General features: G+C 65.2%; 48 protein-coding genes and 1 pseudogene. 18 read left to right on the forward strand and 31 right to left on the reverse strand.

Going from position 1 to position 57,671, the window contains the following annotated elements; all coding sequences use genetic code 11:
- The first annotated feature begins 179 nt into the window (after positions 1-179).
- Positions 180-1,325 carry a serine hydrolase domain-containing protein gene (locus IEY58_RS08780; protein ID WP_189044732.1) on the forward strand — a complete coding sequence of 382 codons (1,146 nt, stop codon included), beginning with the start codon at positions 180-182 and terminating at the stop codon, positions 1,323-1,325.
- 139 nt (positions 1,326-1,464) lie between these two features.
- Positions 1,465-1,962: a response regulator transcription factor gene (locus IEY58_RS08785; protein WP_189044733.1), complete on the forward strand. Its 498-nt coding sequence runs from the start codon at positions 1,465-1,467 to the stop codon at positions 1,960-1,962.
- A gap of 81 nt (positions 1,963-2,043) precedes the next feature.
- Here IEY58_RS08785 and IEY58_RS08790 read toward each other — a convergent pair whose 3' ends face one another.
- The 7 genes from IEY58_RS08790 to leuC all read right to left on the reverse strand — a co-directional run bounded on the left by IEY58_RS08790 (position 2,044) and on the right by leuC (position 8,471).
- Positions 2,044-2,793 carry an ABC transporter permease gene (locus tag IEY58_RS08790; RefSeq protein WP_189044735.1) on the reverse strand — a complete coding sequence of 250 codons (750 nt, stop codon included), beginning with the start codon at positions 2,791-2,793 and terminating at the stop codon, positions 2,044-2,046.
- A complete protein-coding gene (locus IEY58_RS08795) occupies positions 2,790-3,578 on the reverse strand; it encodes an ABC transporter permease (protein ID WP_229743590.1) in 789 nt (262 codons plus the stop codon). Before IEY58_RS08795 ends, IEY58_RS08790 begins: the two co-directional genes overlap by 4 nt.
- Positions 3,575-4,402 carry an ABC transporter ATP-binding protein gene (locus IEY58_RS08800; RefSeq protein WP_189044737.1) on the reverse strand — a complete coding sequence of 276 codons (828 nt, stop codon included), beginning with the start codon at positions 4,400-4,402 and terminating at the stop codon, positions 3,575-3,577. The genes IEY58_RS08795 and IEY58_RS08800 overlap by 4 nt, the downstream gene beginning before the upstream one ends.
- On the reverse strand, positions 4,399-5,397 hold the full coding sequence (locus tag IEY58_RS08805; RefSeq protein WP_189044739.1) for an ABC transporter substrate-binding protein: 999 nt from the start codon (positions 5,395-5,397) through the stop codon (positions 4,399-4,401). Before IEY58_RS08805 ends, IEY58_RS08800 begins: the two co-directional genes overlap by 4 nt.
- Before the next feature lie 109 nt (positions 5,398-5,506).
- Positions 5,507-6,400, reverse strand: a complete 894-nt coding sequence (locus IEY58_RS08810) for an isocitrate lyase/PEP mutase family protein (protein WP_189044741.1) — start codon at positions 6,398-6,400, stop codon at positions 5,507-5,509.
- A complete protein-coding gene (gene leuD, locus IEY58_RS08815) occupies positions 6,397-7,035 on the reverse strand; it encodes a 3-isopropylmalate dehydratase small subunit (RefSeq protein WP_189044743.1) in 639 nt (212 codons plus the stop codon). Before leuD ends, IEY58_RS08810 begins: the two co-directional genes overlap by 4 nt.
- Complete coding sequence (gene leuC, locus IEY58_RS08820; RefSeq protein ID WP_189044745.1) at positions 7,032-8,471, reverse strand: 3-isopropylmalate dehydratase large subunit; 1,440 nt, start codon at positions 8,469-8,471, stop codon at positions 7,032-7,034. Before leuC ends, leuD begins: the two co-directional genes overlap by 4 nt.
- A 206-nt stretch (positions 8,472-8,677) precedes the next feature.
- Between leuC and gcvA the strand changes: the two genes are divergently transcribed.
- On the forward strand, positions 8,678-9,577 hold the full coding sequence (gene gcvA, locus IEY58_RS08825; RefSeq protein WP_189044747.1) for a transcriptional regulator GcvA: 900 nt from the start codon (positions 8,678-8,680) through the stop codon (positions 9,575-9,577).
- A 14-nt stretch (positions 9,578-9,591) separates the two neighbouring features.
- Here the strand turns inward: gcvA and IEY58_RS08830 are convergent, their stop codons facing one another.
- From IEY58_RS08830 to IEY58_RS08875, 11 genes and pseudogenes are all read right to left on the reverse strand, one after another.
- Entirely contained in the window at positions 9,592-10,350 is a 759-nt protein-coding gene (locus IEY58_RS08830; RefSeq protein WP_189044749.1) for a DeoR/GlpR family DNA-binding transcription regulator, read from the reverse strand.
- 8 nt (positions 10,351-10,358) lie between these two features.
- A complete protein-coding gene (pdxA, locus tag IEY58_RS34715) occupies positions 10,359-12,602 on the reverse strand; it encodes a 4-hydroxythreonine-4-phosphate dehydrogenase PdxA (RefSeq protein WP_189044751.1) in 2,244 nt (747 codons plus the stop codon).
- A 259-nt stretch (positions 12,603-12,861) separates the two neighbouring features.
- The gene (locus IEY58_RS08840) at positions 12,862-15,318 is read right to left on the reverse strand and encodes a bifunctional YncE family protein/alkaline phosphatase family protein (protein ID WP_189044753.1); all 2,457 of its coding nucleotides are present in this window, start codon (positions 15,316-15,318) and stop codon (positions 12,862-12,864) included.
- Positions 15,319-15,361: 43 nt separating this feature from the next.
- The gene (locus IEY58_RS08845; protein WP_189044755.1) at positions 15,362-18,343 is read right to left on the reverse strand and encodes a Tn3 family transposase; all 2,982 of its coding nucleotides are present in this window, start codon (positions 18,341-18,343) and stop codon (positions 15,362-15,364) included.
- Positions 18,344-18,514: 171 nt separating this feature from the next.
- Positions 18,515-19,063: a recombinase family protein gene (locus IEY58_RS08850; RefSeq protein WP_189044757.1), complete on the reverse strand. Its 549-nt coding sequence runs from the start codon at positions 19,061-19,063 to the stop codon at positions 18,515-18,517.
- Positions 19,064-19,274: 211 nt separating this feature from the next.
- A complete protein-coding gene (locus IEY58_RS08855; protein ID WP_229743592.1) occupies positions 19,275-20,054 on the reverse strand; it encodes a TetR/AcrR family transcriptional regulator in 780 nt (259 codons plus the stop codon).
- 27 nt (positions 20,055-20,081) lie between these two features.
- Positions 20,082-20,819, reverse strand: coding sequence for an acetoacetate decarboxylase (locus IEY58_RS08860; protein WP_189044759.1), 738 nt, complete (start codon positions 20,817-20,819; stop codon positions 20,082-20,084).
- 103 nt (positions 20,820-20,922) lie between these two features.
- Entirely contained in the window at positions 20,923-22,119 is a 1,197-nt protein-coding gene (locus tag IEY58_RS08865) for a patatin-like phospholipase family protein (RefSeq protein WP_229743593.1), read from the reverse strand.
- A gap of 79 nt (positions 22,120-22,198) precedes the next feature.
- Positions 22,199-22,445, reverse strand: a pseudogene (locus IEY58_RS34330) (ATP-binding protein); the annotation flags it as partial.
- Positions 22,446-22,478: 33 nt separating this feature from the next.
- Entirely contained in the window at positions 22,479-23,141 is a 663-nt protein-coding gene (locus tag IEY58_RS08870; RefSeq protein WP_189044761.1) for a TetR/AcrR family transcriptional regulator, read from the reverse strand.
- 201 nt (positions 23,142-23,342) lie between these two features.
- Positions 23,343-24,056 carry a TetR/AcrR family transcriptional regulator gene (locus tag IEY58_RS08875; RefSeq protein ID WP_189044763.1) on the reverse strand — a complete coding sequence of 238 codons (714 nt, stop codon included), beginning with the start codon at positions 24,054-24,056 and terminating at the stop codon, positions 23,343-23,345.
- A gap of 91 nt (positions 24,057-24,147) precedes the next feature.
- Between IEY58_RS08875 and IEY58_RS08880 the strand changes: the two genes are divergently transcribed.
- The 7 genes from IEY58_RS08880 (at position 24,148) to IEY58_RS08910 (ending at position 33,787) form a co-directional block, all read left to right on the forward strand.
- A complete protein-coding gene (locus tag IEY58_RS08880; RefSeq protein ID WP_229743594.1) occupies positions 24,148-25,284 on the forward strand; it encodes an efflux RND transporter periplasmic adaptor subunit in 1,137 nt (378 codons plus the stop codon).
- The gene (locus IEY58_RS08885) at positions 25,281-28,370 is read left to right on the forward strand and encodes an efflux RND transporter permease subunit (protein ID WP_189044765.1); all 3,090 of its coding nucleotides are present in this window, start codon (positions 25,281-25,283) and stop codon (positions 28,368-28,370) included. Before IEY58_RS08880 ends, IEY58_RS08885 begins: the two co-directional genes overlap by 4 nt.
- 22 nt (positions 28,371-28,392) lie before the next feature.
- The gene (locus IEY58_RS08890) at positions 28,393-29,706 is read left to right on the forward strand and encodes a paraquat-inducible protein A (protein ID WP_229743595.1); all 1,314 of its coding nucleotides are present in this window, start codon (positions 28,393-28,395) and stop codon (positions 29,704-29,706) included.
- Positions 29,707-29,800: 94 nt separating this feature from the next.
- Positions 29,801-31,393 carry a PqiB family protein gene (locus IEY58_RS08895; protein WP_189044766.1) on the forward strand — a complete coding sequence of 531 codons (1,593 nt, stop codon included), beginning with the start codon at positions 29,801-29,803 and terminating at the stop codon, positions 31,391-31,393.
- A gap of 4 nt (positions 31,394-31,397) precedes the next feature.
- Entirely contained in the window at positions 31,398-31,970 is a 573-nt protein-coding gene (locus IEY58_RS08900; RefSeq protein WP_189044768.1) for a PqiC family protein, read from the forward strand.
- A gap of 540 nt (positions 31,971-32,510) precedes the next feature.
- Entirely contained in the window at positions 32,511-33,179 is a 669-nt protein-coding gene (locus IEY58_RS08905; protein ID WP_189044769.1) for a hypothetical protein, read from the forward strand.
- Positions 33,170-33,787 carry a hypothetical protein gene (locus tag IEY58_RS08910; protein WP_189044771.1) on the forward strand — a complete coding sequence of 206 codons (618 nt, stop codon included), beginning with the start codon at positions 33,170-33,172 and terminating at the stop codon, positions 33,785-33,787. The genes IEY58_RS08905 and IEY58_RS08910 overlap by 10 nt, the downstream gene beginning before the upstream one ends.
- A gap of 14 nt (positions 33,788-33,801) precedes the next feature.
- Here IEY58_RS08910 and IEY58_RS08915 read toward each other — a convergent pair whose 3' ends face one another.
- Positions 33,802-33,984, reverse strand: a complete 183-nt coding sequence (locus IEY58_RS08915) for a hypothetical protein (protein WP_189044773.1) — start codon at positions 33,982-33,984, stop codon at positions 33,802-33,804.
- Positions 33,985-34,149: 165 nt separating this feature from the next.
- Between IEY58_RS08915 and IEY58_RS08920 the strand changes: the two genes are divergently transcribed.
- From IEY58_RS08920 to IEY58_RS08930, 3 genes are all read left to right on the forward strand, one after another.
- A complete protein-coding gene (locus tag IEY58_RS08920; RefSeq protein WP_229743596.1) occupies positions 34,150-35,097 on the forward strand; it encodes a DUF2092 domain-containing protein in 948 nt (315 codons plus the stop codon).
- Positions 35,097-36,044, forward strand: coding sequence for a DUF4097 family beta strand repeat-containing protein (locus IEY58_RS08925; protein ID WP_189044775.1), 948 nt, complete (start codon positions 35,097-35,099; stop codon positions 36,042-36,044). Before IEY58_RS08920 ends, IEY58_RS08925 begins: the two co-directional genes overlap by 1 nt.
- A gap of 670 nt (positions 36,045-36,714) precedes the next feature.
- The gene (locus tag IEY58_RS08930; RefSeq protein ID WP_189044777.1) at positions 36,715-38,163 is read left to right on the forward strand and encodes an OmpP1/FadL family transporter; all 1,449 of its coding nucleotides are present in this window, start codon (positions 36,715-36,717) and stop codon (positions 38,161-38,163) included.
- A 46-nt stretch (positions 38,164-38,209) separates the two neighbouring features.
- Here the strand turns inward: IEY58_RS08930 and IEY58_RS08935 are convergent, their stop codons facing one another.
- Genes IEY58_RS08935 through IEY58_RS08950 form a run of 4 tightly spaced genes read right to left on the reverse strand, consistent with a single transcriptional unit; the run spans position 38,210 to position 43,899 of the window.
- On the reverse strand, positions 38,210-40,180 hold the full coding sequence (locus IEY58_RS08935; RefSeq protein ID WP_189044779.1) for an acyl-CoA synthetase: 1,971 nt from the start codon (positions 40,178-40,180) through the stop codon (positions 38,210-38,212).
- Positions 40,177-41,130: a fumarylacetoacetate hydrolase family protein gene (locus IEY58_RS08940; protein ID WP_189044780.1), complete on the reverse strand. Its 954-nt coding sequence runs from the start codon at positions 41,128-41,130 to the stop codon at positions 40,177-40,179. The genes IEY58_RS08935 and IEY58_RS08940 overlap by 4 nt, the downstream gene beginning before the upstream one ends.
- Positions 41,131-41,167: 37 nt before the next feature.
- Complete coding sequence (locus tag IEY58_RS08945) at positions 41,168-42,238, reverse strand: VOC family protein (protein WP_189044782.1); 1,071 nt, start codon at positions 42,236-42,238, stop codon at positions 41,168-41,170.
- Complete coding sequence (locus IEY58_RS08950; RefSeq protein ID WP_189044784.1) at positions 42,235-43,899, reverse strand: bifunctional 3-(3-hydroxy-phenyl)propionate/3-hydroxycinnamic acid hydroxylase; 1,665 nt, start codon at positions 43,897-43,899, stop codon at positions 42,235-42,237. The genes IEY58_RS08945 and IEY58_RS08950 overlap by 4 nt, the downstream gene beginning before the upstream one ends.
- Before the next feature lie 163 nt (positions 43,900-44,062).
- On the opposite strand from IEY58_RS08950, the gene IEY58_RS08955 reads away from it, so the two are divergent.
- On the forward strand, positions 44,063-44,812 hold the full coding sequence (locus tag IEY58_RS08955) for a TetR/AcrR family transcriptional regulator (protein WP_189044786.1): 750 nt from the start codon (positions 44,063-44,065) through the stop codon (positions 44,810-44,812).
- 813 nt (positions 44,813-45,625) lie between these two features.
- Here the strand turns inward: IEY58_RS08955 and IEY58_RS08960 are convergent.
- From IEY58_RS08960 to IEY58_RS08975, 4 genes are all read right to left on the reverse strand, one after another.
- The gene (locus IEY58_RS08960; RefSeq protein WP_189044788.1) at positions 45,626-46,081 is read right to left on the reverse strand and encodes an Hsp20 family protein; all 456 of its coding nucleotides are present in this window, start codon (positions 46,079-46,081) and stop codon (positions 45,626-45,628) included.
- Positions 46,082-46,225: 144 nt separating this feature from the next.
- Positions 46,226-46,717 carry an Hsp20/alpha crystallin family protein gene (locus tag IEY58_RS08965; protein ID WP_189044790.1) on the reverse strand — a complete coding sequence of 164 codons (492 nt, stop codon included), beginning with the start codon at positions 46,715-46,717 and terminating at the stop codon, positions 46,226-46,228.
- 17 nt (positions 46,718-46,734) lie between these two features.
- Positions 46,735-47,142 carry an Hsp20/alpha crystallin family protein gene (locus IEY58_RS08970; RefSeq protein ID WP_229743597.1) on the reverse strand — a complete coding sequence of 136 codons (408 nt, stop codon included), beginning with the start codon at positions 47,140-47,142 and terminating at the stop codon, positions 46,735-46,737.
- A gap of 12 nt (positions 47,143-47,154) precedes the next feature.
- Positions 47,155-47,595 carry an Hsp20/alpha crystallin family protein gene (locus IEY58_RS08975; RefSeq protein ID WP_189044792.1) on the reverse strand — a complete coding sequence of 147 codons (441 nt, stop codon included), beginning with the start codon at positions 47,593-47,595 and terminating at the stop codon, positions 47,155-47,157.
- 981 nt (positions 47,596-48,576) lie between these two features.
- Here IEY58_RS08975 and IEY58_RS08980 point away from each other — a divergent pair.
- Complete coding sequence (locus IEY58_RS08980; protein ID WP_189044794.1) at positions 48,577-48,792, forward strand: hypothetical protein; 216 nt, start codon at positions 48,577-48,579, stop codon at positions 48,790-48,792.
- A 342-nt stretch (positions 48,793-49,134) separates the two neighbouring features.
- On the forward strand, positions 49,135-50,079 hold the full coding sequence (locus IEY58_RS08985; protein WP_189044796.1) for a diguanylate cyclase: 945 nt from the start codon (positions 49,135-49,137) through the stop codon (positions 50,077-50,079).
- 561 nt (positions 50,080-50,640) lie between these two features.
- Here the strand turns inward: IEY58_RS08985 and IEY58_RS08990 are convergent.
- Positions 50,641-51,255: a tyrosine-type recombinase/integrase gene (locus IEY58_RS08990; RefSeq protein WP_189044798.1), complete on the reverse strand. Its 615-nt coding sequence runs from the start codon at positions 51,253-51,255 to the stop codon at positions 50,641-50,643.
- A gap of 223 nt (positions 51,256-51,478) precedes the next feature.
- Between IEY58_RS08990 and IEY58_RS08995 the strand changes: the two genes are divergently transcribed.
- Complete coding sequence (locus tag IEY58_RS08995; protein ID WP_189044800.1) at positions 51,479-52,621, forward strand: DNA-binding protein; 1,143 nt, start codon at positions 51,479-51,481, stop codon at positions 52,619-52,621.
- Between the two features lie 79 nt (positions 52,622-52,700).
- Here IEY58_RS08995 and IEY58_RS09000 read toward each other — a convergent pair whose 3' ends face one another.
- The 3 genes from IEY58_RS09000 to IEY58_RS09010 form a co-directional block, all read right to left on the reverse strand.
- Positions 52,701-53,102 carry a hypothetical protein gene (locus IEY58_RS09000; protein WP_189044802.1) on the reverse strand — a complete coding sequence of 134 codons (402 nt, stop codon included), beginning with the start codon at positions 53,100-53,102 and terminating at the stop codon, positions 52,701-52,703.
- 366 nt (positions 53,103-53,468) lie between these two features.
- Positions 53,469-54,107: a response regulator gene (locus tag IEY58_RS09005; protein ID WP_189044803.1), complete on the reverse strand. Its 639-nt coding sequence runs from the start codon at positions 54,105-54,107 to the stop codon at positions 53,469-53,471.
- A complete protein-coding gene (locus IEY58_RS09010; protein ID WP_189044805.1) occupies positions 54,104-55,606 on the reverse strand; it encodes a HAMP domain-containing sensor histidine kinase in 1,503 nt (500 codons plus the stop codon). The genes IEY58_RS09005 and IEY58_RS09010 overlap by 4 nt, the downstream gene beginning before the upstream one ends.
- A gap of 305 nt (positions 55,607-55,911) precedes the next feature.
- Here IEY58_RS09010 and IEY58_RS09015 point away from each other — a divergent pair, with 305 nt between their 5' ends.
- A complete protein-coding gene (locus IEY58_RS09015) occupies positions 55,912-57,612 on the forward strand; it encodes a response regulator (protein WP_189044807.1) in 1,701 nt (566 codons plus the stop codon).
- Positions 57,613-57,671 lie beyond the last annotated feature (59 nt).

The following is a 57,671-nucleotide window of genomic DNA, read 5'->3' on the forward strand; positions in this document are numbered from 1 at the left end:
GGGTAGATTAGACGCACGGCTTCGGCCGGACGTCTTCACTTGAGGCGTTTCCTCCCTGACTCAGGGCCGCCATCCGCGGCCCTTTTTCTTTGGCACGCCCGACGGCTTTTTGCCGCCTTGCGCTTCGCTTGTCCAGGCGACAGGTTGGGTGCTCCTGCGCAACCTTTCGGGACGACAAGATGCCGCCGACCGACGCCTGCTACACGCCCGCCGCCGAACCTCCCTGGGAGACCGTCGAGGCCGGTGCCGCGGGCTTCGATGCCGGGCGGCTGGAAGAGGCGATCCGATTCCATTGCGCCCACGAGACGTCCTGGCCCCGGTCCATGTACCTGCCCGACGGCCGGTACATCGGCACGGCCGACATCGGCGACCGGGAGGAGCATGCCGAGGTCATCGGCCCGGTCAGGCCGCGCAACGCCCCGAACGGCCTCATCCTCAGCGGCGGTCGCATTGTCGCGGAATGGGGCGACACGCGTGCGCCGGACATGACCTTCTCGATCGCGAAGAGCTATCTGGGCCTGCTCGCCGGCCTCGCCGTGGCCGACGGGCTCGTCGCGGATCTGGACGAGCCCGTGGCGGAGACGGTGAAGACCGATTGGTTTCGGGCGCCACAGAATGCGCCCATCACCTGGCGCCATCTGCTGCAGCAGACGAGCGAATGGTCGGGCACGCTCTGGGGCAAGCCCGATGCGGCGGACCACAACCGGGTGGTCGGCGGCGCCGAGCCAGCGCCGGGAGCGAAGGGGGAAGTCCGCGCCATGAAGGCACCGGGCGACCATTTCGAATACAACGACGTGCGCGTCAACCTGCTGGCCGCGTGCCTCACCCACCGGTTCGGCCGGCCCTTGCCCGACGTGCTCAAGGACAGGGTCATGGAGCCGATCGGCGCCACGACCGACTGGGAATGGCACGGCTACCGCAACGCCTTCGTCGAGCGCGGCGGCACACGCGTCGGCTCGGTCTCCGGCGGCGGCCATTGGGGCGGCGGCATGTTCATCGCCAGCCGCGACCATGCCCGCATGGGGCTGCTGGTGGCGCGCGATGGCTGCTGGGGCGATTGCCGCGTCCTGCCGGAAGGCTGGGTCCGGGCGATGCTGACGCCGTCGCCGCGCAACAACCAGTATGGCCTGATGTGGTGGCTGAACGCCGGCCCCGAGGTGCGGTACCCGACGGCCACGCCCGCGAGCGTCTTCGCACTCGGCGCCGGGGTCAACCTCATCTGGATCGCGCCGGAGCTCGATCTGGTGGCTGTCTTCCGCTGGATCGCGCGCGACCAGGTCGGCGCTTTCATCGGCAAGGTCCGCGCCGCCGTCATTGGTCCGTGAGCAGTCCGGGAGCGAAGCGCCGAACTCGCCACATCTCCCGCGGTGGTTGCAATGGATTGGGTACAAGGCCTATCATGGCGGGAAGGACAATACCGTTGCGATCGGTAGAGCGCCGAGTGTTGGCCGCGAGGAGGCGTCCATGCGGGCCCTTATTATCGAGGACAATCCGAATACTTCCGGCAGCCTGGCGTTCATGCTGAAGACAGAAGGATTTGCCTGTCAAATCGTCGCCTTGGGTCAGGATGGGCTTGGAAGCAATGCCCGTGAGTGCGACATCATCCTGCTCGACCTGGACCTGCCGGATATGGACGGTTTCGAGGTCGCCCGACGATTTCGTGCGGCTGGAGTGCTGACGCCGATCTTGATGGTTTCGGGCCTCGATGGTCTCGATCACAAGATAAAGGCGTTGGAATTCGGAGCCGATGATTTTCTGGCAAAGCCGTTCGCCAAAAGCGAGCTGCTGACACGCACTCACGCCCTCATCCGCCGGGCCAACGGAGAGCCAGACACGGTCATCCAGTCGGGGCGCATCGTCATAAACGTCGATGCACGGACAGCGCAGGTCGACGGAAAGCCGATACGCTTGACGGAGGGGGAGTTCGCGGTCCTGCTGGAGCGTGTCGCTCGGGAACATTGAACGGCTCAAACCGAACGCTCACTGCCGGAATCATCATCAAATCGGTGGGTGCTGTCTTTGGTTGATAACTGCCGCGTATGCTTACGCACGCTCCGGCAGGCGTCCGCCGAGATACAGCATGAGGCCGCTCGCAGCGCCGGCGAACAGCGTGAGCAACAGGGTGAGCGCCATGATGAGATCGATGTTGTGCAGGCCGATCGCGTTCATGAGCAGGTAGCCCAAGCCCCGCTGCGAGGCGAACATCTCACCCAGCAACGTGCCGATAAGCGTCAAGGAAAAGCCGATCCTGAGGCCGGCGAAGATCTCCGGCAGGGCCGCCGGCAGCAGGATCCGGCCGATCATCGCCAGCGGGTCGAGGCCCATGACGCGTCCACTCTTGAGGAAGACCGGCCGGACATTGCGCACTGCGGCGATCGTAAAGAGCGCGATCGGGACGATGCCATGGAGCGTGCCGAATGCGATCTTGGCCGAGATGCCGAGCCCGAACATCAGAAGCAGGATCGGGTAGAGCGTGATCTTCGGAATGGAGTAGAGCGCCACCAGCACCGGCTCCAGCACCTCGCTCGCGAACCGGCTGAGCCCGAGCAGGAAGCCGATCGCGAGGCCGATCAGGATGGCGAGCAGCAGCGCCACACCGAAAGCCTGCGCAGTCTCCGCCAGATGGGTCTGGAACGCGCTCGTCGAGATGAGCTTCGCCGTGAAGACCAATGTCTCGGCCGGCGAGCGGAACGCGATCTCGCCGACGATCCAGTAGAGCAGTTGCCAGGCGACGAGCACCAGGGCGGCGAGCCCGAGCGCATTCAGCATCGCCTCTCTGGCCGATCGGTTCATCGCAATCCTCGTCGGGCCATCAGCGCCTTCTCCCAGCGCGCGAGCGCCATGTTGATGGCGATCGAGACCGCCAGGATGAGCAGGATCAGCGGGTACATCGTCGCATTGTCGAAATTCGTGTAGGCGAAGCTGATCTCGTAGCCCATGCCGCCGTTGGACAGGATGAACTCGGCGCCGATGATGCCGATCAGCGAGTAGGCGACGGCGAGCTTGGCGCCGGTCAGGATATAGGGCGCGGCTGAGGGCAGGGTGACGCGCCAGGCCGTCTCGAACGGGTCCATGCGATTGACCCGCGCCGTTTTCAGCAGCACGCGCGGCACCCGGTCGAGGCCGTTCAGCGTGTTCACGATCACGGCGACCACGCCCAGCATGAAGCCGATGAAGACCTGCGGCGTGTCGCCGAGGCCGAACAGGATGATCAGCATCGGGTAGAAGGCGAAGACCGGGATTGCGTAATAGGTCGCGAACAGCGGGTCCAGCATGCGGCGGAGCGGTCGCGCGCGATGCAGCAGGATCGCGGCGGCAATGCCGATGACGATCGCCAGGCCGCAGGCGATCGCCGCGTTGGTCAACGTCTTCGCGATCGCGCTGTCGAGCGAGCCGCGAACGAGCATGCGCGCCATGTCCAGGACGATCCGGTGCGGCGGCGGCATGGTCAGCCGGTCGATGGCGCCATCGAGGCACAGGATCTCCAGCGCACCCACGATGCCCACGAGCAGGACGAGCCGGCAGAGCGTCGCGCGTTTGATGCGGCGCTGGCCGGTCATGCCGCGATGCCTAGTCATGCCGCGATGCCCGGGCGGCCCATCGACTTCATCGATTCCTCGCGCAGCGAACGCCAGAGCCGTGCGGTCACGACGCCGAACGCCTCGTCCTCGACGATCCGGCTGTCGCGATCGCGCGACCAGCCGGTCTCGACGATGTCGATCAGCCGGCCCGGGCGGGACGACATGACGCCGATCCGGTCCGCCAGCATCGCCGCCTCGTCGAGTGCGTGCGTGATGAGGAAGATTGTGGCGCCCGTCTTGCGCCACAGGTTCAGCACTTCGTCGCCCATCAGCAGCCGGGTCTGCTGGTCGAGTGCCCCGAACGGCTCGTCGAGCAGAATGAGGCGCGGCTCGGTGACGAGCGTGCGGGCGATGCAGACCCGCTGCCGCATGCCGCCCGACAACTGAGCCGGATAGCTGCGGGCGAACGAGGTCAGTCCCATGAGGGCGAGCGCCCAGTCGATCCGCCGCTGGCGTTCCGCCGGCGCGATCTTCATGCGCTTCAGGCCGAACGCGATATTGTCGACGACCGTAAGCCAGGGGAAGGAGGCGTCTTCCTGGAAGACGACGCCGACCCCTTCGGGGATCTTGCCGTGGATCGGTTGGCCCTCGAACGTGACCTCGCCGCGGGTCGCGGTCGAGAGCCCGGCGATGAGCTCGAGCAGCGTCGACTTCCCGCAGCCGGACGGGCCGACGACGGCGAAGAATTCGCCCTGCCTGAGCTCGAGGTCGATCGGGCCCAGCGCATGGAACCCCTGGCCGTCGGTCCCGTCGAAGATCTTGTCGACCCCTCGGAGCGAGACGGGCGTTCCGCTCCGCGGAAAATGCTTGGGGCCGGTCATTTGATTGCCTTGATGTCGTCGGGCAGGAACTCGTTGTCGACGATCTTCGCGGCGTCGACGTCGCCCGAAATCGCGCCGACCATCTTCTGCACCTCGATGATGCGTTTCAGCCCGTCGAGATGGATCTGCCCGCTGCCCCAATATTCCACCCCGGCCGTGCGGGCGGAAATGAGGTTGCGGACGGCGCTGCGCGCCACTTCCGGATCGAGATTATAGGGCTTGGCGATGATGTCGCCGGCCTCGTCGGGATGCTGCTCCATGAAGGTGACGGCGCGCCGGCGCGCCCGGATCACCGCCCGGATGAAGTCGGCCTTGGCGCCGGCTTGCGCGACGGAGACGACGCCGACGACGTTCGCCATCGGCGGCAGCAGGTCGGTCGCCTTGGCGATCGGGCGGTATTTCGACTGGAACTTGGACCAGAGCGGCTCGGGGATCGGTGTGATGTCGACCAGGCCGATATCGAGGGCCGCGATGCCCTCGCCGAAGCCGCCGGTCTTGACCAGCTCCGCGTCGCTCGTGTTGAGACCGGCGGACTGCAGCACCAGCGTCGCCAGCGCCTGGCTGGTCGAGCGGGGGTTGGTGTAGCCGAACTTGCGGCCTTTCAGGTCCTTCACGGTCTTGATCGGGGAGTCGGGCTTCACCGCCCAGATGAATTCCGCGACGGTCAGGACATTGTCGCTGACGATCTTGATATCGGCGCCCTGTTCGATCGCCGAGATGACGGCGTTCGGGTTGATCTCGCCATAGGGCGCGTCGCCTGCCAGCATGTTGCGGAGCGTCGTGCCGCCGCCGGCCGAGGACAGGATGCCGGTGACGTTGGCGCCTTCCTCCTTGAAATAGCCCTTCGCCTCGGCGACGGCGAACGGCATGCCGTTCGCCGCGACGCCGTAGTTGCTGACGACGATCTGCTCGGCGCGGGCCGGTCCCGCCGCGATGATCGCACCGAGCGTGCAGGCCGCCAGAGATGGGACCAGATAGGCTGCGACTGTCTTCACTCGATCCTCCCCGTTTTTGGTTCTGTTTCTGGGCCTTTTGGCTTCTGGGCCTTTTGGCCCCTAGGCCTTTCGGCTTCTGGGCGTCTTGGCCTTTTCGAAGTTTCGCCGGCTAGCGGTCGTGCGCCCGATCTTCGTTGGCGACCTCGATCGCGCGCCAGCGTGCGAGGTCGACCGCCCGGTCGAGCGTCGCGCGGACCGACGCGGCATCGGCGAACGGGCGGAGCGGCTCCGTGCCGTCGGCATGACGGCGGAGCGCCTGAAGGCCGTCGCGGAGGGCCGCAACCGTCCGGAAGATCAGGCTGGCCGGGAACGAGACATGCCGGAAGCCCATCGCGCCGAGCTCGGCCGGCGTCAGCCATGGCGTGTCGCCGCCTTCGAACATGGCCGCTGACAGGAAGGCTCCCTTGAAGGCCGCACCGACACGCCGGTAATCCTCTTCCGTCTTGAGGCCGGCAATGAAGATACCGTCGACGCCGAGCGCCAGGAAGCGCTCGCCGCGGCGCATGGCGGCGTCGAGGCCGAGCGGGCCGTAGGCGTCGGTCCGTCCGATGATGAGCGTCTCCGGATCGCGGCGGGCGGCAAGCGCGGCCCTGAGCTTCCCCTCGATCACCGCCTCGTCGACTACGGCGGCGGCCTTGTCGGCGCGCTGCTGCTTGCGGTCACGGTCCTGGTCCTCGAGCAGCAAGCCGCCGACGCCGATCGCCTCGTAGGCGGCGACCGTGCGCGCGACGCTTTTGACGTCGCCATAGCCGTCATCTGCATCGGCGAGGAACGGCAATCGCGAGGCTGCGGCGATGTCGCCGATGCCCTGCACCATGTCCGTGAGGCCGATGAGACCGATGTCCGGATAGGCATGGCGGGCGGCGAGCAGGGCCGAGCCGCCGATCGTGAAGGCGTGAAAGCCCGCCTCTTCGATCAGCCGCGCCGACAGCGCGTCATGGGCAAGCGGTGTCGCAAGCGGCTGCTCGCGCTCGAGGGCTTCGCGGATGGTCGCTCGTTTCATGCCGTTTCCCCCAGGTTCCGAACGCCGGGATAGAGCCAGTTCCGTGTCGTCCGGGCGGCGCGATGGAACGCCGCGATGTCGCCCGCATGCCGCAGCGTGCTTTCGATCTCGTCGTCACCGCGGATCAACGCCTCGGCGCGTGACGCCGGCACCGCGAACCGGCGGGCGATTCCGTCCGGTCCCATGATGGTCGTGCTCGGCAGATCGACGGTGAAGACCGGATTGTCTGCATGTCGATCGACCTCCGCGAGCAGGGCGGCGAACGTCGCCGGATCGAGCTTGCCGGCGAGCAGCCCGTTGCGGAAGGCGTTCTCATAGAAAATGTCGGCAAAGCTCGGCGCCAGCACGCAGCGGATGCCGAACCGGGCGAGCGCCCAGACGGCGGCCTCGCGCGAACTGCCGCAGCCGAAATTCTCATCGGCGAGCAGGATACGGGCCGTGCGGAACGGCGGGCGATTGAGCACGAAGTCGGGCCGCTCGCGACCGGCCTCGTCGAACCGGTATCCGGCGAAGAGGCCGGCCGCCAGATCTGCCGTCATGCTCCGGAGCCAGGCGGACGGGATGATCGCGTCGGTATTGATGTTGGCGAGCGGCATCGCCGCCATGAAGCCGGTCAGCTGGACGAACGGCGTCATGGCGCGGGCTCCCGGCGCACGTCGACAATACGGCCGGCGATCGCGGCCGCTGCGACCATGGCCGGGCTCGCCAGGTGGGTGCGGCTCCGTGGCCCCTGCCGGTTCTCGAAATTGCGGTTGGAGGTCGCGAGGCAGCGGGCGCCGGGCGGCACAGTATCCTCGTTGACGCTGACGCACAGCGAACAGCCGGCGTCGCGCCACTCGAACCCGGCTGCTCGGAACACCCGGTCGAGCCCTATCGCCTCGGCCGCGCGCTTGACGGCGGTCGAGCCGGGCACGACGAGCGCGCGCACGGTCGGTGCCACCCGGCGCCCCTGGATCACCGCTGCGGCCGCTTCCAGGTCCGACAGGCGGCCGTTCGTGCAGGAGCCGATGAACGCCACGTCGATCGGCAGGCCGGCGAGCCGCGTTCCGGGTTCGAGCCCCATGTAGCGGAGGGCGGCCGCCGCAAGTTCCCGTCGCTTGGCATCCGCGAAGCTTGCGGGATCGGGTACGGCAGCGTCGATGCCCGCCACGTCCTGGGGCGAGGTGCCCCAGGTCACCTGAGGCGCGATGCGGCTGCAGTCGATCGTGAATTCCTGTCCGAACATTGCGTCGGCGTCGGTCCTGAGGCCGAGCCAATAGCGGGCCGCCTCGGCCAATGCGCTGCCGGTCGGGGCGAATTCGCGGTTCCGGACATAGGCAACCGTGGCTTCGTCGGGCGCCACGAGCCCGAGGCGGGCGCCGAGCTCGATCGACATGTTGCAGAGCGTGAGGCGCGCCTCGACGGGCAGGCGCCGGATTGCGGCGCCAGCATATTCGACCGCTGAGCCCTGGCCCGCCGCCGTGCCGAGCGCGCCGATCGTGTGCAGGATCAGGTCCTTGGCCGTCACGCCTGGCTCGACTGCGCCCTCGAACGTCACGCGCATGTTGCGTGGGCGGGTCATCGCGAGGGTCTGGGTCGCCAGCACATGCTCGACCTCGCTCGTGCCGACGCCGATGCCGAGCGCACCGAGCCCCCCGACCGTCGAGGTATGGCTGTCGCCGCAGGCCAGCAAGGAGCCGGGCAACGCCAGGCCGAGCTCCGGGCCAATAACATGGACGATGCCCTGCCGGCGATCATCGACGCCGAACAGCGGGATGCCATGCGCTCGCGCATTGGTGCGCATCAGGCCGAGGAGCTCGCGGCCGGCCGGGTTGGTCGCTTCGTCCCGCCCGGGCGCGGTCGACACGATATGGTCCTGGGTCGCGACCGTCAGTTCGGCATGGCGCACGGCGCGGCCGGCGCGCGCCAGGCCGTCGAACGCCTGGGCGCTCGTCGTCTCCTGCAGGACGTGCCGGTCGACGAACACCAGGTCGCGCCCGTCATCCAGCCGCTTGACCAGGTGCGCGTCCCAGATCTTGTCGAAGACGGTCGAGGGCGCGGCGGTGGTCGCGGCGGGGGGCCGGTCAGCCATTGCGGCGAACGCCGTCGCCACGGGAAAGACGATCTTCTGGCATCAGATTTCCTCCCAGCCCGTCGCGGCTTTCCGCGACCGGGCAGCGTTCCGCCGACGTTTGCGGCCTCCTGTCTCGGCTATTTGCTGAAGGCTAATTTGACGATGGCAGCGCGCATAGGCACAATTTGCTCATAGATCTCTCAGGAAAAGTCAGAGCACAAAGAATGCGCCGTCTTCCCCCGCTCAATGCCCTGCGCGCGTTCGAGGCGACGGCGCGCAACGGCAGCCTCACCCGGGCCGCCCAGGAATTATCGGTGACCCAGGGTGCGGTCAGCCGGCATGTCCAGCAGCTCGAGAACTGGCTCGGGGTCTCGCTGTGCGCCCGTTTGCGCCGCGGCATCGAAACGACGCCGGAGGGCGAGGCGTTCGCGGCCCTCCTCGGCAGCGTTTTCGACCAGATCGAGGCCCAGGTGCGGCGCATGCGGCAGAAGCCCGCGACCAACACGCTCCGGATCAAGTTGCCGCCGACCTTCGCGATCCGCTGGCTCGTGCCGCGGCTCGCCCGGTTCCATGCGCTCCATCGCCAGATCGACGTGCAGATCACCACGTCGCATCAGACGGTCGACTTCGACCGGGAAGATATCGACATCTGCATCCACTCGGGCACCACGCCGTTGCCCAGCGTCTATTGCCGGCGCCTGTTCGGCGAGATCCTGCTGCCCGTGTGCAGCGCCGGGCTGTTCGGCAAATATCCGCCGCTCAGCCGGCCGGAAGATCTGGCGCGGCACGTCCTGCTGTGCTCGCTCCACCGGCCCGATGATTGGCCGCTCTGGCTGCGCGCCGCCGGCGTTCGGCACATCGACGGCAACGAGGGGCTGAAGTTCGAGAATTCGGCGCTGGCCTATCAGGCGGCGACCGACGAGCTCGGTGTCGTCATGGCGCAGCGCGCGTTCGTCGAGGACGACCTCAGGGTCGGTCGGCTCGTGGCACCGCTCGACCTGCGCATCGCGACCTCGAGCGCCTATTTCCTGGCCTATTCCCGTGCGCGCCGGGCGACGCCGCTGATGGCGGCGTTCGAAGAATGGATCGTCGAGGAGACCGCCGCCATGGAGGAGGCGGCCTGAGCAAGGCGCCGGCGTCAGGCCTCGGCCCTAATGACGCGGGCACCGGCGGCCGCGAACGGCGCGCATTGCTCGTCGGTCGTGCTGTCGTCGGTCACGAGCGTCCAGCGGGGTGGCAGTTCGGCCCAGAAATCCTGGTCGCCGCGGGCGAGTTTCGTCGCGTCGGCAAGGACCACCACCTCGCGTGCCTGGTTGATCATCAGGCTCTTGAGCGCCGCCTGCTCGAGGCTTGCCTCGCACAGGCCGCGGCCGGCGACGACGCCGTCGGCGCTGGTGAAAAGCTTGTCCGCCGTCATCCGGCGCATGCCGTCGAGCGCGAGCGGACCGACCGTGCTGACGCTCGTCGCCCGGAACGTGCCGCCCAGCACGGTGAGCGCGATGTCCGGTGCGTCCGACAAGGCCGCGACCAGGGACAGGTTGTTGGTCACGATCCGGTGTCGCCGGGGCTTCAGCAGCAGCCCGAACGCTGCCACCGTCGAGCCGGCATCGAGGATCAGCGCGTCGTCGTCGGCGAGAAGGGCGAGGGCGGCGCGCGCGATCGCCGTCTTCTGCCGGCTGTTGACCTGCTGCCGCTGGCTGAGGCTGGCCTCGGGCGCGGCGTGGGCCAGGATGGCGCCGCCGTACGTCCGGCAGATGGCGTTGGCGCTCGACAGCTGCTGCAGGTCGCGGCGCACGGTCGAGGCCGAGACGCCGAACCGCTCAGCCAGCGCCTCGACGTCGACCTCGCCGCCGCGCAGCGTGTCGAGCAGGATGGCCCGCCGCTCCTTGCTGCGCATGGGCGGGCTCAGGCGGCGTGCTGGGGCGCCAGCTCGGCCGCCTGGCGCAGCGCCTCGATCAGGCTGCGCTCGTCGGCGATGCCCTTGCCGGCGATGTCAAACGCAGTGCCATGGTCGACCGAGGTGCGGATCATTGGCAATCCCACCGTGATGTTCACGCCGGCCTCGAGCCCCAGCACCTTGATCGGCCCATGGCCCTGGTCGTGGTACATGGCGACGACCATGTCGTAGTCGCCGCGCGCGGCCAGGAAGAACAGCGTGTCGGCCGGCAGCGGGCCGCGCACATCCCAGCCCTTGGCCTGGCAGGCTGCCACGGCCGGCACGATCTTTTCGGCCTCCTCGCCATGGCCGAACAGGCCGTTCTCGCCGGCATGCGGGTTGATGCCGCAGACGCCGATGCGCGGCCGGGCGATGCCGGCCTTGGTGAGCGTATCCTGCGCCCGGCCGATGACGCGCTCGACCAGGCCCGGCTCGATACGGGCGATGGCGTCGATGAGCCCGATATGGGTCGTGACATGGATGACCCGTAGCTTGGGCGAGGTCAGCATCATCGAGACCTCGGGCGTGCCGGTCAGCGCCGCCAACAGCTCGGTATGGCCAGGATACTTGTGGCCGGCGGCATGCAGCGCCTCCTTGCTCAAGGGCGCGGTGCAGATCGCTTGCGCTTGGCCGGCCTCGACGATGCGGACGGCGCGCTCGATGTAGCGGAAGGCGCCTTCGCCCGAGACGGCCGAGACCCGGCCGAACGGATGGTCCGGCGGGATGAGCTTCAGGTCGATGCAGTCGACCGTGCCGGGCGCGAATTTCGCATCCTTGGCATCGTCGAGGCTCGCGACGTCGAGCGTGGTGCCGACGATCCGGCCGGCCGTGCGCAGGCGCTCGGCATCGCCGACCACGAGCGGCCGGCACAGCGCCGACACATCCGGATGGGCCAGCGCCTTCATGATGACTTCCGGGCCGATGCCCGACGCATCGCCCATGGTGATCGCTATGATCGGACGGGTCATTTGGGTTCCCCCTTGACGAATGAGATGCAGGTGGCGGGCGATCCGGGTCAAGCTGTGCTCGCCGCCGAACGCCCCGGCTTTGGTGACGATGGGAAAGGAGACGGCGCCGAGCGTCAGCCCCAGCGACACACCCGGCTCGAGCTCTTCCATGAGGCGGATGCCGTTCACCCCGAAGCGCGCGAGCAAGGCCGCCGCGGTTTCCCCGCCGGTCGCGGCGAGCGCGCCGATGTATGCCGCCGCGGGCGCCAGCGCCTCGGCCAGGCCGGCGGCGAGGCGCGGTCCGAGGCTGAGATCCGGCGCCTCGGTCATGCCGATCTCGACGAGCACGTCACGGCCGGCATCGAGCAGGGCGCCGACTTGGCGGCCGAGCGCCACCCGATCCGGTGCGGCGCCGGCATTGAGCAGCAGGTCCAGCCGGACCGGAATATGAGTGACGTCAGGCGCCGCAGCGAGCGCCCGCGCCGCCGTTCGCGAGGCGGCGGCGAGCGAGCCCACGACGATCAGCGAGCCTTTGGCGGTTGCGGGCAGATGCTGGACCGTGGACCGTTCGCCCGGGGCGATGGCGGCAAGCGCATGGGCGAGGCCCGCGCTGCCGATGAAGAAGGCGGCGCTCGTGGCGGGCAGGCTCGCCTCGGCGAGGCGCTTCAGATCGTCGTCCGTCTCGGCATCGCAGATGGCGACGAGATCGCCTTGCGCAGCGAGCGCCTCAAGTGCCGTCCGCAATTGCTTGGCTCCGCCGCGAATCACGCCAAGCGGCACGGTCGCTGCATGGATGCCGACGCCGGCCAGGATCTGGGCCAGATCGGCGGTCGGATAGCGATGGTCGCGCCGCCAGACTTCCGTCTGCTCGAGCGGCGCGCCGTCGACCCGGACGCGGCCGTCGATCGTCGTGCGGCCGGTCGCCGGGAAGGCCGGGGCGCAGATACCGAAGGCCCGGCTTTCCCGCGCGCGGACCGCTTCGAGGGCGGCCACGGTCTCGGCGGCGAAATGGCCGCGCAGGGTCGAATCGATCTTCTTGAAGAGAACGCGTCCATCGCCATGAAGCCGGGTGAGGGCTGCCCGCTGGCGCGCGACGGCCGCAGCTTCGGCCAAGCCGCGGCTATCGGCGTCGTAGGAGAAGACGTCGCCCGTCGGCGCCCGGTCGCCCCAGCCGACCACGGCCGCCGTGCCGCGCTTGGCGAACGCGCTGGCGCAGTCGGCCGCCCCGGTCAGGTCGTCGGCAAGAATCAGCCAGCCGCGCGCCATTTTTGAAAACGCCCTCCTGTGCGTGTTTCAGGCATATTTCGCCTACGCATGCGACATTAATGCGCGATATGCGCAAATTTATGCGTAATTCGCGCAGTTCCGTCAATGCTTATCGGCCGTGCTGCTGAAAGAGCGCCCATGCATGGGGCGGGGGTGCCAGCCCGCCGCGTCATGAGAAAGGGCCGGATGCTTGCGCATCCGGCCCCCGTCACTCCCCGTTGACTACCTTCGGAGGCTCGCGCCTCCGAGCCTCCAGGCTTTAGTCGTCATTGTCCTCGGTCGGCTTCTTGTTCGCCGCGGCCGCGACGAAGGCATCCGGCGCCTGGATCTCGGTTTCACCCGGATACGGCCGCTTCCAGTTGGTGGCCGAATACCAGACCAGGTGGTTGAGGAAGTCCTCGTCGACCGAGTCGGGCTTGCCTTCCTTGCCCTTGGTCATCGCGTCGGACGCGACGTTCCAGGCCTTTTCCACGGCCGACATGCTGGCGACAGACGTCGTGTCGAAGTTGGCCGGGCCCGTGCCGGCGATCGGCGTGTTGCCGGGGCCGATGTTCAGCGCCGTGTTGGCCGGAACATGGTCGAACGGCGCAAGGTTCGGGGTGTTCTGGAAGGCGTCGTACATCGGCGAGGCCGTGAGATCGAACTGGGTCAGCGGCTCGAGGCCGAGGATCTGCTCGATCGTGCGGTTGACGTTTTCCTGCGTGTAGGTGGTGTGGATGACCTTGCCCACGCCCGGCGCCTGCGGGGCAGCGGTGTAGGGGCTGATCGCATAGACCGGCTGGCGGTGACCATCGACGTGGTCGACGCCGTCCTGGCTGTCGTCTTCCTCGACGAAGATCGCGCTCGAGCCCCAGACCGAGCTGTGGCTGATGGCCTCGACCATGCGGCCGAGCGCCAGGTCGTTGTCGGCCTGGTAGTTGGCCGGCAGCGGGTAGCCGGTGGACGTGCCGTTGGTATGGTCATCCGGCAGCCAGATGATCGTCAGGTTCGGCACGCTGAAGGTGGCGTCCTGCTGCTGGAACTGCTGGATCCAGTAGTCGGCCCGGTACTGGTCCGGAATGCCGAGATTGAACGAGGGGTAGTGCGGATCGAGGATTGCCGACGCCGAGGGGACCGTCGTCGACTCGGTGTCCGAGTTGTCCGGAACGATGGCGGCACCCTGGGCGCCGTTGGTCTCTTTGTAGAGGGTCGTGTTGTAGAAGTCGGCCCAGCTGTAGCTGCTGCCGTCCGGCTTCTTGGCGATGGTGTAGCCGCCGCTCCACTCGCCATAGAGCTTGACCGACAGGCCCCGCTTCTGGGCGGCCGTCCACAGGAAGCCCTTCGGCGTGTAGGTCAGCGCGTCGTTGCTGTTGCCGCCGGGGTAGCTGCGGATCCAGTCCGGCGACAGGATGTCGTTGGAGTAGAACGAGCCGGACTCGACGATCCAGGGATGGCCGTCGGCCGACTGGCGGCTCGGCGCATACACGTTGTCGAGCAGCGGGAAGCGCGTCACCAGCGCATGCTGGTTCGGCGTGTTGCCGCCGAAGACGGCGAGCGACGGGTCGCCGTTGCCCTGCGGCAGATCGCCCAGGATCTGGTCGTAGGTGCGGTTTTCCTTGATTAACAGGAAAACGTGCTTGATGAGCGACGGCTCGCCGACATGCGCCGGAATGGCGACCGGCGCCCGCCCGCGGTCGGCACGATCGTGCCGGACGTCGACGTACTTCGAGTCCCAGTGGTTGTTCTTGATGACCTGCGCGGTCATCTGGTCGAGCTGGCGCTCCGTCGGCAGCGGGATCAGATTGACGACGCCCGCTTCCTCGTGGGTGTTGAAGCCCTTGACGCCGTGCGCGCTGCCAAGCACGCCCTGCGCGCCCACGCCCTTGTCGTCGTTGACGACGAGCTGGTTGTGCGCGGCGTCGTAGGCGATCGAGGTCGGGAAATAGGCGGTCGGGATATAGCCCTTCACCTTGTGCGCGTCCGGGCCCGCAAGCGGGATGACCGCGATGGCGTTGGACTGGCCGAGCGTGACATAGGCCGTGCCGTTGGCGATGGCGATGCCGTTGGCGCCGGCGCCGAAAGCGCCGTCCCGGAGCGGCACGCCGACGTCGATCGTGTGGACGACTTCGTTGTTCTTGGTGTCGACGACCGAGATCGTGTCGGAGTACGAGTTCGCGACATAGAGCTTGCCGCCGTCGAGCGTCATGCCGGCGGGATGCAGGCCGACGTCGATGGTGTGGGCAACGGCGCCGGTGGTCAGGTCGACGACCGAGACGGTGCCGGTGGTGGCGGAAGCGTTCTTGCTGTCGACGACGATCGGCGTGCCGTCAGACAGGTTGGTGAAGTCGGACGTGGTCGCGGGACGGCCGCCCTCGTTCGTGACATAGGCGTACTTGCCGTTGACCACGATGCTGTTGGGCGCATTGCCGACCGGGATCTGGCCGGTGAGCGTGCCCGTCGAAAGGTTGATCACACCGACCGTGTTGTTCGCATTGAGCGCGACCAGGGCCGTCGTGCCGTCGGCGGTCACGGCGAGGCCGCCGGCATTCGCCGATTTGCTGTTGAACAGGTTCGGGTTCGCGGGCGGCGAGGGCAGCGACACGCTGAAGGCCTGCGTCAACGTGCCGGCGACCGGGTCGACGTTCGCCACGGCGACATAGTTGCTGTCCTGGCTGAACAGCAGCTTCGAGCCGTCGGCGGAATAGGTGATGCCGGGGGCATGACAAGAGCTGTTCACAGCGACCCGCTAAGGAAGAACATTTGTCGAACGAAGTCTTGTATCAAGCAACGAAGCTGTACGCGCTACGCGGTTGGCGCAACGGTCGAAACGTTCCAGGGATCAGTGGCTTGGCAGCCCATGAATAGGTCCCGGTGAGATTTATGTGCTCCCACATCAGTGGAGAGACGTGCCGCAGCTGATCATCGGGAATTTCGCGGCCCTGCATCCGTAGGTGATCGGCGATCCGCGCCAGATAGATCGTGTTCCAGTGGATGATGGCGCCGGCAACCAGGTTCAACCCGGAGGCCCGAAACGCCTGGCTGTCGAAGGTGCGATCACGGATTTCCCCGCGCTCGTGAATGAAGATCGCCCGCTTGAGCTTGTGGGCCGCCTCCCCCTTGTTCAGCCCGGCCTGGCATCGACGCCGAAGATGCGGGTCGGAATACCACTCGATCATGAATCGGGTGCGCTCGATCCGACCAAGTTCGCGGAGCGCGCGCGAGAGCTGGCTGGGGTTCTTGGACGCCGCGAGCTTTTTCAGAATGGTCGATGGCGCGACGGTCTTGAGGTTCAGCGACATGGCCAGGCGCAGCAACTCGTCCCAATACTCGCGGATCAGGGCAACATTGATGACGGCACCGATATGGCGTTTAAGAGAGGGATAGGCGTCGCCGCGCACAAACGGGTGGAATTGCCGCCCCTTGAGGTTCCTCAGCCGCGGGGCGAAGCGCCTGCCGATGAGTGCGAATAGCCCGAATACGTGGTCGCTGCTCCCGCCGGTATCGGTAAAATGCTCCTCGATGTCGAGGACGGTTTCGTGGTCGAGAATGCCGTCCAGGACGTAGGGCGCTTCGCTCTCACTCGGGCTAAGTGGCAGTGCGCTATAGTAGCCGTACTGGTCTGAGAGATGGCTATAGATCTTGCCGCCGGGCTCGGTGCCATAGTGCGTATTGACGTCGCTTCGGGCTGACGCACGATCGGCGGCGCGGAAAAACTGTCCGTCAGATGAAGAGGTTCGTCCCGACCCCCAAAGCAAGGCATGGGGGTGAATTGTCTGAGCGTTGGTGATCGCGGCCTGGCCGCCTTTGTAGGTCTCCGATCGCAGATGAAATAGCCGGGCCCACACGATCTGTCGTTCGCTGACGCCGATCGACGTTCCGGCCATGCGCTTGGGGCCAAGATTGGTTGCATCGGCTAGGATTGCCGCCATCAGCGCCGACGTGCTCCGAACAGGCTCCTGGGTTCGAAGATGGGTGAAGCAGTGCGTGAAGCCGGTTCGGTCATTCACCTCGGACAAGAGATCCGGAACGTCGATCAGGGGGAAGAACGGCTGAACTTCCTGCTTCAACTGGTCCACCTCAGGCGGGACTTCACCCGACAAAGGGGCGACGACGAGTTCGCCGTCGATGAGCCGGACACCGGTGAGTCTGCCATTTCGCACCCGCCAGGCGAGCCGCTTCAGTTTGAAATCGACCTCATCTTGCATCGCGCCCAGGTAGGCGTCGACCTCGCGTGGCACCCCAAGCCCGAGGTCGTCGGCGGCTTTCCTGGCGGTAAATTCGGCGTTCGGCACGAGATGATCGTCGAATGGCTTGAACGTGCGACTACCGGCGACCCAAATGTCACCCGATCGTAGTCGGTCACGCAGCACGGCGAGCGTGGCGATCTCATACCGCCGCCGGTCCGGCTTGCCGTCCACATTGATCAGGCGGCGCGTGGCACCCTCCCTAAGATGCCCCATGGGTATTCGATCCGGCATCACTCTGCGGCCGTCCCGATTCATCGCGCGCAAAAGCTCTAGCGCGGCGAGCAGCGGATCGTAGCGGTACGAAGATAGAAACTCGAAGGCATCGAGAAAACGCGGGGCGTATTTTCGGACGCTGGCATAGCGCTCGGTGGCGATGATGAGTGGTTCCGGCTCGCTGTCGGCAACCAGGGCCTCTACGGTTGGCTGGACCTGCATCAGACGGTGCCAGCCGACTTGCGCATCCAGGGTGTCCAGCACATCGTCGTTCGCATCACTTGCGGCGACCAGCGCCCTGAGCGTATCGCGGAACAGGCGCAACGCCCGCGTGGTCTCCTGGCGGGCATCGATGTGCCGCTGCTTCTTTTCGGCGACGGCGCGCGAGAAAAGCCGGCCGATCAGCTTTATGAACATGCCGATTGCGGCATCTGTCAGCGCCTCCCCGAGGGCGATCAACTGCGCGATGATCGTGGCGCGGCGTCGACCAGCGTTGAAATCGGCGGCGAGCCAACTCGGCGTGATCTCGCCTTCACGGACCATCTGCTTGAAGCGGTCGGCGTGGATCCTGTCGCGTCGGCGCGGGTCGACGCCCAGGGACCGCACGAAGGCGACGCGGTTTATGAGGCCGGCAAGGTTCTCGGCGGCGGGCGCTTCGGGATGCGAGCGCAGCCAGCCGAAGCGGCTCTGGCGAATTTCAGGATCGACGACGAGGAGTTGGTCGAGCGCCTCCAGTTGATCGCGCGCAAGGTTTTCCAGCAGTGCGGCATCGGCTCTGCGACGCGCCACAGCGCGTCCAGCGAGCCCGATACGGTCGATCTCCTTCGCCGACAGAAGCAGGACCTGACGCGCGCGCAGCGTCTCGATGATGGCGCCCGCAATCGCGTCGCCGCGATCGGTCGCAGTCGCGGCGCCGATCGCGGCGACCAATGCTGCCCGCCTGTCCTCCGACGTGGCCAGGCGAACGGCCAGTTGATGCTGTAGAACACGGCCATGCTCGAGCCGCGTCTCCTCGCGTCGGCCGTAGGCAGCAAAGACATCCGGTTTCAGGCCGAGTTGGTCGGCGACATACGCGAGCATCGCGGTTGGTGGAGCTTCGCCAGCGGCCAATATCCGACCCGGATAGCGCATGAAGCAGAGCTGAACGGCGAATCCGATCTGGTTCCAGGGGCGTCGTCGCGCCAACGCCTGATACCGGTCCTCGGGGGAAAGCGTGTAATGGCGGATCAGACTTTCTTCATCGGCGGGAATATCGAGCAAGCGCGCGTAGCTTTCCGGCTTCAGGAGACTTCGCCTGCCCATTATTTACCCCCCGCCCATGATCGTCTGCGCCATCCTGGCGACTCTGACCCGCGCGTGTCGATGTGAAAGGCGGCCGTCGACATCGGCGCTCGCAGCCGTCACGTAGAGGGCATCGCGCTAAGTGTTAGCCAAGCAACGCTAAGCTGGACATACCAAGAACATGGGAGCGAGCTATCTGGCCAAGGCTCGATACAGCGTCGCGGCATGGACATTGAGGATCTCCGCAGTCTCCCGCGCGGAGGTTCCCTCACCGATTAGGCGCTGCGCCAACGCGACCTGATCAGAGGTCAGCTTCGGTGGCCTTCCAAACCGGACGCCACGCTTCTTCGCCGCAGCGCGTCCCGAGCTGGTGCGCTCATGAATCAGTTCACGCTCGAACTCGGCAATTCCGGCGAAGACCGTGAGCACCATGCGTCCCGCCGGTGAGGTCGTATCAGCCCAGGGTTCGTGAAGCGATCGCAGACCGGCCTCGGCGACTCTGAGCTGCTCCGCTATTTCGAGGAGATCCCGTGTCGATCGAGCGAGCCGATCCAAACGGGAGACTACGATGACGTCCTCGGAGCGAATCTGGTCGAGCATCCGGACCAACTCGGGACGGTTCCGCTTGGCGCCCGAGATCTTCTCTTCATAGATTCGAGCGCAGCCAGCCGACTGCAGCGCCGCTCGCTGAAGCGCCAAATTCTGATCGTCGGTCGAAACTCGGGCGTAGCCGATGAGCATGGTGCTGCCTACGTGTCGCAAATACCATCGCGAAATTGTTGACTTTCGCGACCGGCTTTTGCAACGGGAGAACTCCAGGCTCCTTTACGCGCTCAGCCTTCGTCGCAAAACTTAGGACATTCGCTACTGGCCCCTTTCCTCGACCGGCACGCCGCGGCATCCCTCGCTGTAGCGCTTGTGTGGCGCTCTGTCCCGCCGCCGGTCCGACCCGCTATTTCCGGACCGGACGCAATCCATCGAGGAACAGCCTGACGGTCCGTTCGACGAAGGCCTGCCGTTCCGCCTCGGAAGCCTGCTGGTCGCGGCCGGACCACAGGGCCCGGCAATGGTCCATGCCATCGAGAGCGGCGAGGAAATGGTCGGCTGCGAATTCGGGATCCTCGTAGTCGAACAGCCCGCGCTTGGCCGCCTCCACGAAATAGGCGCCGACCGCCTTGCTCACTCGCTCGGGGCCCAGGCGGTAGAAGATCTCGGCGACCTCGGGAAAGCGCTTGGCCTCGCCCGTGACGATCTGCTCTGTGCGGATCGCCTCCGGCGAGGTCAGCAGATCGACGAAGCGCCGTCCGATCCGTATGAGCCCCTCTTCGAGGCTCAGCCCGGCGAACTCCTCGCTGCTGAAATGGAAGCCGCTCGCCTGGCATTTGGCCGTGATCGTCGCCTCGAACAGCGCCTCCTTCGACGGAAAGCGCGAATAGAGCGTGGTCTTCGACGCGCGGGCGCGCTGCGCCACGAGATCCATCGAGGCACTGGCAAAGCCGTGCTCCAGGAAGACCTCGGTGGCGGCCTGGAGGATAACCTCTACCTTGCGATCCTCGCGGGCGGGGCCGAGGCTGGTTTCGTCGTTCATCATAAACTGCGCTGTACGGGTTGACCGGCGGCGGTTTTCTATTTGAACACGATCTATATGGACCGGGCTGTTCAGTACCCGCGGCGAAGGCCAACCGCGCTGCGGCCGCTTACGCGGCGGCCGCAGCGAAATCGGCGAGGCCAAAATTCGTGCGCTCGCGGGAGTCTCCGTCTATCGGAGGTAGTCGTGAACGACTTCGCCCAGGCCGAGCGTGAGGTCGGCCTGGATGTGGGTCGCCGACAGGATTTCCAGTACGGGGAGCTCTGCAACGGGCGCCAGCGCGTGGGCGTGCAGCTCGAGAGCGCCGGGTCCGACCCAGGCGCCCTTCACCGCCACGTCGGTGAGGTAATACTCGACCAGCTCGCAAACGCGCGGGCTGCCGTCGACATGCGGGATAATCTTGAGGAGGTAGTTCGGCGCCTCGAGGGAGGCGCGGACCGCCGCGATGTCGGCCGGCCGAAACTTGTAGCCCATGGTGCCGGTCGCGATCCGAATGCGACCATAATCGAGGGTGCCGACCAGCGTATCGGTTTCGACGCGGAAGGACGGCTCGGCGAGCTTCTTCGGGAAGCCCCATAGCTCGCGGCCGCCGGCGATCGGCCCCTCGTCATTGAGGAACATGCTGTGGGAATAGCTGCCTTTTCGACCCTTGAAAGACACGGGAATGACTTGGCCGCTTTCCGTGTAATCACCGAAGCCGGTCGAATCGGGCATGCGGATGAATTCGTATTTCACGATCGGGCTCTCGATCTCGAGCGGCTCCGGCACGACGGCGCGCAGCTTTTGCGGGTCCGTGCGGTAGGCGATGATCAGGTACTCTCGGTCGACGAAACGGTAAGGGCCTGGCGGGTAGGCAGGGCTGGTCAGCGGCATGGCGAACGCGTGCTCGCGGATTTCCGCTTCTCGCATGATGTCCTCGTTCGTTTGGTGGATAGCGGGTGTTGGCGCCTGGAATCGACGCCGCGTCGTGACTGTCTCTCGGATCGAATTCGATCAACCTTCGGCAGCGCGACTACTCGCGTCCATTCCTTTCCAGGTCGAAGGTACGGAAACCCTGGCGATTGGTCGGGCGGCCCAGAACCTCCGGATGGCGCAACGTGCGCACCGCGTCGTGGTAGCCCGTGCGCCAATGCTCTTCCATCGACAGCCGGGAGAACTCGTAGTCCTTGGAATGGCCTTCGTATTCCCGCGAGCGATAGATAAGGTGCACGATGCTGTAGGCCTTGTGGTCCGCCGCTTTGCTCAGCAGCCTGGCGTCCTCGCTGTCGCGCAGGTCCGGCGGCAAATGCTCCAGCAGGCGCGCAAGCGCGGAGCGCAGACCCTGGACCTCCCTGAACTGGTCCGTCATGGCGCGGGTGCGGCTCGAATACTGAATCTCCTTCTGGCGCATCGCGACCTCGGCCAGGTTGCCCGGGAGCTCTCCGGTGGCGCTCCAGAGGTCGACCTGGAACGCCAGGGTGTCCTGCCGCGGCCCGTGATCGACCACCCACTGCAACGGCGTGTTCGAGATCAAGCCGCCATCCCAGTAGTATTCGCCCTCGATCTCGACGGCGGGAAAGCCGGGCGGCAGCGATCCGCTCGCCATGACGTGCTCGGGACGGATCTTGTGCGTGGTCGTATCGAAATAGACGAAGTTGCCGCTGCGCACATTGACGGCGCCGACGCTGAATCGGGTACCCGCCGCATTGATCCGATCGAAGTCGACGAGGCGCTCGAGCGTGCTTTTGAGCAGCTTGGTCTCGTAGAAGCTGGTTGCCTCGAGTGCACCGTTCGGGTGCATCCAGGCGACCGGCTGGCGCAGTTGGAAAAACCCGGAGGCGCCGTTTAGCAGGGCGGATCCCGCGCTCATCTGATTGAACAGCTTGCGCGCGAGATCCCCGCGCGGCGCCAAGGCGTCGAAGCCAAGCGTCCAGTCGAATAGCGGGTTGGCGGTGACTTCCTCCCAGAACGTCCGCAGCTTGGCGACGCGCTCCTTCGGCGGGTTGCCGGCGATCAGTGCCGAATTGATGGCGCCGATCGATATTCCCGCCACCCAGTCCGGATGCAGATCGGCCTCGGCCAAGGCCTCGTAGACGCCGGCCTGATACGAGCCGAGCGCGCCGCCGCCCTGCAGCAGCAAGGCGACGCATTCGAAGGGCGGACGACCATCCGGTCGATCATGCATCGATTTCGCATGTCGGCGGTTATTGAGTTGGACATCGTCGGGCATAAGAACTCCTGTCGCGAAAGTGCGACGCACGTTGTCGAGGTCTGCTCCGCAGACCAAGCTGGTTTCCAGTAGCGGATCGGGCGCAGTTCTTGAAACGCCGGCTTTCGTTGCCGGTCTCAATGATCTTGCTGCGCTGCCCTCCGGGTCGCCGTGATGGGTGAACCGGTCGAGGAGCGCGGTCGTCGTCTTGCCATGGGCGAACACCGGCGGCCATTCACCAAACGCCAGATGGCGGTGACGATGACGGAGGATTGCTCCTAGAGACGCCTGACCAGATGGCACGGGGCGGGCAGGCCGTCTGACCGGGTGAATGGCAGGTAGCCCAAAGGTCCGCGTGCCTAGCCGCTCCAGTGCGGCGCTCAGGCTTTGCTGTCATCGCCTTGCCCGCTCGGCGGCGGGCGACGGTAGTGCTGCAGGAACATCCGGATCGTGTCTTCGACCACTTCCTCGGCCGAAATCGGCGCACCTTCGCGGCCCATCATCCAAGGCCACAGGAAGAACTCGTTGAGGATACCCGTGAACTGGCGAACCGCCAGCACCGGGTTACGGCAGTCGAGAACCCCCATCTCAGTCAGATGCGCCAGATAGCGCACGAACCGCTCCGACTGCGGCTCCATGACTGCCGCGAACGCCTCGGCGATCCAGGGAAACTGGCGGGAGTCGGCCACCACCATCCGAAGGAACCCGAGGTACCCCGGGCGCGCGTGGAGATCGAGGATCGCCCGCGCGATCAGATGCAAGACCTCTTCGACGTTGCCTTGGGTTTCGATGCCCGGCGGCAAGGCGTTCTCGAGCTGGCCCGAGACCCGAAGAAGCATCTCCCGGAAGATCTCCTCCTTGCTGGTGAACTGGTTGTAGAGCGTCCGCCGAACCACACCGGCGGCTTCGGCCAGATCGTCCATGCTCACCGTGCCGAAGCCGCGTTCCAGGAACAGACGCTCGGCGGCTTCGACAATGGCCTCTCGCGACCCGCCGCGCCGCACCTTCGGGCCGGCCGGCTGCACGCTCTCGCCATCTCCCATTCCCAAATCTCCTTTGCGCTATCCAGCGCATATTTGAATTACACTATACGGTGCATATATATATATTATTGCGTGCAGTTCAAGACCTGACATGCGAATTTCGCCTTCATCGGCATCGCCTTAGCTTGTGGGAGTGGGAGCCTCGAGAGGGATCGTAAAATCGTCCGTCGATCGGATGGCGTCGTCGCTACAGACCCGGCGTCACCCTGACTGGATCGGCGCTATCAAAGGCCTTAGTACCCACGTGTCCAATGCGGGGCTCAGGCTCCGCTGTCGTTCGCCAGGCCGCGGGCGACGGTAGTGCTGCAGAAACATCCGGATCGTGTCTTCGATCACTTCCTTGGTCGAAATCGGCGCGCCTTCGCGGCCCATCATCCAAGACCACAGAAAGAACTCGTTTAGGATGCCCGTGAACTGGCGAACCGCCAGCACCGGGTTTCGGCAGTCGAGGACACCCATCTCGGTCAGATGCGCCAGATAGCGCGCGAACCGCTCCGACTGCGGCGCCATGACGGCCGCGAGCGCCTCGGCGGTCCAGGGAAACTGGCGCGAGTCGGCCACCACCATCCGAAGGAACCCGAGATACCTCGGGCGCGTGTGGAGATCCAGGATGGTCCGCGCGATCAGCCAGAGGACATCCTCGACGCTGCCTAAGTTTTCGATGCCCGGCGGGAAAGCGTCCTCAAGCTGACCCGAGACCCGAAGGAGCATCTCCCGAAAGATCTCCTCCTTGCTGGTGAACTGATTGTAGAGCGTCCGCCGGGCCACACCGGCCGCTTCGGCCAGATGGTCCATGCTCACCGTGGCGAAGCCGCGTTCAAGGAACAGACTTTCGGCGGCTTCGACAATGGCCTCTCGCGATCCTCCACGCCGCGCCTGCAGGCCGGCCGGCTGCAGGCTCTCGCTATCGCCCATCCGCAGATCTCCTTTGCACTATCCAGTGCATTAAATTATTGCACATGTCAGTGCATATAGATATATCGTTTCGTGCAAATCAAGGTCTGGCATGCGGGCCTCGCCTTTGCCGGCGGCGCCTCAGCTTGTCGTCGCCCCTTTGAAAGACAGCGAAATGTGGAAGTCCCGGACCCTAGTAGCCACGCTGATCGCCGCAACACTCGCGGGCTGCGACAAGCCAGCACCATCCGCCCCTCAGATCCGACCCGTCCGTGCGGTGACCATCCAAGGCGGCGCAGGCGGCGAGACCGTTTCGCTGACGGGGCAGATTCGCGCCAAAGACCAGGCCAGCCTCGCCTTTCGGCTCGATGGACGCATGATCGAGCGGCTTGTCAACGTGGGCGATTTGGTCCAGGCAGGCCAGGTCATCGCCCGGCTCGATCCCCAGAACCAGCAGAATGCGCTCCGCTCGGCGCAGGCCAACCTCGCCTCGGCGGAGGCGCTGGCCACCCAGGCGCGCCTCACCTTCTCGCGACAGCAGGCGCTCTTAAAGGATGGCTGGACGCCCCGTGCCCGCTACGACGATGCCGAGCAGGCGCTCCAGTCCGCGCAGGCGCAGGTCGACTCCCTCCGGGCGCAGGCGCGCATCGCGCAGGATCAACTGAGCTACACGGTGCTATACGCCGACGGTCCAGGCGCGGTCACCGCGGTCGGCGCCGAACCTGGCGAGGTCGTCCATGCCGGGCAGATGGTCGTCCAGGTGGCGCGCCAGGGCGTACGCGACGCCGTCTTCGACGTATCCGAGCAGATCATGCGGACGGCCCCGCGCGATCCGACGGTGGAGATCGCTCTCACCAATGATCCCACCGTGAAAGCGACCGGCCGCGTGCGGGAAGTGGCGCCGCAGGCCGATGCCGCCACCCGGACGTTCCGGGTCAAGGTCGAGATCTCCGATCCCCCCGCAGCCATGCGGCTGGGATCCACGGTCACGGGCGGCATCAAGCTGGCGACTCCTCCCGGCATGAAGGTCCCGGCCGGCGCGCTATTTGAGCAGAGCGGACACCCGGCCGTGTGGGTGATCGATCCTCAGACCCAAGCCGTGTCCCTCCGTGCCGTGAAAGTTCAGCAGTACGATCCGGACAATTTCGTGATCTCTGAAGGGTTGCAACCAGGCGAGGTGGTGGTCACCGCCGGCGTGCAGGTGCTGACCCCGGGCCAGAAGGTCCGGCTCCTGGAGGCCGCCCAATGAAGAGCTTCAACCTCTCCGAATGGGCACTCCAGCATCGTTCGCTGGTGATCTTTTTCATGATGGTGATCGTGGTCGCGGGCGTCGGGTCCTACTTCCAGCTCGGGCGCGACGAGGATCCAGTCTTCACAATCAAGACCATGGTTGTCCAGGCTTCATGGCCCGGCGCCACGGTCGAGGACACGCTCACGCAAGTCACGGACCGCCTGGAGCGCAAGCTGCAAGAGACGCCGAACCTCGATTACCTGCGCAGCTACACCACGGCAGGCAAATCCACGATTTTCGTTTACCTGAAGGACTCGACTCCCCCGCACCAGGTGTCGGACATCTGGTATCAGGTGCGCAAAAAGGTCGGAGATATCCGCAGTACGCTGCCGCAAGGAATCGTCGGCCCGGGCTTCAATGATGAGTTCGGCGACACTTACGGCATTATCTACGGCTTCGCCGCGGACGGGTTCACGCACCGGGAGCTGAAGGACTACGTGGACGACGTCCGCAACCGGCTCCTCCAACTGCCCGACATATCGAAGATCGATATCCTCGGGGCCCAGGACGAACGCGTCTACGTCGAGTTCTCGAGCAAGCAACTCGCAGGCCTCGGGATCGAACGGTCTGCGCTGATCACTGCCCTCGAGGCCCAGAACGCCGTGACGCCCGCGGGCGTGGTGCAGACTGGCAATGAGCAGATTCTCCTCCGGATCTCGGGCGACTTTCGGTCTGAGCAGGACATCCTCGCCGTCAATTTCGTCGCGAACGGCCGGATCATCCGCCTGGGCGACATCGCGCGTGTGACCCGCGGCCCAGCCGACCCTGCGCAGCCCATGTTCCGCGTCAACGGGCGGGACGCCATCGGGTTGGCTATTGCCATGCGCAAGGGCGGCGACGTCCTGTCCCTTGGGCACAACGTCGAGACCGCCATGGCGGAGATCACCGCGAACCTCCCGGTCGGGATCGAGGCGAAGCTCGTCGCCGACCAGCCCGTCACCGTCAAACACGCAGTGGACGACTTCATGGAAGCCCTGTGGGAGGCTGTCGCGATCGTGCTCGGCGTAAGCCTGGTGAGCCTGGGCTTGCGGGCTGGTGCGGTGGTGGCGCTTGCCATCCCGCTGGTGCTCGCTGTGGTCTTCCTGGCGATGCATCTGTTCGGGATCGATCTCCAGCGGATCTCGCTTGGCGCACTCATCATTGCCCTTGGCCTGCTGGTCGACGACGCGATGATCACGGTCGAGACCATGATCACGCGGCTGGAGAAGGGGGACGACAAGGAGCACGCTGCCACCTTCGCCTACAAGTCGACCGCGTTTCCGATGCTCTCCGGCACGCTGGTGACGGTCGCGGGTTTCGTCCCAATCGGCTTCGCGCGCAGTGGCGCTGGCGAATACACCTTCTCGATTTTTGCGGTGGTCGCCATCGCGTTGATCGCATCGTGGGTCGTGGCGGTTCTCTTCGCCCCCTTGCTCGGTGTCTGGATCCTCAAGAAACCCAAGGGGGCACATTCGGAGGAACCAGGGCCGATCATGCGCGCGTTCCGCCGCGTCCTCATCCTGGCGATGCGGGCCCGCTGGGTCACGGTGCTCCTCACGGTTGCCCTGTTCGGGGCGGCGCTCTTCGGCACGCGCTTCGTCCCGCAACAGTTCTTCCCCGCGTCCGACCGGCCGGAGCTGCTTGTAAACCTGCAGCTGCCGCAGAACGCGTCGATCTACGCGACGCGCGACGTCTCGGCCCGGCTCGACGAGCTCCTGAAACAGGATCAGGACGTGGACCACTGGAGCACCTATGTGGGACAAGGCGCCGTTCGCTTCTATCTGCCGCTCGACGTGCAGCTCCCGAACGATTCCTTCGCCCAGGCCGTGGTCGTGACCAAGGGGCTGGAGCAGCGCGAGCGGGTCAAGGCCAGGCTGGAGCACGCGCTGGCAGCGGAGTTCCCGAACGTCACCGGTCGTGTCTCTCCTCTGGAGCTTGGTCCCCCGGTGGGATGGCCGCTCCAGTACCGGGTGCGCGGGCCGGAGACGGAGGAAGTGCGCAAGATCGCGTTCAAGGTGGCGCAGATCATGGGGGGCGATGGCGCCGTCCAGAACGTCAACTACAATTGGATGGAACCGGGGCGCACCGTGCGGATCCAGGTCGACCAGGACCAGGCCCGCCTCCTTGACCTCAGCTCCGAAGAGCTTGCACAGGCCGTGAACACGGTCGTGTCCGGTGTCACGTCGACCCAGATGCGGAGCGGAATCTACCTCGTTGATGTGCTGGTCCGGGCATCTGCCGAGGAGCGCAGCTCGCTGTCGACGATCCGAACGCTCCAGGTGCCGCTGCCCAACGGGCGGACCGTTCCCCTGAGCCAGATCGCCTCCGTCGAGTACGGCCAGGAATATCCGATCGAGTGGCGGCGGGACCGGAGGCCCACGCTGACGGTCCGGGCCGAGGTCGCAGCCGGCACGCAGCCCGCCACGGTCGTTGAGACCTTGACGCCGCAGATCGCGGAGCTGAACGCCAGTCTACCGGCCGGCTACCATGTCGAGCTTGGCGGCTCTGTGGAGGAGAGCGGCAAGGCCCAGGCTTCGGTTGCCGCCGTCCTGCCGCTGATGCTCGTGCTGACGCTCACCGTGCTGATGACCCAGCTCCAGAGTTTCAACCGCCTGTTCCTGGTGCTGAGTGTGGCCCCCCTTGGGCTGATCGGGGTCGTCGGCGCTCTTCTCCTGTCGGATAAGCCGCTGGGGTTCGTGGCGCTCCTTGGCGTGCTGGCCCTCACCGGCATGATCGCGCGCAACTCGGTGATCCTCATCGACCAGATTGAGACCGAGAAGGCGCACGGGCGTCACCCCTGGGATGCCGTCATCGAGGCGACCACGCACCGCTTCCGGCCGATCCTGCTCACCGCGGCGGCTGCAATCCTGGGCATGATCCCGATCGCGCCGACCATCTTCTGGGGGCCGATGGCCTACGCGATCATGGGCGGCCTGGCGGTCGCGACGCTGCTCACGCTCGTCTTCCTGCCGGCGCTGTACGTCGCGTGGTTCCGGATCAGGCAGCCGCACACGGACACCGACCGGAGCCTGGATGTCACCCAAACTGCCCTTGCCGGCGAGTGACCGCCTGGCGAGGTAGCGGAAGATGACCAGTGCTCAGATACATTCGCCGGAAGCGACCCCGTCGCTGTGGCTCGACCGTTCCGCGACACCAGGCGCCTTCTATGCCGGCCGGCTGATGGAATGTCACGAATGCGGGTTGCGGCACGATGTTCCGGCACTGCCGGACGGCACCGCCGCCCGCTGCGTCCGATGCGGGGCACTCCTGCACCGCTTCCGTGCCGCCTCGCTCGATCATGCCTTCTCCTACACCTCGGCAGGCCTCGTGCTGTTCCTGATGGCGAATTTTCTGCCGTTCATGTCGCTCGATATCTCGGGCCGGATCCAGAGCGCCAGTCTGGTCAGCGGCATCGTCGCGCTCTACCGGCAGGGGCTGTGGGCGCTCGCCGGGGTCGTGGGCCTCACTATGTTCTTAGCGCCGGCGCTGCGGCTCGGCGCGCTGTTCCTCGTGCTGGGCGGCCTCCGCCTCAGGCGCCCGCCACGCTGGCTGCCGCGGCTCTATCGCTGGGCCGATCGGCTCCGTCCCTGGGCGATGGTCGAGGTCTACCTGCTCGGTATTTTTGTCGCCTATGTGAAGCTGGTCGACCTCGCGACCGTCGATGTCGGTTCCGGACTTTGTTCAGTTGGCGCGCTAATGCTGGCGATCCTTGCCGCCGGCACCGCGCTTGATGCCGAGACCATGTGGCGGGAATTCGAGCGCCGTGGCCTAGTCCCACCGGTGCCGCCAGTCGATCCGCACCGACCGGCTTGTCTCTGCCATGCCTGTGGCCTGGTCTCCAACATTCCCGCAGACAAGCAGGGCGACTGCCGACGCTGCGGCGCGGCGGTGCATCTCCGCCGGCCGGACAGTCTGAACCGCACCTGGGCGCTGGTGATGGCCGCGATCCTTCTCTACATCCCGGCCAACCTTTTCCCGGTGATGACGATCACCTCGATGGGCACCACTGCCTCCGCCACGATCATGGGCGGCGTGATCGAGCTGGCGGACGCCGGCATGTGGCCGCTCGCGGCGCTCGTGTTCTTCGCCTCGGTCATCGTTCCCGTGCTGAAGCTCGTCGGGCTAATCGTCCTGCTGGTTTCGACCCAGCGCCGAACGACCCAAGGTCTGCGCCACCGCACGGCGATCTACCGGATCGTCGAGGCGATCGGCCGCTGGTCGATGATCGACATATTCACGGTCTCGATCCTGGTGGCGCTGGTCCAGCTCGGCGAGCTGGCGACGATCGAGCCCGGGATCGGTGCCGTGTCCTTCGCTGCCGTGGTGATCATCACGATGATCGCCGCCATGATCTTCGATTCGCGCCTCATGTGGGATGCGGCGGGAGAAAACAATGATTGAGCTTGAATCGCGTGGCGAAACCGCCGCGCCGGCGCCGCCCGCGCCGCGCCTCGATCGCGGGCGCCGGCTCCCGGCGATCTGGCTCGTGCCGATCGTGGCGGCGCTGGTCGGGGTCTATTTGGCTTGGGTCGCCCTGTCGGAGCAGGGACCGACCATCACGATCGGCTTCCAGACGGCGGACGGGCTCGAAGCCGGCAAGACCCAGATCAAGTACAAAGACGTGGTGCTCGGCACGGTTCGGGGCATCGCCTTGTCCGAGGACCTCAGCCATGTCGATGTCAAGGCTGAGATGACCAAGCAAGCGGCACGGCAGCTGCGCCAGGGCACCCGCTTCTGGGTGGTCCGGCCGCGGCTGTCCGCTGGCGGCGTGTCCGGCCTGAGCACGATCATCTCCGGCGCCTATATCGAGCTCGATCCAGGCCCGGGCGCGAGCGAACGCCGCTTCACCGGCCTCGAAGACCCGCCGGTCGTGCAGTCCGATGTGCCTGGGACCGAGTTCCTGCTCACCGCCGACCGCATCGGCTCGGTCGCCGCCGGCTCGCCGATCTACTTCCGCGATGTGCAGGTCGGTCAGGTGGCGGGCTACGAGTCTTCCGATCTCGAGGCCGGGGTTAGGATTCACGCCTTCGTCCGCGCGCCCTACGACCGTCAGGTCTTTGCCGGCACCCGCTTCTGGAACGCCTCCGGCATCTCCCTCACCACCGGGCCGGAGGGGGTCAAGCTGCAGCTCGAATCCCTGCAGGCGGTGCTGGCGGGCGGTATCGCCTTCGATACGCCAGCCACCGCCCGCACCGGCGAGTCGGCAAAGCCGGGCGCCGTGTTCCCCCTCTACAAGGACGAGACCAGTGTCCAAGAGGCGCAATATACCGTCCGTCTGCCCTATATTATCTATTTCGACGGGTCGGTCGGCGGTCTGGCGCCGGGCTCTCCGGTCGAATGGGGCGGCATCAAGATCGGCCGGGTCACCGACGTTCGTCTGCAATATGACACGGCAGCGGCCCGGGTCCGGATCCCGGTGGTGATCGAGCTCCAGCCGCAACGAGTCGATGTGATCGGTGGCGCCCCGGATCAGCACGACGCCGAGCCGCTTGGGCCGCTGGTCCGCCGTGGGCTGAGGGCACAGGTCAAGACCGATAACCTCCTCACCGGGCAAATGGCCGTGACACTGGACATGTTTCCTGATGCCGTCCCGGCGGAACTGGGGACGGGCGACCGCTATCCGGTGATCCCCAGCGTCCCGGGACAGGTCGACAGCGCCTTGCGATCGATCAACGGCATCCTCGACCGACTGTCGACGCTGCCGCTCGACCAGCTGGTCGCGCAGGCGAATGCCACGCTGAAGTCGTTCGAAACCCTGGCCGCCTCGCCGGAGATGAAGGAGTCGATGCGCTCTCTCGCCGGCGCCCTGTCCTCGGCCCGGCAGCTACTCCGCCAAGCGAACACCGATCTCGGCCCGGCGATGCAGAAGCTGCCGCCAATCCTCGACACGGCGCAGCAGGCGGTGCGCCAGCTCAACGGCACGCTCGGCTCGATCGACCAGGGCTATGGCGCGGACTCGACCTTCAAGCGTGACCTCACCCGGCTGATGGGCCAGGTCGAGGACTCGCTGCGCTCGTTCCGCGACCTTTCCGACTACCTCGAACAGCACCCCGAGGCGCTCGTCCGGGGCAAGACACCGGGAAACTGATCGAATGACTCTGCTATGCCTGCCGCGCCGCGCCCTGCTCATGGCGTCCGTGACGATGGTCGCCGCTTGCGCCTCACCGCAGGCAAAGGTTTACACCCTGGCCTCGGTGCCCGGCGCGCCCGTCGAGGGCCAGCCGCTGACAGCGTCGGTGGCCACGGTGGAGATTCCCAAATATCTCGACCGGCCGCAGATCGTCCGCCGCACGGACGCGGTCGAGCTTGGCGTCGACGAGTACGAGCGGTGGGGCGAGCCGCTGGCCAATATGGTGCAGCGGGTGCTGGCCGAGGACTTGGCCGGGCGCCTGCCGGCCGGTTCCAGCACCACCGCCAGCCGGACCCTGTCAGGCGACGAAGCGCTGACGATCGAACTCACGCTCCCTCGCTTCGATCCGGACCCTGACGGCGCCATCGTGCTCGAGGCGCAATGGCGCCTACGATACAAGGCCGGCGGCAGGTCCGGCACCCAGACTGCTCGGATTGTCTGCCGGTCGGCGGACAAGACCGCGGCGGCCGAGGTGTCGGCGATGAGCGACGCCTTGGGCGAACTCGCCAGCCGAATCGCCCTGGGCATTCGCTGAGTCACAGCGGCCGCTTCGCCCGCGGTCCATGTGCGTGCGAGCGATGGGACGGTGCTCCCCGCTGCAGATGCGCCGCCAAATTGGGGCTTAAAAGGTATTGCACACATAAGTGCAAAAAGGTATATTGCATCATATAGTGCAGAGCGCTTTGAAGCGTTGGGCCAAGGCCTACGCACTGCTAGCACCTCAGATCGTCGTCCCTTCGGAAGAACCCATGAAGTCCATCGCTACAGTCACGGCTTTTGCCGCGTCCGCGCTCGTCTCGATCTGTGGGTCGGGCGGCGCATCGGCGCAGGACGCTTCCCTGCAGTCGGCGCCGGGCACTCAATCGTCCGCATCGAGCCCAGGAACCGCGGGTGGTCCACTTGCGCCCATGTTTGCCGCCTGCACCGGCAAGAGCGCCGGCATGGCCTGCACCCTTGCGTCACCTACGGGTCAAGGAGCGCCGGCCGCCGGAATATGCCAGGGGCCGCCATTCGGAATGCCGGGCCCCGTCGCCTGCATTCCGTCGCCCCCTTCGCCGAGCCAAGGCGTCGCGCGATGATTGCGAACGGTCGGACTTGCTCGGGACCCTTGCGAGCGAAGGTCCGGGCGCGCCCTCCGGCCCGCTTCACCGCGCTTCTGGGCATCGGCGTGGTTGTCTCGGCCATTGTCATGTCCAACCGATCGTCGATCGTTCCTCAATCCGAAACGCTGCGCAGCATCTCGCCGGGCATCAACGAGATCCGGGAGATCGCGCGCTCGGCCGCTGCTGCTTTCGATCTGGAGCGGGCCGTGCGGCTCGTCTGTCTGCTGCTATTCGGGGTCTTGTCGACCCTGCTCAGCCTCAGCAGCCTGCCGCGGTTGGTCGAGATGACAGGGTATTTGACCGTGCTCGCAGCGGCCGTGAAGCGATCGGCGGCGGCAACTGTTGCGCAACGGCCGCGAAGGCAAGCCGCGGCCATCATGAAAGGGGCCTGCACACCGCCCGCACGGGGGGTTGAAGAAGGCCTCTTGAAGCGCCTCAACCTCGCCCGATGGGTCATTCGTCACCGCGCCTACCTGGTCTATTCCGTCATTGGCGTCGCGGTCGGGACGCTGCTCGCCGACCAACCAGAGGCGGTCGAACGTACGATCGGCGATTTCTTGGAATGGCTGCGACAATGTTACATGCCAGATCTCGTCTATTGCAGCGGCGTAGACGAGATTTATTGCAGCGGATGGCGCTGATGCTGTTCGGTCGCCATCACGCTCGTAATGAAACGAGGCCTGCGGGCGGGAGCGGGAGCAATCCTTCCGACGCCCCTGATGCTTGCGGAAACAGAGCTATTGGGGATCGGCCGGGAGCGGAACTCGCGGGGACGACACGTCCGTCCCGCACTGCGGGCTTGCCCCTGCAGGCAGGCCTCAGAACTCAGCGCGAACGCACCGTGCAAAGCATCCTCGCCGTTGTTCTGGGCATTTGCCCTCCAGTCGTTTGCGCCTGGATTGCCCAGAACTCCGCCAATTGGGACCTGTTTGAGCGGTCTGGCTCGATAACCGCTACGATCGGCCTGGTGGCGGCGTCGAGGCGATATATGCAGCATAGCATCCTCGAACTAGCCGCGTTGCACGAAAGCGGAGATTTGAAATCCGACCTCGCGGAAGTCCTCGAGGATATTTTCACGGGCAAACTCGGGTTGGCGCTCTCAGGATTCGGAATGATCATCTGGGGCTGGGGCAAATATCTTGGCTGGTGGAGCTTCAGTTATCTTGTGGTGTGGGGATTTTTCATTCTCCGCGATGCCCGTCGGGATTTCATCCGTCTGCAAAACGCCAATGCACGCTCAGCTGTCTGAAGGCGAACGAGCGGCTACAGCCGGCGCGGGGTGCTGCCGCCATACCGGAAGTGGGCCAAGTGGAACTCGTGCGCATGCGGGAGAACCTTGCCGCCGCGCGGGCCGCCGCCGCGGCGCAGACCGCTGACAATTTTGCTCATCAGTTCGTCGCCGTAGGCGACGTGGATCTCCCGCCAGGACAAGGCGGCCACTGACATCGCCTAGGCAATCCAGGGCGACGATCGTTCCTTGGGCGTCGTGATGGTTCGGGCAGCGCCTCCGCTGTTATCGGGGAGGCCGCAGAGGGTCGGCCCCGCATCCCCGATGCTCCAAGGAGTCTTATGCGTGCGTGAGTACGCATTCTAGGAAGAGAGTGTACCCTCATGAAGATAGATGCAGCCGTTGTCGCGACAGCTTCGATGCAGGCGGGCAACCCGCCGACGCGACGGTCACGGTCATGTTCGCCGCTGACGGCCTGGTTGCCCGGTCTCGCCCGACACAATTCCGCGCCGTGGATGGCCACCCCGCGAAAGTCGGTCATGACGGCACACCACCTCCTTCAAGTCGCGGCACTTGGCGTTTGCGTCGCTTTCGCCGCGTTGCCGACGGCTCGAGCCGCAGTCCCGGTTCAGCCCGTTATACCGGGGATCAGCGAGGAAGCCGGAAGTGCCATCGCGCAGATGGGCAAGACGCTTTCGGCCAAGGAACTGTCGATGACGGCAAGGACCATCAGGGTCTACTTGGACGAGGCCGGACAGCCGCTTCATATTTTTCAAACCATGAAGGTCGTCGTGCGCCGGCCTAACAGGCTTACCGTTCAGCTGAGCGGTGACGACGGGTCGCATGATCTGTTCTACGACGGCAAGTCGGCATCGATCTTCTCACCCGACGCCAACGAATACGCGACCATCGCCGCGCCGGCTGACATCCCGTCGGCTCTTGACGAGGTGCAGGACAAGCTCAACATCGATTTTCCGCTGAACGCCTTTTTTTCCAACGCTCCCGACAAATCGCTTCTGAACGATGTTGTCGCGGGCTGGCAGGTTGGCACGGCCTCTGTCGACGGTGTCGAGTGCCGGCACCTGATCTTCTTCCAAAGAGCCGGCGTCGAGCTGGAATTGTGGGTGGAGAAGAGTAGCGAGGCTAGACCGCATCGCATGATCGTCACCTATCGACTACTCCCCGGACAGCCGAATTTCATCGCGGAATTCACGGGCTGGAACACCCAGGTCCATTCGCCCGACTCTGAATTCGCCTTCCAACCTCCCGCCGACGCAAAAAAGATTGAGCTCGGCCCGACTGCTGTGCCGGACAAGGAAGGCGGCAAGTGATGAAATATCTCAAGTTGTCCATGGCCGGTCTGTTTGCCCTGACGGCTGCAGCGTCGGACGTCGCCTTTGGCCAAATGGGTCCGCCGTTTGGCGGCCCGCCGAGCTTTCCGGGAGGCGGCTTGCCGAGCCTCCCCACGGGTGGTGGCTTCCCAAGCCTCCCCGCGGGTGGCGGCCCGCCCGGCTTTCCTGGAGGTGGCAGTGGTTTGCCGAGCCTCCCCACGGGTGGCGGCGCACCGAAATTCCCCACGAGCGGTGGCCCGGGCCAGGGGGCCGGCAGCGCGGCATCCCGTCCCGCAGGGAATTTCCCTGCCGCCAATGCCAACCGCGGCGTCCCGGAACCCGGCGGCAACGTCAACGCCAACCGGGCTGTCGCGAACTCCGGTGGTAATGTCACCGCGAAGAATTCCGGCGGGAACCTTACTGCGAAGAACAGTTTCGGCAACATCACTGCCCAGAACTCCAGCGGCAATGTCACGGCCAAAAGTACCGTCGGCAATATCACCACAAGCAACTCCGGCAACATCAGCGTGAGCAATTCTGGCGGGAATATCAATGTCTCCCGTGGCGGCGGCAGTTCCTATGGCCGCGGGTACTACAGCCACGACTACGGCCACGGGCGCAGCGACCGAGGATACGGCGAGTACCGGTACGATGGTGATTCATCTTACCGGCATCATTCTGGCTATGGTGCATACTATTGGGGCGGTTTCGCGGTCGGCGTTGCCACCGGCTCCGCCGCCTCGTCGAGCCGGAGCGAGACGACCAACAATTACTACTCTTCCTATCCATACTACTACGGAACCTATCCCGCGTACGCTTCTACGCCCAGTTCGGACTCTTCTCACCAGGAGTCCAGCTCGGCCTCTTCCAATCGTGAGAGCAATTCAGACTCTTCGCGGCGACGCAATACCAGCCAGTCTGTTGATTGCCCGAGCAATAGGAATTGACGGTTCAACCAGCATAGCCTTGGCATGCCGAGAGGCTGATCCTGATGCCGGCTACGGCTGGCGGCTGGTGACCTGATGCGTCCGGGGATCGCCGGGCCAGGGCTGGCCATGAACTCCTCTCCGCCCTGAACGGGGCGGAGAGGAGTGGGAGTGGGGCCAGTCTCCACGTCGCTCTCGCCCAAAACCAGACCGATTTCCAAGCTGTCACTTGCCGCGCGAGCCGCCGAGCGGCAGGATCGGCACCTCCGCCAGCAGCGCCGCCTTCTTGGGCTCACGCCACTTCCAGCGCCGCTCAACGCGATCGATCACTTCGACTTCGGGATTCCGAACCTCCTTCTGAAGCCTTCAGAAGGACTGAGGATCGGCGTGAGTCGATCGGCTCGACAAGCCACTGAATTCTTGGTGATCAGCGAAGGCACAGGGCGGTGCGCATTCACATGCGCGGCCTCGCCTGTCGCGGCACGCCCGGACAAGAGCCCTTGTCCCGCTGTTTCGCGGTCGCGCACGATGAATAAGTCAAAGTTGACAAAATAATCACAATTGACGTCAAATTCATTATCCGCCCGTCGCAGCCGAAATGGAGCGGGGAGGCGGTGGCGAGCTTCGGCGTGGCTGCGTTGCCGGCGCCGGCGCCGTCGAGAAGAACAATCAAAATTGGGAGGTACCGCCTGTGGACTACCGCCGCTTCGGTCCCGCCGTGACACTCGGCGCGCTCGTCTCGACACTCGCCACGCACCAAGCCCGGGCCTCTGCCTTCGCGCTTCAGGAATTCTCCGCGATCTCCACGGGCTCGGCCGACGCCGGCGCCGCCTCGGCCAACGAGGACTTGTCGACGATCTTCTTCAACCCCGCAGGCATGACCGCCTTCGATGGGCTGCAGAACAGCGCTGTGGCGACCTATGTTCTCCCGCAGGCCCGCATGCATATCACGAGTGCCCGTGAGAATGTCGGTCTGCCCGCCGGCACCGCACCGACGATCCAGGGTGGTGACGGGCGTGATTTCCCGCAAGACAAGGTCGTCCCGGCGGGCTTCGTTTCCTATGCGCTCGCGGATGATTTCCGGGTCGGCCTCGGGCTGACCGTGCCCTTCGGTCTGCTCACCAGTTATGGTGCCGATTCCCAGGCGCGCTACCAGGCGCTGAAGTCGGAGGTCGAAGCCTTCGACTTCAACCCGTCCTTTGCCTGGAAAGCCAATAACTGGCTGTCGGTCGGTGCTGGTGTCTCCGAACAGAAGGTCAAGGCCAAGCTGACCAACGCCCTCGACCTCGGGGCTATTGTCCCCGTGCAACTCAATCAACTCGGCCTATTCAACCTCGTCGGCCCGGGCGCCTATGCTGCGACCGTGAACCAGACCGCCGGCCGGATGGCGAATGACGGCCGCGTCGACCTCCGGGGCACCTCCTGGGGCACCGGCTGGAATGCCGGCATCCAATTGCGTCCCTTCGAGGGCACGACCATCGGCATGTCCTACCGCTCGGGCATCGAGCACAAGGTCCAAGGCCGCGCCGATTTTGCCGTGCCGACGAGTGCCATTGCCAACATCGTGGCCGCCATGCCGGCCCCGCTGCGCGCCATCACCCTGATCGGCCTCGCCCAGAACAAGGCCTTCCAGAACACGGATTTCGACGCCGACCTGTCGCTGCCGGGCCAGGCCTGGTTCGGCATCACCCAGCAGGTGACGCCGCAGCTTTCCGTCAGCTTCAGCTACAAGTGGACCAACTGGTCCAAGTTCGAGTCGCTCATGGTCGGCTTCGGCAACCCGGCGCAGCCGGGCTTGAACCAGCATGAGGGCTACAGGGACACCTCCTTCGCGGCGCTCGGCGGCAGCTATCGGCTCAGCGAGAAATGGACCATTCGTGGCGGCGCCGCGTTCGATCAGTCGCCGGTCGTCGATGCCTATCGCGATTTCCGCGTGCCGGATGCCGACCGCTATTGGCTCGCTTCCGGCTTCAGCTATCGGCTGAGTGATAAAGTCGAGCTTGCCGGCAGCTACCGGCACGTGTCCCTCGCATCCTCCAGGGTCAACCATGTCGACCCGGCGACCGGGCTTAATACGGTATCGGGCACCCCCTCGGGCGATATGAATCTGTTCGCGCTGGAGGCGCTGATAAGGTTCTGAACTGCTGTCAATGGGCGCCGCTGGCCCGTGCCTGGCGCCCGTTCTCTCAGCCTCGGGCGCTTGACGGCAGTGGGTGCCAGGTGATTGAGAAGGGGTGGGAGAACCGGCCGAGCACCGCCTTGGCCTTGGGCTCCAGCTCTGGATCGGGAAGCTCGATCTGCACCACGAGATCGGGCTTGCGCGCGTCGATCGCAACGCGGGCATCGTGAATGCCGGCTCCGGTTAGCGCCGCCCGGATTGCGTCGAGCGTCTCACGGCGCTTCAGTTCGGGTTTGAATATCTTGCCGACGCCCGTCAATGGCATCGCCTCCACGATGCGAATATGCTTGGGCATCGCCGCGCGCTCGCTGATCCGCTCGCCCACGAACGCCATCAATTCCTGCTCGCAAGCTGTTGCACCGGGCTTGAGCTGGACATAGGCCACGGGAAGTTCGCCAGCATGGGCGTCCGGCCGTCCGATCGCCGCGGCGATCTGCACGGCGGCATGGCGATGGAGCGGCTCCTCGATTACCGCAGGATCGATATTGTGGCCACCGCGGATGATCAGGTCCTTCTTGCGGCCGGTGAGCCAGAAGTAGCCCTCCGCATCACAGCGCCCCAGATCGCCGGTGTTGAGCCAACGCTTGCCGTCGCCGAGATCCAGCCAAAGCCCCTCATTCTGCTCCGCCTGGGCATAGCCGGCAAAAACATTGGGGCCGGAGATCGCTATCACGCCGGCTTCGTCGGTGGCGCAGTCGCGCACATATCGGCCGGTGTCGTCGAGCAGGATCGCCTTCATGGCCTGCCAGGGAATGCACAGGCCGATCGAGCCGACTCGGCGCTCGCCCCGGGGCGGGTTAATGCTGCTGACGCAGGCGCCCTCGGTGAGCCCGTAACCCTCGAGGATCTTGATGCCGGTGCACTCCTCGAAGGTGTTGAACACCTCGATCGGCATCGGCGCCGCGCCGCACAGCCCGTATTCCAGCGAGCCGAGGTCGTGCCCATCGATCGGTACCTCGAGCAGGGCCGAGTATAGCGTCGGTACGCCGCTGAAGAAGTTGACCCGATGGTGCTCGACGATTTCCCAGAAGCGCTTGATGACGTCGGTGCCGCGATAGCCCTGGGGTGTGCCCAGGATCACGTGTGCGCCCTTCGAGAACGGAATGAGGCCCGTCGCCATCACGGCGTTCACATGGAACAGAGGTAGGCCGCAGAACATCGTCTTGCCCGGTCCGATCCCCTCTCCAAGATACTGGCCCGCGCTCCAGGCGTTCGCCACCTCGTTGCCGTGGCACCTCATGGCGATCTTCGGAAGCCCCGTGGTGCCGCCGGTGCAGAAATAGGAGGAGAAGTCCTGGGCGCTGAAATGGCGCCCGCTGTTCAACCTGCTTCCCGCCTCCCGGGCGATTGCCCGACCGAAATCATGCACCTCGATATGCGCCGGCACGGCTCCGCGCACGCCGGCGCGGCCATGCAGTATTGAGGTCTCCATGCGCTGCATTAGCTTGGCGTCGAGCCCTTTCGGGCCCGGGACCCGGTCTGCCAGATTGACGAGCACCAAGTGCCGTAGCGACCGCAATCTCTCCAGCACGGGGTGGATCTTCGGCCACAGGTCGGTCCCGGGAAAGGGCCCAAGCGTCACAAGGACCTCGGCGCCAACGGCATGCAGGAGATCGGACATGGCAGCGCCTTCGAGCAGCGGGTTGATGGCGCAGACGATGCCCGCGGCCTCGCCGCCCCAGATGACGAAATGCGTCTCCGGCAGGTTCGGCAGGACATAGGCGATCACTGAGTCCTTGGAGACACCCAGGCGCAGGAACATGTTCGCGGCGCGGGTGACGTCGCGGAGCAGTTCGCTGTAGGTCCAGCACTCCGCCTCGCGGTGGTCCTCGGCGCGCAGGAAAAAGGAGAGCGCCGGCGCCGACGGGTCGATGGCCGCGCCGCGGCGGATCATTTCGTATGTGCTCGCGGGCAGGTCCGCCGGCAGTCCCTGCGCTTCGATCGCCAGGATCTCCGCCGGGCTTGCGATGCCGCTCATGCCGCCTCGTCGACGACGCGATTGCGCTGCACGCCAAGATCGATTGAGCCGTCGGCACTGGCGATGCGCGCTTCCACGATGTCTCCGGCTCTTAGGTACTGGCTTCTGCCTGCCTGTACCTTCATGAACATCTTCCACTTGGCTGCTTCCGGCAGCAGCGCCGCGATCCGCTGCTTGGCCGGCGAGGGAATGCTGAGCGCACAGCCCGAGGGCGTGCCGGTCGACAGCAGGTCGCCGGCGTAGAGGTCCTGTACCTCCGACAGCTCGCTCAGCGTCTCGGCCGGGCCGTAAACCAGGTTGGCCGTCGAATCCTTCTGCCGCACGGCGCCATTGACCGTCAGCGTGAGGTCAAGCTGCCGCAGCCTCGGGATGTCGCCTGGCTCCAGGAGGCATAGATACGGGCCGACCGGACCAAAGGTACGGAAGCTCTTGCCCTTGTAGAACTGCATCTCAGGGATCTGGATGTCGCGAGCAGAGTAATCGTTGACGATGACCGCACCGGCGATGAATTCATGCAGATTCGCATTGGTGACGGCCTGGCGCGAGGTGATGTCGCGCTTGAGCACCAGGCCGAGTTCGATCTCGTAGTCGAGAAAGCGCACCCGCCGCGGCCGCACCAGGTCGGAGTCGGCAGGAGCCATGCAGCCCGGCGCCTTGGTGAAGATCATGTTGAAGCGCTTCGCGTCCGGGTTCATACCCGACTCGATCATGTGTTGGCGATAGTTCGCCCCCTGGCACAAGAACTGCTGGTTTTGGGTGATCGGCGACAGCAGCTCGACCTCGGCTTCATTGATCACCGGGCCTAAGGCTACCAAAGTCTCGGCGCGGTTGGCGCGAATGAAGTCGGCCGTAGTCTCGAACACGCCGGGAATTGGCGTGATGAGCTTGTCGCGAACAACGCCCCACTGGGCGCGACCCTGGTGCCTGAAGTGCAGCACGTTTACTGACATGAATGGTCCCCGGAAGCGGAAAGCGGTGATCTCGGCGTTAGCCGAAGAGTTTCGCGAGCGTGCGCAACTTCGCGACACTGAGGTCGGGGCTGCGGCGCAGGTTGCTCACCAGTGCCGCCAAGTTCGCGGCGGTGAGCTTCGGCCTGGTGAAGCTGCTCGGCATGATCTGGCCCCACTGCGCCATGCCCTCGCGGCTGACCGGGTGTATGCCGGTCGGCCGATCCGCAGTGAACAGATCACCATCGCAGTAATGCTCGTGCTTGTCGCCCCACGGGTCCTGCCAATAGTCGAAGATCTGGCTGCCCAGGATGTGCCGTCCGATGCCCCAGGCGTGTTTCCATCCCTTGTCGCGGAGCATCCGCTGCCCCATGCCGACGGCATCGGCATCCACGAGCTCGTAGGCGCTGTGGCTGTACATCGGTGCAAAGCCTTGGGCGAGCGCCAGCGTATGGTGATCGGCGGGCGCGCTGCCGAGGTCGAGGCGCATGAACGCAACCGCGGGCGAGCCGTCGGGCAGCACGAGCACGTCGCTCGGGATGAAACCGAAATGCTGGGTGTACCAGGCACAGGTGGCCTGGTAGTCGGCAAGTTCGAGCACGACATGGCCGAGCCGGATGATTTCCGCCGGTGCTGTCGGTGGGCGCTGGGTCTCGTTGACCCGGAGCACTGTGTCGGCGGAATTGAACGCCAAGGCGGGGCGGTGCGGCAGCGCCTCGACCGACGACTGCCCGAAGACCGCATCGACCTGAAAGCCCGAAGGATCGGTCAGGCGAACGCGACGCCCGCCGCCGGGCCAGGTAAGCGGCTCAGGGGCGGAAGCGCCCGGCAGCCGGGAGAGCGCTTCCAGCTCCGCCAAGCTGTCGAGCTGCAGGCCGAAACCGACGAACCGCGCCTTCTCCGCTTGGCGGACCACGTAGCAGAATGGAGCCGGCCCGGTTCCTCTGAGGAACAGTAGGCCGTCTTCCCTCAAGACTGTGCGCAGGCCGAAGTCGGTCAGGAATTGCTCGGCCCTGTCCAAATCAGGGCGTTGGAACACCAGATAGGCGAGCGCGGTCGCCTTCGCCGTAGGAGAGGGATGGCGCGCAGGCTGCGGGGTGGCTAGCTTCATAGAGAGAGGCTTTCGACAGAGTGCTGGGCTGCGCGGGCGGCATTGGCGTACGAGTCCGGTGGCGTGCCGAGCAGGGCGAGGCTCTCGCGCACGAGCCGGCTTGCCTCGGCAACCGGGCCGTCATGGAGGATCGTGCGGTCGGGCCGAACGATCGCGGCCCAGCCGAACGGGACACTCCTGGGCAGGAAGACTCCTTCCAAATCTTCCCAGCAGTGCTCGCGGACGAGGTGGAGCTGTTGGCCGCGATGGGCGATCTGGACGATCCTGCCGCCGGCGGCCGTGAAGGCGCGATATGCGGGCTCGTCCAACTCCGCTTCGGCATCGAGGCCGAACCCGATCAGGGTCAGTGCGGGACCCAACACATCGTCGCTGAGGGTCGTGTTGCCATCGGCGCCCCGGACCCAGCCTTGTGCGAGGAGTGCGCCGCGCACCAGCTTTGCGCCCGAACGCCCCTTCACGAAGAGTCCGCGCCGAAATACGTTCTTGGGCTTCATGCCCAGTTCGTCGAAATAGGCGCGGAGTTGGGGAGTGAGCCTGGCCAAGCGCAGCAAACCGTGCGTCAGGATTGCGATGATGGCGCTGCGCGGCATCACCAGCTTCCCGATGCCCTTGGCGAGTTTGATCATCGCCTTCGCGTGCGGGCGCCGCTCCTGGTCGTAGCTGTCCAGGATACTCGACTCAGCGTGACCTTGGATCACCCAGGCGAGCTTCCAGCAGAGATTGGCGGCATCACGCAGGCCCGCGACCAAGCCTTGTCCGACGAAGGGGGGCGTAATGTGCGCCGCGTCGCCGGCCAGGAAGACGCGCCCCCTGCTGAATGCCTTCACGGCCCTGGCATGGAAACGGTAGACCGCCTTCCGCTCGACGACGAGCTGCTCGGCGCTCGCCCAAGGCGCCAGAAGCTCGCGAATCCGGGCTTCGGATTCCATCTCCTCGCGAGTCTCGCCGGGCTGGAGCATGAATTCCCAGCGTTCGCGTCCGCCGGGGGCGGTCATGTGAGGCACCGGCCGCCGGTGGTCACAAAGGAACTCGATATGGTCGATCGGTCGCGGGGCTTTGCACGCGTCCACGATCAGCCAATCCTCGGCGAAGGTCTTGCCTTCGAACTCCTCGCCGATGAGCTGGCGCACGTGCGAGCTCGCACCGTCGGCGCCGACGATGTAGCGGGCCGTGACGGCGCAGCTTCCGCCGCCCTCGTGTTCCAGGCTTGCGGTGACAGACTCGGCGTTTTGGACGAGGCCGGTGAGCGTCACGCCGAGTGCTACGCGAATGGAGCCGTGCGCCCCCAGCCGTCTCCGCAGCGCGCGCTCAAGGCCCGGCTGGTGGAAGGTTACCAACTTGGGATGGCCGTCGATGCCGCCGAGCGTGTTGATCCTGCCGAATTCCCCTGCGTACGGGCATCTCATCCGGACATAGGGAATGGCAATCTTGTCGAATTCGCGTTCCTCCAGGCCGGCCATCTGCAGGATGCGGAGGGCTTCGTTATCGAGAACAATGGCTCGTGGTGCCATGAAGATCTCTGTGGCCCGGTCGATCGCGAGCGCCTGGACGCCATAGCACCCGAGCAGGTTGGCGATCGTGGCGCCGACCGGTCCGAGCCCTACCACCAGGACGTCGACCGACGCGGGGAGTTCGACCGTGGCCTTGAGCGGATCTTCCATGGTGTGCGCCTGCCGCGAGAGCGGCTGCAGATTTGTCTCCACCGGCTTCCGTCCCTGTGTGCGTTGTTTGGTCGTGCGTTTATGACCATACAATCATAATTGATAATTTTGTCAATCATGATGTTTGATCTATGCTCAGGCACCTTTTGCCAACCGAGCCGCCATGCCGAAAACCCCACTCCGCCGAGCCGGCGATCTGCCGGTCGACAACACCCGCGCCGCAGCCGGCCCCCCGCAGCGGGAGCCGCGCGGCGAGCGCCGAAAGCGCGAGACCCGGTCCCGGCTGCTGGACGCGGCCCTAGAGCTGATGGCGGAGAAGGGGATGGAGGGCGTGGCGATCAACGAGATCACCGAGGCCGCGGATGTCGGCTTTGGTTCCTTCTACAACCATTTCGAGTCGAAGGAGGCGATCTATGCGGCGCTCCTGGACGCGGTCTTCGAGGAATTCGGCAATGCCCTCGACCGCCTCACCCAGGACATCGCCGATCCCGCCGAGGTCATTTCCGTCTCAGTCCGCCACACGCTGCGGCGGGCCCAGCGCGAACCCGTCTGGGGGCGCTTCCTAATGCGAGAGGGATTTTCGGCAAGAGTGCTCGAGCGCGGCCTCGGTCAGCGCCTGCTGCGGGATATTGAGAAGGGGGTGAACGAGAAGCGATTTCCGAACGACGACATCCTGATGATGTCCACCTCCGCGGGCGGCACGGTCTTGGCATCGATCTCGATTGGGCTGCAGCTTGGCTTTTCCCAGGAAGCGGAGCCGGCCGGCCTCAAGCGTCTCGGCTTCAGCGCGGACGGGCTGCCGGAGCGGGCCGCTGCAACTTTGCTACGAACCTTGGGTCTCGATCGTGCCGAGGCGGAGGCGATTGCGTACCGGCCACTGCCGCACGGCGAAGCGGAACCAAGACCGACTTGATCGTCGGCCGACAGCCGATGTTGCTGGCAGTCCTGCGCCATGGTCCCCGGGCATGCGGTGTCGAGCGACATCCGGATCTGCGGGGCGCATTGCCTCAGCCTGAATGTTACCGGCCGAATCCGTTGCCTCAGTGAGGATGCTACCGACGGCGGAGCATCTTCGGGGCAGCAGATGGCGAGGCGAGTAAGCATGTCGACACGAACCGAGCTGGTGGCGGCGATCAGGGAGCGGTACGAGCGAAGCAATAAAGCCAGTCGATCGGCGATCTTGAACGAGTTCGTCGCCATCACCGGCTATCATCGCAAGCACGCGATCCGGCTGTTGGGGCCGGCGAGCGATCGGCATCCTGATCGCAGGCGTTTCCGCCTGGGTCCCGCGGCTGACAGGCCAGTTCCGGCATCACCTCCCGGCCTAGCTAACCTGGAATCGCGGGGGTGGAGGTCTTCACCCCCCTTTTCTTTTCACTGGTGAATTCGACGCGCCGGCGATGGGCGGCGCCGTCCTCAGAATTTTTCGACCAAGATGAGAATAGCCCAAGTCGCTCCGCTCTTTGAAAGTTGCCCGCCGCGCCTCTACGGGGGCATGGAACGGGTGGTATCGTGCCTGACCGAAGAGCTGGTCCGACAAAGACACAGCATGACCTTGTTCGCGAGCGGCGCTTCCGAAACGGCCGCAAGGCTCGTGGCGCCGTGCGAACGCGCTGGCCCATCCCCAACGCCGCACTCCCGGCGGCGTAGTTCCGGCTTTGTGCGCTTATGCTACAGATCCGGACTTGGTTCTGGCCGAGCAGCGTTCCGCAAGGCTCCGGCCGCGTTAGGCCACTTTCTTCCCGATCGCCTGTCGGCCACCGCCGCCCTGGGCGATTTCGATCCGGCGTGCGCGCATCTCCTTCGGCAACTCGCGCTCGAGGTCGATGGGGAGAAGACCATTCTCGAGCTTGGCACCGGTCACCTTGATGAAGGGAGCCAGCTCGAACCGGCGCTCGAAGCTGAGCGTCGCGATGCCGCGGTGAAGATAGCGGCCGGAATCCTCACCCTGCTTCGTCCCGCACACGACAAGCTCCTCACCCTCTACGGTCAGAGAGAGTTCATCCAGCAAGAAGCCTGCTACCGCCATCGTGACGCGGTAGGCGTTTTCGCCAGCTCGCTCTATGTTGTAGGGGGGAGGGGCGTTGTTCGCGTCCAATTGCACGGCGTTCCGCATGAGACCCGCGATATGATCGAATCCGATACCGGACCGATACAGCGGCCTGAAGTCAAACTCCCGCATGGCCACCTTCTCCTGCGAGCAATCTGGAACGGCGAGCTGGATCTCATCTGAGCTTCCGCCCCTCGCTTGGCGCGTCCACGCCTCACGCCGGACAGTCAAGGACCGAGCAACGGGCCGGCGGGGCCGACGCCCCGCCGGCGCTGGTCATGATGCCTTGACTTCAATACGCTTCATCTTCGACTGCGCCTCGGGGGTCTTGGGGATGGTGACCGTCAAGACGCCCTTCTTGTATTCCGCCTTGGCCTCGCTGGCGTTCACGCCACGCGGCAGTGGAATGGCGCGATGGAAGGCGCCGAAACTGCGCTCCGACAGGAAATAGCTCTTCTCCCTCTCCTCGCGTTCGGCCTTCTTCTCACCCCTGATAGTGAGCAGATCCTCGGTCACCGACACGTCGATGTCCTTGTCATCGAGCCCGGGCAGCTCGAGGGATACTTCCACCGCCTTGTCCGTCTCCACCACGTCGGCGCGCGGAAATCCCCCGCCGAACTCACCGAAGGGCTGGCCGGACTGGTCCCAGAAGTTGTCGAAGATGCGGTTCATTTCGCGGTGCAAGGCGAGGATCGGATGCTCGCCCTCGTCCCGGCGTGCGAGCCTCCCCGTCTTGCGGTTCCACGGCACGAGGTCCTTGAATTCCATGGTCTCGTCCTCCTTTCTCAGCTCGCCTTCACCTCGATCCGCTTGGTCTGCGCAATTGCCGCCTTGGGCAATTCGAGGACCAGGAGACCGTTCTTGTGCGATGCCTTGATGCGGCTGCGGTCGATCTCCTCGGAGAGGGTGAAGGCGCGCTCATAATCGCCATCGCTGTATTCGGCATAGACCTGCCGATAGCCCTTGTGCTCGGCCCCGGGGGCACGGCCCTTTATGGTGAGCAGGCTGCGCTCGAGCGTGATGTCCACGTCATCGGGCGCCACGCCCGGCATTTCCGCCAGCACGAAGATGCTGTCGCCCGTCTCGTAGATATCCGCCAGAGCCCGATAAACGGGCCGAGCGCGCGTCGCCTCACTGCCTGATTCCTGGCGGGAGACGGCACGGGACCGGGTCCTCGTCATTTCCTGTGCCATGATGAACCCTCCTCACACCGACTTGACCTGGATCCGCCGCGGCTTGTCCGCTTCGCGTCGCTGCAGCTCGATCTCGAGCACGCCGTTGGCGAAGCGCGCTTGGACCTTGTCCGGATCGACGCGGAACGGCAGCTCGATCGTCCGCGAGAACGAGCCGTAGGCCCGCTCGCGGCGATGCCAGCTTGCGCCCTCGCCGTTTTCCAGCGGTTTGCGCGTTCCCCCGATCGTCAGCGTGCCCTCGCGCACCGCAAGTTCGAGATCGTTCTGATCCAGTCCGGGCAGCTCGCCGGTGACGACGACGCTGTCCTCGCCGGCCCATAGATTCACGGGCGGATAGGCTGTCGAGACGGCGCGGCCTTCCATGTCCGCGAAGAGGCGATTGACCTCATTCTGCATGCGTCGCATCTCAGCGAAGGGGTCCCAGCCCAGGAAGCCGGAGGGTGACAAGAGCATGATGACCTCCCTTGTTCTGACGTCATTCAGCACCAAGGAATGGATGCCAATACACGGCCATGAGCCGGCTCGGTTTCGAAGGATGGAGGGCTCCTGGAGCCCGGATCGAGGGCATCCCGCTCCCGTCAGGGACGGTGTATGCGCGCTCCCGCCCGTTCGGCGGAAGCGGTCTTGGCAACGACACGGGCGCATACCCTTCACCACGGAAGCGACATGAGCCAAGGTCCCGGACCGCACGGGCCATTCCCGTTCTCGAAATCCGATGGATCGGCATTCCGATTCAATAGGAATCTAGGAAACGCGCCCGACCACTTCAAGAGTAAAACAAATATTTAACCAGGAATATCCGGATCACCACAAATGACGCCCCAAAAATAGGCGCGCAAAATTTCTCTGTATGCGGGCCGCGCCCGCCCGATAGTCGCAGGGGCGTCACTCTGTCTTTGCGTAAAGCTTCAGATCAATGCCGACGACCTCGTCTTCTCCCGGCCATACGATCCTGCGCTAGAAGCATGATCAGCACGATGCTGCCCATGGAGGCTCCGAATGGAGCTCCCCCGGTGAACCAGCCGCAGGCGCCGAATGATACGGCCGCGCCAAAATAGGCGAGCCATCGCGCCGGGTCTCGATGGATACCTCTCATGCTATCCTCCAGCAGCCAACCGGGTGGCCGGGCGTTCCGGCCGGCGCCATCCCCGACCCGGCACCGCTCTCGGCCATGCCTCTTCGGGTATCGAGAAATGGGGAGCCGCCAGGGACGGTTGCACGCTGAAATGGAAGGGGCCTGCGGCACCGGTGTGCTGTCAGATCGGTCCCCGACCCCGGAAGGGTTCGTCGATGGACCGGCGGACGCTCACACACCCTCTCACCGAAGCATGTGCAACCGTATGGCGGCTCACCCGAAGGTCGAGCCCCGCCGCCGAACCCTGGCTATTGGGCCCGGCGGCGAAAAATTTGGGAGCGTCGCCAAGGGATTCAAGAGTGCCGCCCGGCCATTTTTTTTACCCGATTGCCCGGCTGACCATCATCGAGCAGATGGAGGGGCCCTGTGGCGCAAGCCCGATTCCGCGGCGTACCGGTTCGACCGGGTCTCGAAAGAAAACGTCACCTCGCCGCGAACAAATCGGCGTCGATCTTAAGGATCAATTTGAAGAGCGTACCGCAGTAGTCATGACACTCGACGCCGTTGAACGCTGACCGCTACCGGTGCTACTCGTGCGCCAGAGATTTTATTTGGCATCGGACATCGCGCCGCCCTTCCTAGGTTTCCTCGCTGGGAAAGATCCCGGTGAAGGCTACATAGAAGTTCCCGGCGTCTCCCGGATCTTTTGCAGTGAAGCCTCACGGCCAATTTGACGCCTCACCGCAGAATCTTCCGCCGACCACCGACGATCTCAATCCGCCATATTCAAGCCCCGCCATTCCTGCGGATGCTTCAAAGACTTCGACTCGCCGCGTCGTAAATTGCGACGATACTGCCACTGTGGATTGTAGTAAGCTCGTGCCGACCTCGACAGGGGGGCGGCTGCGTGAGAGGCGATGTCTATCAGCAAGCACCGAATTCTGATCGTCGACGATGCGCCGGCGAACATTGAAGTCCTGGACCACGCCCTGGGCGCAGAATACGAGATCCTGTTTGCCATGGATGGCGAAACGGCGCTCAGGCTCGCGGTCGATGAGGAACCGGACCTGATCCTGCTGGACGTCGTCATGCGCGGCCTCGATGGCTACGAGGTCTGCGCGCGGCTGAAGGCCGATCCGCGCACGCAGGACATCCCGGTGATCTTTATTTCCGGACTTGCCGAGGAATCGGATGAGGCTCGTGGGCTCGAGGTCGGCGCCATCGACTACATCAGAAAGCCCTTCAGCCTGCCGATCATCCAGGCGCGCGTACGGAACCACCTACAGCTCAAGAGAAATCGTGACATGCTGGAACGCCTGTCGATGATTGACGGCCTGACCGGCATCGCGAACCGCCGACGCTTTGACGAGGCATTGGATCATGAATGGCGGCGCACGCGACGACAGGATACGGACTTGTCACTGATCCTGATCGATGTCGATTGCTTCAAGCCGTTCAACGACAATTATGGCCATGCCGCAGGCGATGAGTGCCTGAAGCAGATCGCGACCGCACTCAGCGACAGCGTGGCTCGGCCGGCCGATCTCGTGGCGCGCTATGGCGGCGAGGAGTTCGTTGTCGTCTTGCCGGATACGGACGAGTCGGGAGCCATCGCCATCGGCAAGACGCTGAGGCGCACCGTGCAGTCTCAGGCGCTGCCGCACGCCTTCTCGTCGGTAACGAGCGTCGTCACCATAAGCCTGGGCGGCGCCACACTTCGCCCGGCGCGCGAGGTAGCCGGGCCGGAGCTGCTTGTGAAGCTCGCCGATGCCCGTCTCTACGAAGCGAAGCGCGCCGGGCGAAACCGTATCGTCTGGACGGCCCGTGCGGGTGCAGGCGGGTCCGAGCGCCAAGGCCGCTAGGCGACGTCGGTCCTCGAGTCCGCATGAACAAGGTCTTCTGTGGCGCACGGCCATCGCGCGTCGGCGCGGCATCGCGGAGCCATTCCGACTTCTTGGTTTGTCCTGGTTATCGTTGGTCGGCGGAAGGAGTTTGGACTGCCCAAGGGAAAACGCGGATTCGCCCGAGGCCTCAAAGCCTTAGGGACGAACCAGCCCATGTTGAACGGTCGCATCAATGGTACGGCGGGGCCGAAAGCCGCGGCGCGAAAATATCGACCAGACTGCGTGCCATGCGGTTCATGCGCTCAAGCCTCGAAACCCCGCCGCTTTTGAGGCTTACGCCGATGCGGCTCCCAAACCAGCGGCTTACCATAAAGACGGGTCTCGAACGCTGTGACTTCGGCTCGATTGCTGAAAAAGGCCGTAAATGGGCGCCTCGGCCGGCGGCGATCGAGCGGCAGCGACACACAACGTCCGCTCAGGCGGACCCATCGACCGATCATATGCAGCAGCTTCTGCCGATGGTAAAATCGGCGATATTTTCGGTCATCGTCCATGCTCGGGCTCGTTCCTTTCGAGCGATCAAATCAGGTCCACGACCTTGCGCTGGGCTTCGCTGTCGCCATCGATATAGATCTGCGTCGTCGACAGGCTTGCATGGCCTGCCAGGTACTGGACGTCCCGCAGGCTCCCGCCGACCTGGCCGATTTTTCGTGCCGTTCTTGTGATGAAGGTCCGGCGTCCGCTATGGCTCGAACAACCCTCCAAGCCTATTGAACTGTAGAGATCCCCGAACCAATCGGCGATCGAGCCGGCCGACATTTGGCCGCCGATCTCGGTGTTGCGGCCTCGTTCGGATCGGATCACCGGGCTCTCGGGGCGGCATTGTCCATGCTGTTGCTCCTGAAGCCGTTCAAGCGCCAGGCGCAGTTGGCGGTTCATCGGTATCTTCCGTCCACCCCTCTTGCCCTTAGACGCCTTGTTCTCAAGGCTGATGGCATCGGCGATCCGGCCGTCTGCATCGGTGATCATAGACCAGGTCAGCATCGCGATTTCTTTCGCCCTTAGGCCGCCTTTCACGGACAGCAGAAACATCGCCGCGTTGCGCTCACGATAACGGCCATGCTGATCGAGCAGTCCGAGCACGGCGGCTTCCTGCTTTTCGGACAGCATTTTCGCTCGACGGGTCAGCGCCAATTTGCCCTCCATTTCTCCCGTGAAAATCACTGAGCAGAGTATTTTAACGGGAGTATTGACTGCTCGCAAGCGTTCATCCTCGCAGACGGCCGATAAACCCTATAGTCCCGTGAAAATGTGAGTTATGACGGGAGTTTCGATCCAACACCTTTTAAGAATAACGGTTACGTTATGTAACATTTATTTGTAACGTAACATCATCTTGGGCGAGGAGGAAAGCGACATGTCCATTAGTCATCAGCCGCACGGCGGCGCCGCCGCCATGACGGCATCGGCGGACCGCCGGTTGCCGTCAGTCTCCCTAGAGGAGGTCCTGGCCACATGCCGGGATCTGGAAAGCGAAGGAGTGGCCGTGACGCGCCGGTCGGTCCGCGATCGGCTCGGCCGAGGCTCCATGACGACGATCCACAATGGCGTGAGCCAGTTCGAGAGCCAGCGCGCGCCGGCGGCGCCCCGAGTCGACCTGACCGCGGCCGACCGCGAAGTGATCTCCGATCTCGGCGCCAGGGCCTTGGCCGTGGCGGAGGAGAGGGTGCAGAACATCCTCGCCGAGCGGGAAGCGGCGCTCCGCCTGGCGATCGACGCTGCTGAAGCCCGCGCCACTGACGCGATCGCCGCGGCCGATGCACTCGTCGCCGATGCGGAACGTCGAGCCTTGGAAGCCGAGGCCGCGGCAGCCACGGCGCTGGCCGACCGTGATGCCGCCCAAACCGCCGCCGATCAAGCGGAGCGGCACGCCCAGCGGCTCGACGGCCAGGTGGCGCAACTGGCCGCCGACAAAGCAGCCGCCGCCGCGCACGGGGCGGATCTTGCCGAGAGCCTGACCGCCACCAGGATCCGGGCGGAAGTGGAAGCGGCCGGCCGCGAACAGGCCGAAGCCAGGGTGCGCGCGCTCGAAACCGAGCTGGCCGGCATCCGTGCCGAATATGCTGTGCGTAAGCAGGAGGATGCCGACGAGATTGCCAAGATCAGGCAAAGCCTATCGCTCGAGCAGCTGCGCCTGACGGAGGCGACGGAGCAACGGGACGCCGCGCTGGCGTCAGCCGAGGGCAAGGAGCGCGAACTGGCGCATCGCGTGGCCGATCTGCCGGCCGCCGCGGCGGCCGCAGCCCACGCCCAGGCGACGATCGCGGCCCGCGACGAGACCATTGCGCGGCTATCCGCCGAACTGGCGGGGGAGCGAGCCCAAGTTCAGAGTCTGTCTGCCGCGGTCCAGGCGAGCGCCGAGGGGCTGGCTGGGCTCCATGAAACGTTCTCGTCCACGATGGCGGCGGCCGAGGGGCGCTTGAGCACGCGTATCGCGTTGCTCCACCAGCGTTTCGACGAACAGCGCGATCAAGAGCCTTCAATTACGTCCGACAAGTAAGGTCGCTCAGGAGCCGCAAAAGTGCGCCCACAAGACGCAAACCATCGATCAGATCAGGCCGTTCCATTAATGTTCTCCCTTAGCGGGTCGCCATGAACAGTTCTTGTCGTGGCCCCATGCCGGTGAACGAGCCCTGCGTGTGCTTACCGCTGGCCGTCGTCGGAATGTAGCTCTGGATGACCTGGCCGGTCTCCGTGTTGAACACGAGGACCGGCTGGGCGGCGCTCATGAGCAGCACCGCGGCGGTCTTCGTCGTCTTGTTCGGGTTGACGGCGATGGCCTTGGCGACAACCGGCGCGCCGAGGCTGACGAGCCGGCCGGCCGGCGTCAGCAGCTGGTTGTCCGAGGCGACGATGGATCCGTCCTGCTGCGGTCCGACGGTGCGGGTCGAACTGTCGGAGGCGCCGGCCGCGAGCGCGGGCGAGGCCAGGACAAGAGCCAACAGGCTGACGAGGGATTTTGTTCGGAATGGAGACGTCACGGGGGTTCTCTCCGATGTTTTTCTGACGGGGGCCTGCGACCGGTCTGAGCAAACCGGGAGTTCATGCCCGTCGGGATATTTTCCCAGCTTTATGCCCGCTGCGCGTCGGTATGGTTAATATTCCGTTGCAGCGGATGGATGAATTCGATTTGTCGTCTATTGGCCGTTCGGGCGGCAGGATAAATCGAATTTTATCGATCCTGTGGACGCATAATGAATGCGCGCAGACCGTCTCCTGACCCGAGTAGTGGAGCGGGCTTTCAATCGTTATAGGTGAAATTCGGGAAAATTTCCCGGCACGCCCCGTGCTCAGAAAGCAGGCTGCTTTCGGCGGGTTCGACAGGGGCGGACGCTGTCCGCCAACCCTCAGCCGATCTGTCGGGGTGTGACCATGCCGGCGCTGATCGCCGCCTTCATGAGCTCGACGTCGGTCGCGACATCGAGCTTGCTGCGCAGCAGGGATTTGCGATTGGCCACGGTCTTCTCGGAGACGCCGAGGCTTCTTGCGATCTGTTCGATCCGCCGGCCGTCGACGATCAGGCGCAGCAGCTCGGTTTCCTGCGGCGTCAACGCCGGCAACGGCCGGGGTGCTTCCACCATCCGTCGCACGGTGAAGTCCTGCGCCAGTTCCGGCTGAACGTAGGAGCGGCCGGCCAGTGCCGCGCGCACCGCTTCGAGGATGATCTCCGGCCCGGCACTCTTGCTGAGATAAGCGGTGGCGCCGCCGCGCAATCCCGCAGCCGTGGAAAGCTCGTCCTCATGCATGCTGAGGATGACGATGCGGGCCCGCGGATCCATCGCCCGCAGGCGCGGCAGCAGCGACAGCCCGCCCTGGTCGGGCAGATTGAGGTCGAGCACCGTCACGTCCGGCCGGTCGGCGCAAAACTTGGCCCAGCCCTCGGCGGCATTGCCGGCTTCCGCCACCTCAGCCTGGAATTCGAGGGTCAGCAGCCGCGCCAGGCCGGCGCGAAGCAGGGGGTGGTCGTCGATGATGAGGATTTTCATGCCGACGTTCCGGTCAGGCGTTCCGACAGCCCTTCAGCCGATCCAAGCCGTGCGCTGCCCGGTGGCGCCGGAAGCCGGGCGACGAGCGTGGTGCCTTGTCCGGCGGTGGTCGTGACATCGACGCTGCCGCCGATCGTTGCCAGGCGTTCGCGCATGCCGCAGAGACCGTACCCCGGCTTCGCACCCTGGGTGAAGCCGTGCCCGTCATCGGCGACGGCGATTTGCGCGCCGGCGTCGCTGAACGCGACCGTGACCGTGATTGTGGTGGCACCGCTATGGCGCACGGCGTTGCTGATGCCTTCCTGGACCATGAGGAAAACCGGCCGGCCCCAAGGGGGCGGCAAGCTGTTCCATCGTTCGGCCTCGGCAACCTGACAGGTGAGCGCCGGGCATCGTTCGCGCCAGAAATCCGCGAGCTCGCCAATGGCGGCACCGAGGTCGAACAAGGCCGGCTCGTCAAGACGCAACCGGCCGATGAGGCTGCGGACCTGATCCTGCATGCGTCGGATAAGCCCATCGAGGCCTTCCGCGCAATCGCGCACGGCACTGCTTTGCCCCGTCCGGTTGAGGCGAAGCAGCGTTGCGACATCGAGGTTCGCCGCGAGCAGGCAGGGGCCAAGCTCATCGTGCAGGTCGCGGGCAAGTTCGCGCCGCTCCCGCTCCTGCACCGCCAGAACCTGGGCCGTCAGCGCCTGGGTGCGCGACCGCATCTCCTGCAGTTGACCCGCCATCGCGTCGAACTGACTGCCGAGGACGGCGATCTCGCGGGCGCCCGATGCCCCGACGCGCGCGGAATAGTCGCCCTGCCCGACACGGGCGAGTGCTGCGCTCAGCCGGGTGAGGGGGCGCAGGCTCCGCGATAGTCCCACGTAGACGAGAAACATGGCGGACACGCCGAAGGCGATCACGGTCAACAGATCGATGACGCTCGCCTCACCAGCCTTGCGGATCTCGCCATCGGGATCCGTCGTGATCACGATCCGCATGGGCGCGTCGGCGGCATTTTCGACCGGGATCTCGATCGTCTCCGGATGCACGCCCAGCAGCCAGGAAAACCAGTGGCCCCGTTGCTCGGCCGTCTGGCCGCCCATGCGGGAGGCCGCGAGCGCACCGTCGGCCGAGACGGTCACATGCAGATGAGGGTCGTTCGAGAGGAAGTTCGCGAGCGCATCCAGCCGCGCCTCGGACTCCGATTCCTCTCGCATTTCCTTCAGCCGCGCCTGGACGAGAAGCTCAGCGACATTGACGGAGGCCGCGATCTCCCGTTTTACGGAGAGCGACGCGGACCGCACGATCAGCACCCCGCTGACCAGAAGGCTCAGCACAAGCGGACCGATCAACAACAGCGTCAGGCGGGCTCCAAGCGACATGGAGCGTCCCTTCGTCAACCCCGACCACATGCCCATTACTGCCCTTAACCGCCCTGGGTCCCGACTCGCTCGATTATGCAAAAGCGGGCAGGTCCTCAAAGGCGGCACCATATCGCGCTTCGGCTTCAAGTATGTTTCGAACGGCGGGGCGCTGCTCGCAAATCTCGTGCGACGGGGACGCCCGGTAGAGGTTTTCGCCGGTTCGCCAAAGCGTTGGGGTGAGACCTCGTGCCGCCGGACGGCCCTTCATGAGGCGCTTGGCAGCGATGGCGTCGTCAGCCATCATCATTACACGCGATTGAGTCGCCTGTGATACACTCACCCCAGGCGTGCCCAAGCGCCATGATCGGGGGTGTGATGGCTCAAGCCGCATCCATCTCGACATCGCGACATGCCGCGCGTGCGGCATGCTCCGTCGTGGGCTGACAATGCCCATGGCCGTCCCGCACATCATGGTCGTCGAGGACTCGCCGACCCAGGCTCTGCAGCTGCAGTTCATTCTCGACAACCAGGGATGGACGACGAGCATCTGCGGCGATGCCGAAAGCGCGCTCGAACAGCTCGGCAGCGTGCTGCCCGACCTCGTGCTGGTCGATTTCCATCTGCCGCGCATGAACGGCGACGAATTCGTCCGGCAGATCCGGATGAACGTGCGTACCCGCGAATTGCGCGTGCTGATGCTGACCGACAGCGACACGACGGAGACGGAGCGCAAGGGGTTCGAGAGCGGTGCGGATGCCTATGTCGCGAAATCGACGGATCCGGAGATCCTGCTGACCCGCGCGCACGCGCTCTTGCGCAAGGCGACTTCGTCGGTCGTCACGCACGGCATGGTGACCGGTTTCCGGCGCAGCCGCCTGCTCGTGGTCGACGACAGCGCGACCTACCTTCACTTCATCGTGGCCCAGCTGGAGGAAGAGGGGCACGACGTCGTCGCGGCGACGCGTGGCCTTGAAGTCCTGCAGAAGGTCAGGGACGAGCAGTTCGACTGCATCGTTGTCGATCTCGTGATGCCCGAGATGAGCGGCACCGAGCTCTGCGAGCATCTCGATGCGATCCGCCGCACGCAGGATCAACTGTTCCAGATCGTCATCCTGACCGCCCGCGACTCGAAAGAGGACATGATGCAGGGGCTCGAAGCGGGCGCCGACGATTTCGTCACCAAATCGAGTGAAAGCGAGATCCTGAAGGCGAGGATCCGGGCGTTGCTGCGTCGCAAGTTCCTCCACGAGGAGAACTTGCGCATTACCGGCGAGTTCAAGAACAAGGAGCGAGAGCTCGAACGGGCCCGCGCCGATAAACAGGCGGCCGAAGCCCGCGCCGCCTTGGCGGAAGCGCTAGAGCGTTCCAACGGTGAGCTCGCCGCCGCCTATCGGGAGCTGCAGGAGACGCAGTCGCAGCTCGTCCAGTCGGCCAAGATGGCGTCGCTGGGCGCGCTGGTCGCCGGCATCGCCCACGAGATCAACAACCCGCTCGCGTTCGTCGCGAACCATCTGACGACCGTCACGCGCGGCGTCGAGACCCTGGTGCCGGAGATCGAAGCCCATTTGTCGACGGCCGGCAACCGCACGCTCGACAAGGTGCGCCAGCGGCTCGATGCCATGCGGCTCGGCGTCGACCGGGTCGAGAACCTCGTCGTCAAGCTCCGGACCTTCTCGCGGCTCGACGAGGCCGAGGTCAAGACCATCGAGATCGAGGAAAGCATCGAGGCGGTGCTGACGTTGCTGCAGCACAAGCTCACCGATCGCATCGCCGTCGTCCGGCGCTATGGCGACGTCAAGCGGGTGTCCTGTTATCCGGGGCCGCTTAACCAGGTGATCATGAATGTCGTCTCCAATGCGATCGATGCAATTGCGGACGAGGGCACGATCACGATCGAGACCGGCCGCGTGGACGCGATGCTCGCGATTGCGATTGCCGATACGGGGAGCGGCATCCCGCACGCGATCCGCGACCGCGTCTTCGAGCCGTTCTTCACGACGAAGCCGGTCGGCGCCGGCACCGGGCTCGGCCTGTCCATCTCCTACGGCATCGTGCAGCGGCACGGCGGGCAGCTTGAGATTGAGAGCGAAGAGGGGCGGGGCACCCAGGTCACGATCAGGATTCCGATCGAGCAGGAGCGGCGGCCAGCATGATCGACCGGCATGAACGACCGGCATGATCGGCTGGCAGCGACGGCCTGCTTGAGCGGCGG

Origin of the sequence: Aliidongia dinghuensis, assembly GCF_014643535.1 — a bacterium.
GTDB lineage: Bacteria > Pseudomonadota > Alphaproteobacteria > ATCC43930 > CGMCC-115725 > Aliidongia > Aliidongia dinghuensis.

Excerpts from the sequence above, each read along its gene's own strand:
- IEY58_RS08780 (WP_189044732.1), top strand. The coding sequence starts at position 180 with ATGCCGCCGACCGACGCCTGCTACACGCCCGCCGCCGAACCTCCCTGG.
- IEY58_RS08785 (WP_189044733.1), top strand. The coding sequence starts at position 1,465 with ATGCGGGCCCTTATTATCGAGGACAATCCGAATACTTCCGGCAGCCTG.
- IEY58_RS08790 (WP_189044735.1), bottom strand. The coding sequence starts at position 2,793 with ATGAACCGATCGGCCAGAGAGGCGATGCTGAATGCGCTCGGGCTCGCC.
- IEY58_RS08795 (WP_229743590.1), bottom strand. The coding sequence starts at position 3,578 with ATGACTAGGCATCGCGGCATGACCGGCCAGCGCCGCATCAAACGCGCG.
- IEY58_RS08800 (WP_189044737.1), bottom strand. The coding sequence starts at position 4,402 with ATGACCGGCCCCAAGCATTTTCCGCGGAGCGGAACGCCCGTCTCGCTC.
- IEY58_RS08810 (WP_189044741.1), bottom strand. The coding sequence starts at position 6,400 with ATGAAACGAGCGACCATCCGCGAAGCCCTCGAGCGCGAGCAGCCGCTT.
- leuD (WP_189044743.1), bottom strand. The coding sequence starts at position 7,035 with ATGACGCCGTTCGTCCAGCTGACCGGCTTCATGGCGGCGATGCCGCTC.
- leuC (WP_189044745.1), bottom strand. The coding sequence starts at position 8,471 with ATGGCTGACCGGCCCCCCGCCGCGACCACCGCCGCGCCCTCGACCGTC.
- gcvA (WP_189044747.1), top strand. The coding sequence starts at position 8,678 with ATGCGCCGTCTTCCCCCGCTCAATGCCCTGCGCGCGTTCGAGGCGACG.
- IEY58_RS08830 (WP_189044749.1), bottom strand. The coding sequence starts at position 10,350 with ATGCGCAGCAAGGAGCGGCGGGCCATCCTGCTCGACACGCTGCGCGGC.
- pdxA (WP_189044751.1), bottom strand. The coding sequence starts at position 12,602 with ATGGCGCGCGGCTGGCTGATTCTTGCCGACGACCTGACCGGGGCGGCC.
- IEY58_RS08845 (WP_189044755.1), bottom strand. The coding sequence starts at position 18,343 with ATGGGCAGGCGAAGTCTCCTGAAGCCGGAAAGCTACGCGCGCTTGCTC.
- IEY58_RS08850 (WP_189044757.1), bottom strand. The coding sequence starts at position 19,063 with ATGCTCATCGGCTACGCCCGAGTTTCGACCGACGATCAGAATTTGGCG.
- IEY58_RS08860 (WP_189044759.1), bottom strand. The coding sequence starts at position 20,819 with ATGCGAGAAGCGGAAATCCGCGAGCACGCGTTCGCCATGCCGCTGACC.
- IEY58_RS08865 (WP_229743593.1), bottom strand. The coding sequence starts at position 22,119 with ATGCCCGACGATGTCCAACTCAATAACCGCCGACATGCGAAATCGATG.
- IEY58_RS08870 (WP_189044761.1), bottom strand. The coding sequence starts at position 23,141 with ATGGGAGATGGCGAGAGCGTGCAGCCGGCCGGCCCGAAGGTGCGGCGC.
- IEY58_RS08875 (WP_189044763.1), bottom strand. The coding sequence starts at position 24,056 with ATGGGCGATAGCGAGAGCCTGCAGCCGGCCGGCCTGCAGGCGCGGCGT.
- IEY58_RS08880 (WP_229743594.1), top strand. The coding sequence starts at position 24,148 with ATGCGGGCCTCGCCTTTGCCGGCGGCGCCTCAGCTTGTCGTCGCCCCT.
- IEY58_RS08885 (WP_189044765.1), top strand. The coding sequence starts at position 25,281 with ATGAAGAGCTTCAACCTCTCCGAATGGGCACTCCAGCATCGTTCGCTG.
- IEY58_RS08890 (WP_229743595.1), top strand. The coding sequence starts at position 28,393 with ATGACCAGTGCTCAGATACATTCGCCGGAAGCGACCCCGTCGCTGTGG.
- IEY58_RS08900 (WP_189044768.1), top strand. The coding sequence starts at position 31,398 with ATGACTCTGCTATGCCTGCCGCGCCGCGCCCTGCTCATGGCGTCCGTG.
- IEY58_RS08905 (WP_189044769.1), top strand. The coding sequence starts at position 32,511 with ATGATTGCGAACGGTCGGACTTGCTCGGGACCCTTGCGAGCGAAGGTC.
- IEY58_RS08910 (WP_189044771.1), top strand. The coding sequence starts at position 33,170 with ATGGCGCTGATGCTGTTCGGTCGCCATCACGCTCGTAATGAAACGAGG.
- IEY58_RS08915 (WP_189044773.1), bottom strand. The coding sequence starts at position 33,984 with ATGTCAGTGGCCGCCTTGTCCTGGCGGGAGATCCACGTCGCCTACGGC.
- IEY58_RS08920 (WP_229743596.1), top strand. The coding sequence starts at position 34,150 with ATGAAGATAGATGCAGCCGTTGTCGCGACAGCTTCGATGCAGGCGGGC.
- IEY58_RS08925 (WP_189044775.1), top strand. The coding sequence starts at position 35,097 with ATGAAATATCTCAAGTTGTCCATGGCCGGTCTGTTTGCCCTGACGGCT.
- IEY58_RS08935 (WP_189044779.1), bottom strand. The coding sequence starts at position 40,180 with ATGAGCGGCATCGCAAGCCCGGCGGAGATCCTGGCGATCGAAGCGCAG.
- IEY58_RS08940 (WP_189044780.1), bottom strand. The coding sequence starts at position 41,130 with ATGTCAGTAAACGTGCTGCACTTCAGGCACCAGGGTCGCGCCCAGTGG.
- IEY58_RS08945 (WP_189044782.1), bottom strand. The coding sequence starts at position 42,238 with ATGAAGCTAGCCACCCCGCAGCCTGCGCGCCATCCCTCTCCTACGGCG.
- IEY58_RS08950 (WP_189044784.1), bottom strand. The coding sequence starts at position 43,899 with ATGGAAGATCCGCTCAAGGCCACGGTCGAACTCCCCGCGTCGGTCGAC.
- IEY58_RS08955 (WP_189044786.1), top strand. The coding sequence starts at position 44,063 with ATGCCGAAAACCCCACTCCGCCGAGCCGGCGATCTGCCGGTCGACAAC.
- IEY58_RS08960 (WP_189044788.1), bottom strand. The coding sequence starts at position 46,081 with ATGCGGGAGTTTGACTTCAGGCCGCTGTATCGGTCCGGTATCGGATTC.
- IEY58_RS08965 (WP_189044790.1), bottom strand. The coding sequence starts at position 46,717 with ATGGAATTCAAGGACCTCGTGCCGTGGAACCGCAAGACGGGGAGGCTC.
- IEY58_RS08970 (WP_229743597.1), bottom strand. The coding sequence starts at position 47,142 with ATGGCACAGGAAATGACGAGGACCCGGTCCCGTGCCGTCTCCCGCCAG.
- IEY58_RS08975 (WP_189044792.1), bottom strand. The coding sequence starts at position 47,595 with ATGCTCTTGTCACCCTCCGGCTTCCTGGGCTGGGACCCCTTCGCTGAG.
- IEY58_RS08985 (WP_189044796.1), top strand. The coding sequence starts at position 49,135 with ATGTCTATCAGCAAGCACCGAATTCTGATCGTCGACGATGCGCCGGCG.
- IEY58_RS08995 (WP_189044800.1), top strand. The coding sequence starts at position 51,479 with ATGTCCATTAGTCATCAGCCGCACGGCGGCGCCGCCGCCATGACGGCA.
- IEY58_RS09005 (WP_189044803.1), bottom strand. The coding sequence starts at position 54,107 with ATGAAAATCCTCATCATCGACGACCACCCCCTGCTTCGCGCCGGCCTG.
- IEY58_RS09015 (WP_189044807.1), top strand. The coding sequence starts at position 55,912 with ATGGCCGTCCCGCACATCATGGTCGTCGAGGACTCGCCGACCCAGGCT.